We start from the raw sequence: 53,939 nt of genomic DNA, 5'->3' as shown, positions 1-53,939 counted from the left end.
TCCATCGCCGCGATGGTGCTTTCGAGCACGCCGTAGAGGGCGCCCTTCCAGCCGGCATGGGCCGCTCCGACGACGCGCGCCTCGGGGTCGCAAAAGAGGATCGGCCCGCAATCGGCGGCAAGCACGCCCAGCACCATGCCGGGTGTCGCGCTGACCAGCGCATCGGCCTGCGGCCGTGCGCCGTCATAATCGCCATCGACCACGACGACATCGGGTGAATGGACCTGATGCACGGTGGCGAGCCGGTCTGGCGTGGCGGAGAACCAGCGGGCGACACGGGCGCGATTCTCGTCGACCTTTTCACGCTGGTCCTTCGAGCCGAGGCCGACATTGAGGCCGCGGTAGATGCCGTCGGAAACCCCGCCGGCGCGGGTGAAGAAGCCGTGCTGCGCGGCCTTTCCGGCGCGCTCCGTCAGGAGCGGGCTTTCGATCGGGGAGGGGAGCGCGTCGTCCTTCATGGTCTCTCGGCTGGGCTTGGGGCGGCCCGTCGGGCCAAGGTTTCGGCCGGGGCATGCGGGGTGCAAATCGGGCCGGATGTTGTCCGGCCTGACGGCCTGTGTCAATCCGGCTGGCGGAAGGGAAAGAGGGCAAGTGGCGTGCTGCCGACGGCCAACACCTTGAAAAGATCGCCCATTTTCCCAGCACCTGCGCCGGCGAGCCGGTCGACATCGGCAAGAATCGATTGCTGCGTCGCTGCGTCGCGGTTTCGGCCGAGGGCAGAGGCCCGCTCACCGATGCCAAGGCCGACGAGGAAGTCGCCCTGGTGCAGCATGCCGTGCACATGAAGGCCCACGCTTGCCGCCGTGCCGGCGAGACGCTCGAAATCCACATGGCTCGTCAGATCCGCCTCGCCGGGATGGGCGAGCGGCGGGTCGAAGTCGTGTTTCAGCACCGCCTGCAGCGTATCGCCGAAGCCGGTGACGAAATGGCCGTAGTCGATGATGAGCGCAGTACCGCCGAAACGGGCTATGCGCTCGCCGATCGTCGCCAAGACGGCCTCGCGGGCCGGGGCGATCTCGAAGATCGTGCCGTTTGGCACCGCCTTGTGGTTTTCCGGCAGAAGTGCGGGATCGAGGCCGGCGACGCCGGCGGCAAAGGTCAGGGCGTCGTCCGCATCGAGGCCGACAAGCCGCTCGCGAAAACCGGACGGTGTCTTGATGAACTGGCGGATCGGGATGGCATCGAAGAGCTCGTTGGCGGCAAGCAGCACGAAACCGTCGGGCAGTTCCTCGAAACTGTCGTGCCAGGTGACGCGCGCGGCATGGGTGCCGAGCGTTTCGTGCTGGACGGTGCGCAGCTTCGGGCTTGTCTCGATCAGGTGGATCGTCGCGCTCTCATAGAGCTGCGGGGCGATCCTTGCGATCACGCGCAGCATGTCTGCCATCATCGTGCCCCGGCCGGGGCCGATCTCGGCAATGCGCACGTCCGCCGGTCCGCCGTGTTTCTGCCAGGCATGTACCAGGAAGATGCCGAGCATCTCGCCGAAGAGCTGGCTGACCTCCGGCGCGGTGACGAAGTCGCCGGCGACGCCGAAGGGGTCGCGGGTGCGGTAGTAGCCGTGCTCCGGATCGGCAAGGCACAGGGCGAAATAGTCGGTGACGCTGATCGGGCCGTTGGTTCGGATCAGCGCCTTGATCTTGCGGGCGAGGGGCGTCGGCATCGGCGCGTTCGCTCAGGCACTGGCCGCAGTGGCCGGCCGGGCGCGGACGATCGCCCAGAGGCCGAGTGCGAGCATCGGCAGCGAGAGCAGCATGCCCATGGTGAGCCAGCCGCCGAGAAGATAGCCGAGCTGCGGATCCGGCTCGCGGAAGAACTCGACCGTGATGCGCGAGAGGGCATAGCCCGCCACGAAGAGGCCGGTCACGAGGCCGGGGCGCTTCAGCGCGGCGAAACGATAGATGGCAAGGGCGAGCACGATGACCAGCACGATGCCTTCGAGCCCCGCTTCGTAGAGCTGGCTCGGGTGGCGGGCGAAGGGGCCTGCCTCGGGGAAGATCACGGCCCAGGGCGCGTCGGAGAGGCGGCCCCAGAGTTCGCCGTTGACGAAGTTGGCGATGCGGCCGAAGAACAGGCCGATCGGCACGACGGCGGCGACGATGTCGAAGAGGCTCCAGACCGGGATGGCGTTGCGCCGGGCGAAGAGGATCATGGCGAGCGTGGTGCCGGCAAGGCCGCCGTGGAAGGACATGCCGCCGTTCCACACCTGCAGGGCGCGCAGCGGATCGGCCGCGACGTTCGGGAAATCGTAGAAAAGAATATAGCCGACGCGACCGCCGAGAATGATGCCGACGGCGGCCCAGACGAGGAAGTCGTCGAGCTGGGTGCGGCTTATCGGCGCCTCGCCCGCCCACAGGCGTGGTGTCTCGATCAGCCGGCGCGCATAGACCCAGCCCAGGAGGATGCCCACGACATAGGCGATGCCGTACCAGTGCACGGCGACCGGGCCGATGGAGAAGGCGATCGGATCGATCTCGGGATAGGGCATAATGGCGAGGAGCTGGGCAAGGTTCGTCAAGATGAGGCTCTTTTGCGTTTTCGGGCGGAAGATGGAGGCGCCTTGGGGCAGGGTCAAGGCGATAAATCGTGATCGGGGGCGGTGCGGCGGCGTGAAGCGGCGGCGATCCACCGGAATCCGCTTGCAAGCAGCGACATCAGACCCTACCTCAGGGCAACACGCGGGCGCCGGCGCCCGGAGCGACCATCGACACCTCAGGGAGGTCAGACCATGACGACATCAGGCGCAAACCGTATTCTCGACGACTTCGCCAAGTTGATGACCGACGCCGCCGGTGCCGCCCAGGGCGTGCGCAAGGAGGCCGAGACGGTGTTCCGCGCCCAGGCCGAGCGCTTCATCAACGGCATGGACCTCGTCAAGCGCGAGGAATTCGAGGTGGTGCGTGAAATGGCGATCAAGGCGCGGGATGAAAACGACGCGCTTTTGAAGCGCATCGAGGCGCTGGAAGCCCGCCTCAACGCAGGCAGCTGAGCCGTTCCGGCACAGGTTTTCACCGACAGGACTCGGTTGGCGTGATTCACCCCGCGCCAACCGTTTTTTTTAATAAAATTTTTACCCCTGTGGACACTTGCGAAAAGCCCTTTTCGAAGAGTCTCTTAAGCCTCCGACCTGAATCTTTTTCACAGCCTCTGTCCACAACCGGGCGGAGAAAATGGCGGGCCAGGGGCTGGCGTCGTGACTCCGCCGTTATACACTGATTTTAAATGATGATTCGAAACAGGCAGCGCAAGCTTCGGGCAGGGTAAGTCGTCCAGATTGCGCAGGGTGCCGAGCAATCATTCAGTGTTGTATCCGGAGTACGGTTTGCCGCGTCGTGTGTGTGAGCACGATGTCGCATGCCTTCCGGCCTTGAAGGTGATGCATGAGCCTTATGGAATTGGATATCGGGCGTCAGTCCAACCCGGTCGACATGATCGAGTTCGTCGCAGCCAACAATGACTGGACGTTCGAGCGGTCCGGCGAAGACGAGATCGCGATGACGGTCGAAGGCAAGTGGACGGATTACCACGTCTCCTTCTCCTGGATGGAAGAGTTCGAGGCGCTGCACCTTGCCTGCGCCTTCGACATCAAGGTTCCCGAAAGTCGCGTCAACGAGGTGCATTGCCTGCTCTCGCACGTGAACGGCCAGGTGCTGATGGGCCATTTCGACCTGTGGCGCCGCGAGGACGTGGTGATCTTCCGCCAGTCGCTGTTGCTTGCCGGCGGGGCGGAGCCCACCAACAAGCAGGTCGAGGTGCTGCTGTCGAGCGCGCTCGAAGCCTGCGAGGCTTATTTCCAGGCCTTCCAGTTTGTCGTCTGGTCCGGCATGGACGCCCAGTCCGCCGTCGATGCCGTCCTGTTCGAGACGGTCGGGGAAGCTTGAGGATGGCGGTTGCAGGTTCGGGGCCTATCGTTCTCATCGGTGCCGGTAATATGGGCGGCGCGATGCTGGCGGGTTGGCTGAAGAGCGGCATTTCCGGCTCTTCGGTCATCGTCATCGATCCCGGCCCGCAACCGGCCATGGCGAAGCTGATTGCCGACGATGGCGTGCGCCACGAAACCTCGGCACCCGAGGGTGTCAAGGCCGGCGTGCTTTTCGTTGCGGTCAAGCCGCAGGTGATGGACCAGGTGCTGCCGCCCCTGAAGGGTCTCGTCGGTCCGGAAACGGTGATCGTTTCGGTCGCCGCCGGCAAGACCATCGCCAATCTTGAAAACCATCTCGGCGCTGCCGCCACCGTGCGCGCCATGCCGAACACGCCGGCCATGATCGGTCGCGGCGTGACGGGTGCCTATGCCAATGCCCGAGTCTCTGCGGGCCAGCGCGATTTCGTTCACGCCCTTCTCAAGGTGAGCGGCCCGGTGGAATGGGTCGCATCCGAGGGGGATATCGACGCCGTCACGGCCGTCTCCGGCAGCGGACCGGCCTATGTCTTCTATCTCGTCGAGTGCATGGCGGAGGCAGGACGCAAAGCGGGTCTGCCGGCGGACCTCGCCATGCGGCTCGCACGGGAAACTGTCGCGGGGGCTGGTGAATTGCTTCATCAGTCCCCCGACGACGCCGCCCGCCTGCGCCAGAACGTTACCTCGCCCGGCGGCACCACCGCTGCGGCGCTCGCCGTTCTCATGGCCGAAGATGGCATGCAGCCGCTCTTCGACAAGGCGATCGCCGCCGCGCGCACGCGGGCCGAGGAATTGGCGGGCTGATTTTTCGGGCGCCCGTTTTCGAGTTTTCCCCTCAGCCGACCCTTTTCCCTGCAAGCGGGGAGAGGGGACGTGGCCCACGAACCAGTCATTGTTTGAGGAAAACGGGGCGGCATCTCCCCTTCGCCCCCTGCTTGCGGGGAAAAGGTAACCGGCAGGCCGGGTGAGGGGCCGGAACAGACCAAGGATTTTCCATGACCGACACCATTACCTATGCCGATTTCGAACGGGTCGACATTCGCGCCGGCACCATCATCGAAGCGCTGCCGTTCCCGGAAGCACGCAAACCCGCCTACAAGCTGACGATCGATTTCGGCCCCGAGATCGGCATCAAGAAGTCGTCGGCGCAGATCACCGTGCACTACACGCTGGAAGATCTCGTCGGCCGTCAGGTGCTCGCCGTCGTCAACTTCCCGCCGCGCCAGATCGGCCCGGTGCGCTCGGAAGTGCTGACACTCGGCTTCGAGGACGAGGCGGGCGCCATCGTGCTTGCCGGCGTCGAGCGGCCGGTGCCGAACGGCAAGAAGATGTGCTGATTCATCTGCTTCGTAGATCTGGTGTAGGACAGCCGGTGACGCTGAACAGAAAGCCTCCGGCCTAGTGGATATCCCGCGACAGGGGCGGCCCCAGCCGGAACTCCGAGAACTCCGCCTCGAAACCCCCACGCTGGGGCGAGCAGGCCATCAGGCCGACCAAAAGGTCCGGAAGCTCCGGCGGAAAATAGGCGAGGCGTGCCATGCGCCATTCGGACATGGCATCCGTCCGGTACTGGACGAAGAGCGCATCGCCGTTGCGTGTCACACGCACGGATATCGCCTCGAAATCGTGGTCGATGCGGAAGGCGGACCAGTCGGAATGGCCGCGCGTCACCACCACGCTGAAGTGTTTCGCACCGTCGGTGAATTCGATGCCGCATTTCATCCAGGTCGTTTCGTCGTGACGGACCATCAGGCCGGCCTGGTCGTAGAGCGTTTCATAGCGGCCGGAAAAGGTCGTCTCCAGCGTGAAGTCGCCAGCCCAGGGGCGGTGCAGGAAATGGCCGCTGTCCGGCTGGAAGCCGTAATAGGTGCGCTGCCAGAAATCGCTTCTAAGGCCGGTGCGGACATGGAGGCGGCCGTTGCGGATCGCGCTTTCCGCCGGCGGGGTGAGCCAGGTCAGACCGTCGAAGGAAGATGTGCTCATCGGTTCCGCCTGACCACTATGCGGGAATACGGATCGTTGCGCGCAGGCCGCCCATCGGGCTATCCGACAGGGTGACGTTGCCGCCGTGGCTGCGGGCGATGTCGCGGGCGATGGCAAGGCCGAGACCGGTGCCCGACGCGTCGAGATTGCGCGCCTCGTCAAGCCGGAAGAAAGGCTTGAAGACGTCGTCACGCGAGCGTTCGGGAATGCCCGGGCCGTCGTCGTCGACGGTGATGGTCAGCCATTTGGAGCGGTGCCGCGCCTCGACATGCACCGTCTTGGCGTAGCGCATGGAGTTGGAGACGAGGTTGCCCACGAGGCGGCTGAAGGCGTTCGGGCGCACCATGACCTCGTCCTCGCCGTCGATCTCGCTGGAGAAGGTGCGCTCGTGCAGCTCCGCCTCCATGGCGAACTTGTCGAAGAGGGTGGAAAGCCGCAGCTCGCCGACGTCTTCCTCGACATCGCCGCGCGCGAAGGAAAGGTATCCTTCGAGCATGGTCTGCATGTCCGCGACGTCCTTGTTGAGGCCCTGCAGGTCGGGATTGTCGCCGGCGAGCGCCAGTTGCAGCTTGAAGCGCGTGAGGATGGTGCGCAGGTCGTGGCTGACGCCGGTCAGCATGGCCGTGCGCTGTTCCATCTGCCGTTCGATGCGCTCGCGCATGAGGATGAAGGCAAGGCCGGCACGGCGTACCTCGTCCGCCCCGCGTGGGGCGAAGTCCTCTGGCATCTTCTGGCCCTTGCCGAAACTCTCCGCCGCCTGCGCCAGCGCCAGGATCGGCCGGATCTGACCGCGCAGGAAGAGGATGGAGATGGTGATCAGCACCAGCGAGGTGCCGACCATCCAGAGCAGGAAGATATGCGTGTTCGAGGCATAGGCCTGATTGCGCCGCGCATAGACGCGCAGGATCTTGTTGTCGAGCAGGATGCGGATTTCGACGAGATTGCTTTCGCCGACCGTGTCGATCCAGAACGGGCGGCGGATCTGCCGCACGATCTCCTCGCTCAGGATCTCGTCGAGGATATTGAAGAACGGCTTGGTGCGCGGGGCGGGCAGTTCCGTGCCCGGCTCGATGGCGATGTTGAGCTCCAGCCGCTCGCGCGCGATACGCGTGATCTCGGAGTAGTTGGAATCCTGCGGGTAGGTGTCGATGAGATCGATGATGGCGGCGATGTCACGGGTGACGGCAGTGGAGAGGCGCTGCGTGACGAGCTGCCAGTGGCGCTCCATGAAGACGAAGGCGACGACCGACTGGAGGAGCACCATGGGGATGATGATGATCAGCAGCGAGCGGGCATAAAGGCCCGTCGGCATCTGGCGGCGCAGCCAGCGGGCAAGGCGCTTCCAGCCGGCGGCCGGTGCGCGCTCGATATCCCGCTTGAAGGTCTCGAAGGTGGTCATCGGACCGGATTTTCCAAGACGGGGCGGCTGCGATTGTGTGAGTCGCGCCAAGAGCTTGCCGCAAGATGTTCATGCGGATGCGTACGGAAAACCGCGTTAAACCTTTGCTTGAATTGCACTGTGCGGCGCACGATCAGCCTTGCTCCACGCTCAGTCGGTAACCGATGCCGCGCACGGTCTGCAGCCACACCGGGTTGGACGGATCGTCCTCGATCTTACGCCTCAAGCGATTGATCTGCACGTCGATTGTGCGTTCACCCACTTCTGTTTCTTCGCCGATCAGTTCGTGGCGTGGAATGGTTTCGCCCGCGCGCAGCGAGAAGAGCAGCATGATCTCCTGTTCGCGATCCGTAAGCCGGATGGCGTCGCTGCCGCGTTTGAGTTCCTTGCGCACGATGGAGAAGGTGTAGGGACCGAACATGACCTGCTCGATCTTCGGCGTCGCCGGCGCGGCGTTGCGTTTCAGGATGTTGTTGATGCGCAGCACCAGCTCGCGCGGCTCGAAGGGTTTCGAAAGATAGTCGTCGGCGCCGGCCTCCAGGCCCTCGATGCGGGCCTTCGATTCGGCAAGCGCCGTCAGCATGAGGATCGGCACCGGGCGGATTTCCCGCAGGCTCTTCGTCAGCGACAGGCCGCTTTCACCGGGCATCATCACGTCCATGATGATGAGGTCGAAATCGAGGCCGCGCAGCTTGCGCCGCGCCTCGTCGGCATCTGCAGCGACGGTGACACGAAAACCCTCGCCCATCAGGTAGCGATTGAGGAGATCGCGGATGCGCGTGTCGTCGTCGACGACGAGGAGATGGGACGCGTCGTCGGAGGGCGTACCGGCAGCGGTCATCGTCTGTCCTCCCTTTTCTGCTTGTCAGCCGTTCATTCGCTCTTGGCGTTCTGCATGCCGGTGAGGAACTGGATCACCACCCGGCGCTCGTCCGCACTCATCGCCTCAAATGCACGGGCGATGCGGCGGGATTGCGGCTCGGCGAGCGCCAGCGCCAGTTCCCGTCCTGTACGCGTCGGATAAAGCTTCCGCTGGCGGCGGTCTTCGGGGCCGGCCACCTGCTGGATATAGCCGGAATCGATGAGCTGCTTCAAGACGCGCGCCAGGCTCTGCTTGGTGATCTTCAGCGTATCGAGCAGGTCGGCGACCGTCATGCCCGGCTCGCGGTTGACGAAGTGCACGACCCGGTGATGGGCACGGCCGAAGCCGCTCTTTTCCAGGATCGCGTCGGGATCGGAAATGAAGTCGCGATAGGCGAAGAAGAAGCCTTCGATGATCTCGAAATCGATGCGATCGTCGCCTGTCATGGCGTCGTGGTGCAGCTCGCTCACGCCGTTCTTGTCCGGCATCTGTCGCGCCACGTTGTCATTTCCTTTCATGCCTTGCCGTCCCCGCGTAATTTATAGCAAAATATGTCAGCTTTGTTGACATATTTTGCCGCCCTTGTTAGGGTCCCGCCTATATTGCGGTTCCCGGACGCCGAAGAAATCCGGTGTTTTTCCGATCCCCAATCCGGATTACGCTCATGATCAGGTAATCCGGGCCTGTTTCTGGTTAGACCGTTACAGGCAAAACAATCAACTTGAAAGAATGGCGCGGATGCGCCGGAGGATGAGACGATGGCAGTTCCTTTCGATCAGCTGGATGGGCAAATCTGGTTCAACGGCGAGTTCGTCGACTGGAAGGACGCGAAAATCCACGTGCTGACCCACGGCCTGCACTATGCCAGCGCCGTGTTCGAAGGCGAGCGCGCCTATGGCGGGCGCATCTTCAAGCTCACCGAGCACAACCAGCGCCTGCATACGTCCGCCGAAATCCTCGGCTTCAAGATTCCCTATTCCGTGGAAGAGCTGGATGCGGCGACGATCGAGCTCCTGAGGCGCCAGGGCTTTTCCGAAGCCTATGCGCGGCCGATCGCCTGGCGCGGTTCGGAGATGATGGGCGTTTCGGCGCAGAACAACCGCATCAACGTTGCCATCGCCATCTGGCAGTGGGGCAGCTACTTCAATCCGGCCGAAAAGCTGAAGGGCATCCGCCTCGACATCGCCGAGTATCGCCGCCCCGACCCGAAGACCGCGCCCTCGAAATCGAAGGCCGCCGGCCTCTACATGATCTGCACGATCTCCAAGCACGCCGCCGAAGCCAAGGGCTATGCGGATGCGATGATGCTCGACTATCGCGGCCAGGTGGCGGAAGCCACGGGTGCAAATATCTTCTTCGTCAAGGACGGCGTCATCCACACTCCGGTGCCGGATTGCTTCCTCGACGGCATCACGCGTCGCACGGTCATCGAGCTTGCCAAGCGCCGCGGCTACCAGGTCATCGAGCGGGCGATCCTGCCGGAAGAGCTGTCGGACTTTTCCGAATGCTTCCTGACGGGCTCTGCGGCGGAAGTGACGCCGGTCTCGGAAATCGGCCCCTACCGCTTCACGCCGGGCACGATCTGCGAAACGCTGATGAACGACTACATGAAGGAAGTGTATCCCGTCGCCGCTGCGGCGGAGTAAGCGGCACGCTCGTACCGCTCCGCCATGAGCCGTCCCCGGGTTAAGCGCGAGGATGACGATGGTGGCTTCGGGTAAATCGGGATGAAGAACCGGGCGGCCCTTTCGGGCCGCCTTTCTTCGTTTCAGGCTGGCTTCTTGCCGAGCACCGCACCGACGATCGCCGTCAGCACGCCGCCGCCGACAAGGCCGCCGATGCCGTTGGCAACGAGGCCCGCGAGGCCGGCTTCACCGCCCAGCATCTGCAGGAGAAAGCCGCCACCGACACCGCCGATGGCGCCGACGATGGTGCGGACGATCGCGCTCACGGCCGCCTGTTTCAGGGCGGCGCCGGCCACGTTGCCGCCAACGGCCCCGGCGATGAGCTGCGTGATGATGGGCATCAATGCTTCCATGACTTCCCCTCCGAAAGGTCCGCCCGGAATAGAGAGTGATCCGAGCCGGACACTTGCCTCGCTACCGGGGCGCGGCCTGGAGCCCGCGCGCCCGTTGCCGAAAGACTCGACACCTGCAACGTGCGGATAAAATTGGGATAAGTCAATTTGTCCGTGTGCGTCCTGCACCGGAGTTTTGAAATGTAAAGAGGCGGCCGCTGGGCGACCGCCTCTTCCTTCCCCGCAGTGGCTTGGTTGCCGCGGTTGTTATTCTGCTGCGATGACGCCCCGGCGGATCTGATCTTCCTCGATCGATTCGAAGAGCGCCCGGAAATTGCCCTCGCCAAAGCCTTCGTCGCCTTTGCGCTGGATGAATTCGAAGAAGATCGGGCCGATCACGGTCTTCGAGAAGATCTGGAGCAGGATTTTCGTCATGCCGCCATCGATGACACCCTCGCCGTCGATCAGGATGCCGTGCGTCTTCATACGTTCGACCGGCTCTTCATGGCCCACGACGCGCACATAGGAGCGGTCGTAATAATTGTCCGGCGGACCGGGCATGAACTTCACGCCATTGTCGGCGAGCCTGTCGGTGGCGTCGTAGATTCCGTCCGTACCGACGGCGATGTGCTGGATGCCTTCGCCCTTGTACTTCTTCAGGTACTCGACGATCTGGCTCGTCTCGTCCTTCGATTCGTTCAGGGGAATGCGGATCTTGCCGCAGGGCGAGGTGATGGCGCGCGACACGAGGCCGGTAATGCGGCCGTCAATGTCGAAGAAATGGATCTGCTTGAAGCCGAACAGCTCGCGATAGAAGTCCCACCACTTGTCCATGTTGCCGCGATAGACATTGTGGGTGAGGTGATCGAGATAGTAGAAACCGACGCCCTGCGGTTTGGGGTCGCGTTCGCCGGTCCAGTCGAATTCCGCGTCATAGGCCGAGCCCTTGGCGCCGTATTTTTCGACGAAATAGAGCAGTGAGCCGCCGATTCCGACGATGGCGGGCACGTCGAGCGCCTTGTCGTTCCCTTCATAGGGCGTCGCGCCCTTGGAGACGGCATGGGCGAAGGCGTGTTTCGCATCGACCACGCGCCAGGCCATGGAGGCGGCGCAGGGCCCGTGCACGCCGGCGAATGTCACGGCATGCGAGCCGGGCTCGGCATTGATCACATAGTTGATGTCGCCCTGGCGCCAGACGGAGATCGCCTTCGTGCGGTGGGTCGCGACCTTGCTGTATCCCATGCGGGCAAACAGCTCTTCCAGCTTTTCCGGTTCGGGATGGGCGAATTCGACGAACTCGAACCCGTCGGTCCCGGCCGGGTTATCGGCGGTGATCAGCGCCGGCGGCGCGTCATGCGGGAAAGGGCCCATCCGTCGTCCTCCTCGATGGTTATGACGGGAAGTATGACGCGTACTCCATGCAATGTGTGTGCATAGTGCTTGCGTTTTGATAATTCTCCGCGATATTCGTGCGTAAAATACAGGTTTGGAGGGCAATCCGTGCAACTGGACGAATTCGACCGTAAACTGCTCGCGCATCTGCAGCAGGACGCGCGCCTGACCAACAACGAACTGTCCGAGCGCATCCATCTTTCCCCCTCGCAATGTTCCCGCCGGCGTATCCGGCTGGAGGAGGAGGGCATCATCCGCGCCTATCGGGCGGAACTCGACCGGGAAAAGCTCGATCTCGGCATCGTCATCGTCGTTACGGTGACGCTTTCGACGCACAATCGCGACAATGCCGTACGGTTCGCACGGCTGATTTCCAATCTGCCGGAGGTGTTGGAGGCTTTCTCGCTGACGGGGGAGATGGACTACATCATCAAGGTCGTCGTGCCGAACCTCAAGGCGCTGTCGGCCTTCGTCAACGATGTGCTGCTGCCGCACGAATCCGTTTCGCATGTGAAGACGGCCATCGTGCTCGATACGCTGAAGGAGACGATGGCCCTGCCGCTCTGAGCGATGTTGCGGACGGGCAACAGCCGTTCGCCTTGCCCTGTTCCCGCAGGAACAGGTTCGACTCTGCCGCCGTTGTAGAAACCGATCACAACGGATGAGACAGAGCCGAACGCGGCCGACAGCCAGGAAACAGGACCATGCAGACGAACACCCAGAAGCAGGAAAACCCGGTTGCGAGCCGCCTTCGCCCGGTCGTTTATCTCTATGCCGCCGTCAACATCGCCGTCGTGGCGCTGCTCTTCTCCACCGTCTCGCCGACGCTGGCCACCGGGCCGGCACAGGAGATCGCCAGCCTGCGCTGAGCCGGCATAGGGTTCTTGGCGCCTGTTGCCCGATCCGGGAGTCTCTTGAAGGGCTTATGCGAAAAACCTGATGTCTTGCAGCGTCCTTTGCGTGCGGCGCGGTAATGGCTATATCAGGCGCAACGCGGCACTTTGAACGAGGACCCCATGGGCATGCTTCAGGCGGGCATCATTCCCGTCACCCCCTTCCAGCAGAACTGCACCATTCTCTTCGACAGCGAGACGAAGGAGGGCGTCGTCGTCGATCCCGGCGGCGATGTCGAGGTGATCCTCAAGACTCTGGAGGAGAACGGCATCACGGTGAAGGCGATCTGGCTGACGCATGGCCATATCGATCATGCTGGCGGCGCCAAGGAGCTGAAGGAGGCGCTCGGCATCGACATCATCGGCCCGCACAAGGACGACCTGTCGCTGTTGCAGCGGCTGGAAGCGCAGGCCTCGATGTTCGGCGTGCCGATGAAGGTGAGCAATGTGCTGCCCGACCGCTGGCTAGAGGATGGCGATACGGTATCCTTCGGCGACCACACCTTCGAAGTCTACCACACGCCCGGCCATGCGCCGGGGCACGTCATCTATTTCCACCGCGGTCAGGGCTTCGCCCATCTCGGCGACGTGCTCTTCCAGGGATCGATCGGCCGAACGGACCTGCCGGGCGGCAACCATCAGCAGCTCTTGGATTCCATCCGCGACAAGGTATTCCCGCTTGGCGACGAGGTCGGATTCCTTTGCGGGCATGGGCCGGGCGGCAAGATCGGCGAGGAGCGGCGCACGAACCCGTTCCTGCGCGGCCTGTAAACGCAAAAGAGGCGAGCGCCGCCTGGCGCCCGCCTCTCGATGTCGGCCCGGTCCGGTTTCAGCCGGCGGTGCAGAAGTGTTCGCGGCCATCATAGCCGACGAAGGTGCCGCTGTTCGGGTTGAACGAGCGATAGCGCCGTGCGCAGTAGTCGTACCAGGACTGGGTCCAGGGCTCGTAGCTCGGCACGACGACCGGCTGGCGGTAGATCACGCGCGGCTCGGGTTCCGGATAGTAGTCCGGTTCCACATAGACGCGGCGCTCTTCGTAGCGCGGCTGGTTGGCGATGGCGCCGCCGATGATGAGGCCGGTGGCAAGACCCAGCGCGCCGCCAACGACGGCATCGCGGCCATTGTCGCGGTCGCGGTTGTGGCGACGCGGCTTGCGGTATTCGTAGGTATCGCCTTCGCGCCAGTAGCCATCGCGGTTGCGGTCACGCGCTTCAACGACGCCGGCCGTTGCGGTGAGGGTCGTCGCGGCGACGGCTGCGGACAACACAAGGGTCTTGAGGAACTTGTTCATGACGTCTTTCCCTAGGCTCCGGCCCAACGCCGGCTGATGGCGAGGAAACTAGAGGAAAGAGGCTGAACCGTGGCTGAACAAAAAAACCCGGCATCTCTGCCGGGCTTCAACTGAAAATCCTGAAAGGCGCCGGTTCAGCCGGCGATCTGCAGGTTGACCGCCTTCGGGCCTTTGCCGCGGCGATCGGGTTCCGTGTCGAAGCTTACCTTCTGGTTTTCGGAAAGGCCGTTCAGGCCGGAAGCCTGCACAGCGGAAATGTGTACGAAGATATCCGCACCACCGTTGTCGGGCTTGATAAAGCCAAAGCCCTTCTCGGTGTTGAAGAATTTTACGATGCCAGTCTCGGCCATACGTCAGGTCCTTTTCTCTCTGCCCGTATATTGGCGGCGGGCAGCACATCAGTTTTGCCCCGAGGGGCGTTAGGCAGGCAGTTCTCGAGGTTGAGGAAAGGGTCCTGTTTTCACCGCAGCCAGCCAGCCAGCTAGTCTCGTGGACTGTCCAGATCTTGGCTGCCCGGAATTATTTCGCGTCTCCGGCGCGCTTTTATTCAAGGTCTTCCCGTGTTCGCAAATTGCCCGAACGGCGCAAGAGTGATGCGTTTGCGTTAAATTGGCAAGCAAAAGTTTTAGCGCGTGTTTGACGCGCCTCACTTTGGTCAAATTCCGGGCGATTGCCGAAAAAACCCGCAGGTTTTACGGGGCTTTGCAGTCTTCGTGCGATCTATATTGCGCTGCCGAAGGAAGGGGCTGTAGACGGAAGACAATCATACTTTGTTGTGCGGCGGCATGTCGGCCGGGTGGTATCAATCCGTCGTGGTCGAGCGGGAAACGCGCAGCAGCGCGCCGTTCGGATCGTCCGTCAAGAGCAGCAACGCACCGTCTGGTGCAACGATGACATCGCGGATACGGCCGAATTCGCCGTCGAACATCCGCTCCTCCGAAACGACGGCGCCGCTTTCGTCGCGCTCCAGTCGGCTGACGAGCTGATATTTGAGAGCGGCGACGATCAGGTTGCCCTCCCATTCCGGGAACATGGCGCCGTGATAGACGGCGATGGCGCCGGGTGCGATGGACGGGTCCCAATAATAGAGTGGCTGTTCATAGCCTTTCGCCGCCGAGCCGAGGTCGAATTCCGCGCCGGAATAATGGCGGCCGAAGGAGACGAGGGGCCAGCCGTAGTTGTGGCCGGGCTGCGGCACATTGATCTCGTCGCCGCCGCGTGCGCCGTGCTCGACGGTCAGCAGCGTGCCGTCCTTCGGGTCGATGACGAGGCCCTGCGGATTGCGGTGCCCCTTCGACCAGATCTCCGCCAGCCCCTCGGCGCTGCCGAGGAAAGGATTGTCGGCATGCGGGCTGCCGTCCGGGTTGATGTGCAGGATGGCGCCGGCATGGTCGCGCGGATCCTGCGCGCGCGGGCCTTCGCCCCGGTCGCCGATGCCGAAGAACAGGCTGCCGTCCTTGGCGATGGCGATGCGCGAGCCGAAATGCTGGCCGCGCGAGGTGAGGCGGTTCATCAGGAAGATGCGGGTCGTGTCCTCCAGCGCCGTGTCGTCCGCGGCAAGCCTTGCCTTGGCCACGGCCGTGCCGGAACCGCCGTCGCCGCGGGCACTGTAGGTCAGGTACAGTATGCGGCTGGTCGCAAAATCGGGGGCGAGTGCAATGTCGAGCAGGCCGCCCTGGCCGGTGGTGGAGACTTCGGGCACGCCGCGAAGGGGCGCGGAGACCTTGCCGCCGCGGATCAGGCGGAGCGTGCCGCCTTTTTCGGAAACGAGATAGGCGCCATCGGGCAGGACCTCGACGGACCACGGCTGGTTCAGCCCCGTCGCCAGCGTCTCGACGAGCAGGGCGGCTTTCTTGCTGGGGATTTCGCGGGTTTCGGCGGATGCGGGAGAGACCAGAAGCGTCGCGGTCAGGAGGAGCATCGCGGCGGCGCCCGCCAATATGCCTTTCAAGGGCCGAATATCCTGTCGCATCGCCGTCTCCTGTCTTCTGCCGTTAACTGGCCCAGAGGCGAGCGGCTTTCAAGAGCGGCGCCGGGGCGGGCGGCTCACTTTTGCGTGGGCTCGATGTGAGACGTCGTCTTTTCGATGCCGGAGGTCTTGATCGTGTCGAGCGCGACGGCGGGTGGCGACATCAGGCTGACGACCATGGCGACGCAGGCGGCGAGCGCCGTCATGGCGATCATGAACATGGCGCGGGATTCGCGTGCCTTCGGCTTCCTGCCGACCTTGTCTTCATCCAGAAACATCGTTTTCCCCTCCTGTCCTTCGCTTGCCTTGGCACCGAAAAAGCTCGCCGAAATCGGCGCGAGAACGACCGAATTGCGGCAAGGCCCGACATTTATTGTGGCGAAAAGAAGGCGGGGTAAAAAAGCTGGATTTCCAGTGCGTTCGACCGAATAGACGGCGCGCCTGCGCCGTCTTACATACCTCTGCGGCCGAACTGGCGGACCGGTCGCGCGGCTCGGTTTTCCAAGGGCGCGAAACCTGTTGCCGCAAGCGTTGCGGCAGGTGACTGTGCCGGCTCGTCGTCGCCTTCCGGGAAGGTGATGTTAAAGCTTGTGGGAGCCGTCTCCGGCCGGGCAAGCAGGTAGCCCTGCATCAGCGGCCCGCCCATGTCGCGGCACAGCGCGATCATTTCCGGTTCCTCGATGCCGCCGACAATGGCGCGTATACCTTTCGCTGCGAACTGGCCGACGACGACGCGCAACAAAGCGAGCCCGGCGGAGTTTTCCACGAAGCTGCGCAGCCAGGCGGTATCGAAGGTCACGAATTGCGGCTTCAGTCGTTCCAGGCGCTCAAGGTCGTGGTCCTCGCCGGTGTAGTTGTCGATGGCGATGGCAAAGCCGCTGTCATGCAGGCGTGCGGCGAAGGAAACCAGCGTGTCGAGATCGTCCCGCGGGTGCTCGCGGATCTCGCAGGCGATGCGCGCCGGCGGCAGGCCTGCCTCGTGCGCGGCAAGGCGCAGCCATTCCACTTCCTGGCGGATGGCCTGAGGCGTGGTGTAGAGCCCGGCCTGGAAATTGATGATGAGCGCGGCCTCGCGCCGGCCGAGCGCACCGGTATTGAGGATGTGCAGGCTGCGGCAAAGGCCGTCCACCGCCATGCGTTCGTCTTCCGGAACGCGTTCGAAGAATTCTGCCGGGGAGCAGGGCATGTCGCCCGCGCTGGCGCGGATCAATCCCTTGAGTGCGGCGATCTGCGGTCGGCCGTCCGCGCGCTCGGAAAAGATCGGTTGAAGGGCGGATTGCAGGAAGAAGGGGCCGTAGGCTGCGCCGAAGGCGCCGCCCGGCTGCCGGACGAGATTGGAGAAGATGCTTCTTTCGCTCATGCAGCGCACCATCCGCTGGAACGTCCCGACGGCGCGATTATAGAGAGCACCCGTTAATGCCGGTTTAATCCTTCGCGTAAAAATCTTCGATGTTGCAGCTTGCCTCAACCAATTGGTGTGGCTCGTTTTTGCAAGGGCGGCGATCCATTCCGTTCGCTGATGGGGCTCATGAATTTTTTCGGTATAGCCTGCATTTCCCGCTTTTTTCGTCCTTCGCGCTTGCAAGACCCGCCCACATTCGACATAGACCTAACCGCTATGGAGCCCGGCGCTCCGGGTCCATGGCGTCAAGCCGTCTTTGAACCCGATGAGGACATCTCCATCATGGCCTTTCTTGCCGACGCCCTTTCCCGTGTGAAGCCTTCCGCCACCATCGCCGTTTCCCAGAAAGCGCGTGAACTGAAAGCGAAAGGCCGTGACGTCATCGGGCTTGGTGCTGGCGAACCGGATTTCGACACGCCTGACAATATCAAGAAAGCCGCCATCGACGCGATCAACCGCGGCGAGACGAAGTACACGCCCGTTGCCGGTATCCCGGAACTGCGCGAAGCGATCGTCAAGAAATTCAAGCGTGAGAACGGCCTCGACTACACCGCCGCGCAGACGATCGTCGGCACGGGCGGAAAGCAGATTCTTTTCAACGCCTTCATGGCGACGATGAATCCGGGCGATGAAGTCGTTATCCCGACACCTTACTGGGTGTCCTATCCGGAAATGGTGTCGCTGTGCGGCGGCACGCCGGTCTTCGTCGCGACGACGCAGGAAAACAAGTTCAAGCTGAAGGCGGAAGACCTGGAGAAGGCGATCACGCCGAAGACCAAGTGGTTCATCTTCAACTCCCCGTCCAACCCGTCCGGCGCCGCCTACAGCCATGACGAGCTGAAGGCGCTGACGGACGTCCTGATGCGCCACCCGCATGTCTGGGTGCTGACGGACGACATGTACGAGCACCTGACCTATGGCGACTTCAAGTTCGCGACGCCGGTCGAGGTCGAGCCCGGCCTCTACGATCGCACGCTGACGATGAACGGCGTTTCCAAGGCCTATGCGATGACCGGCTGGCGTATCGGCTATGCGGCCGGCCCGCTCGCCCTCATCAAGGCGATGGACATGATCCAGGGCCAGCAGACCTCGGGCGCCTGCTCGGTCGCCCAGTGGGCCGCCGTCGAGGCGCTGAACGGCACGCAGGACTTCATTCCGGAAAACAAGAAGATCTTCGAAGGCCGCCGCGACCTCGTCGTCTCCATGCTCAACCAGGCCAGGGGCATCGAGTGCCCGTCGCCGGAAGGCGCTTTCTATGTCTATCCGTCCTGCAAGGGGCTGATCGGCAAGACCGCGCCGTCGGGCAAGGTCATCGAGACGGACGAGGACTTCGTTTCGGAACTGCTGGAATCAGAAGGCGTCGCCGTCGTGCATGGCTCGGCCTTCGGCCTCGGCCCGAACTTCCGCATCTCCTATGCAACGTCCGAGGCCCAGCTCGAGGAAGCCTGCAAGCGCATCCAGCGCTTCTGCGCAGCCTGCAAGTAACACGGCTCTTTGCAATGTGATGCAAAACCCGCCGGCGACGGCGGGTTTTTTGTTGCCGCCCCCATGAAATTTCCACTCTCGGTGCCGATATTGGGGAAAAGCGAATCCCGGAGCAGGACCATGAACATGAAGTCATTCGCCGTTGCCGCCCTGGCGACCCTTGCCGTTGCCGCGCCCGCCATGGCCGCGGACGGTTACAAGAATGGCGACGAGCGGGCGCCGCGCGGCAGCATCGTCGTCAGCGAGCGGGCGCAATACATGTCGTTCTACGATTATTTCTTCAACAATCCGGGCAAGTCCCGCACCCTGCGCTATGATCCCGGCGAGTACTACAAAGGCCTGACCCGCGAATACGACCGGCCGTAACGGGCCTTTCCCGGTTCGGGGGGCTGCAGCCGGAGGAGCGAGCCAACAGCCTGTGCCGTGAACCGGATTGTTCCGGGAATGTCCTTGCGCCTATCGCCATGTAAAAGAAAACGCCCGCGGGGAGGAGACCGCGGGCGTTTCTGTCCTCCCTCGGGGAGGAGGCATCGGAGCGCTGGATTGCGCAACGCTCCGATGCAAGGGTGTCACGCGACGTTGTCGAGGGACGGATAGTCCGTGTAGCCCTTGGCGCCGCCGCCGTAGAAGGTGCCCTGGTCCGGGGCATTCAGCGCGGCCTCGTCCTTCAGCCGCTCGACGAGGTCCGGGTTGGCGATGAACAGCTTGCCGAAGGCGACGAGGTCGGCCTTGCCGCTTTCGACGGCATCGATGGCGAGTTCGCGGTTGTAGCCGTTGTTGACCATCCAGGCCGCCTTGCCGCCGGCGGCCTTGTAGGCGGCGCGCAGTGCCGCGTAATCGAAGGGCGTGTCGCCCTGCTGGTGGTCACGCGAGCCGCCCGTCGCGCCTTCGATGATATGGATGTAGGCCAGATCATACTTGGCGAGACCTTCGACCACATAGGTGAAGAGCGGCTGCGGGTCCGGGTCGAAGGCGTCGTTGGCGGGGGTCACCGGCGAGATGCGGATCGCGGTGCGACCGGCGCCGATCTCCTTGGTGATCGTATCGACGACCTCGAAAAGCAGGCGCGCGCGGTTTTCGATCGAGCCGCCATACTCGTCCGTGCGGGCGTTGCTGCCCGAGCGCAGGAACTGGTCGATCAGGTACCCGTTGGCGGCGTGGATCTCGACGCCGTCGAAGCCGGCATCGATCGCGGCACGGGCGGCGCGGCGGTAGTCCTCGACGATGCCGGGAAGCTCGGCCTTCTCCAGCGCGCGGGGCTCTGAGGTTTCGGCGAAACTCCCGCTGCCGTCGGCATTGATGAGGTAGGTCTTCGACTTGGCACGGATCGCCGAAGGGGCAACCGGCTTGCCGCCGTTCGGCTGGAGCGTGTCATGGGAGATGCGGCCGACATGCCACATCTGCACGACGATCTTGCCGCCCGCCTTGTGCACGCCGTCGGTGACCTGCTTCCAGCCGTCCAGCGCCTCGGCCTTGTAGAGGCCCGGCACGTCGGCGTAGCCCTGGCCCTGGTGGCTGATGGCGGTCGCTTCGGTGATCAGCAGGCCGGCGCTGGCGCGCTGCTCGTAATAGGCGGCGTTCAGCGTGTTCGGCACAGCGCCCGGCGAACGGTTGCGCGTCAGCGGCGCCATGACGATGCGGTTGGCAAGCTGGATGTCACCGATCTTGAGAGGGTCGAAGAGCGAAGTCATGGGTAGTCCTTCTTCTGGCTTGGGGGAGGGCAGATGCTCAAAGCGAGCCGTTGATGTGGTGGAGAAAGGCCGCGATCTTGTCTTCGTCGCGTTTGAAGAACACCCATTGGCCGACCTTGCGCGTCGTCACGAGGCCGGCGCGCTGCAGGGTGGCAAGATGGGCGGAGACGGTGGACTGCGAAAGGTCGCAGCGCCTTTCGATCTGGCCGGCGCAGACGCCAAACTCCAGCGGATGCTCCTGGCCGGAAAAATGGGTCTGCGGCTCCTTCAGCCAGGCAAGGATCTCCAGCCGCTTGGGATGCGCGAGAGCCTTGAGGATTTCGTCGGTGTCGAGCGGGGTCATATCTATCGTAGTCCAGCGATGTCTATATCGAGTATATTCGATATTGGGTTCGCGAATGTTCGATACAAGAGGCCACGGCAAAAAAAGAGGGCCGCAAGCGAAGCTTGGGCCCTGCAGGTGTGAAGGTATAAAACCTCCAGAGGGGAACAGCCAACGCGCGGCACTGGGAGGAGAAAGACCGCAAGTGCGTTGGCTAAGCTGAATATGGGGGAGGGACCGGGGTTCTTCAAGAGAAGCACATCCCAAGTTTTTCACAAGGGTTGAAAATCTGTTTCGCCTGCCCGAAGGCAAGAGAGAAGGCTGCAAGGTCAGGTGGAAAGCGCAGCGCTTTGCGGGCAATAAAAGCCCAAAACGAAACAGATGTTTCCCGGGTGCCGCCGCACGGAATGCCGACGGCGCAGCACGCCTTGCTTGAATATGTGGTGATCGCTTGGCGGGACAGGACGGCAGGCGTGCCGAAATACCGCAAGGCGCCGCGCTGTTCTTGCGGGGCGCCAGCCAAAGGCGCGGGTGATTTCTCATCCCTGGTGCCGAAGCGCGCCTGGAGAAAACTGTCACCCGGCGCCGGGATATCCGGCGCCGGGTGATGGGAAGCCTCAGCCTGCGCTGAACCGGTTCCAGCGATCCGGATGTTGAGCCTTGAAGTCCGAGACGAGATCGATGCAGCCGGGCTCGTTCAGCACGGTGAGTTCGACGTCCTGTGTCGCAAGCCAGTCGCACGCGCCCGGATAATGGTGTGCTTCACCAACCACGATCCGGGAGACGCCGGCCACGATCGCCGCTCCGGCGCACATCGGGCAGGGCGCCTCGGTGGCAACGAGCGTCGCATTGTCCAGCGGGCCGTCATGGCCGGCGAGAAAGCTCTCCAGGCAGACCATTTCCGCGTGAGCCAGGAACCTGCGGTCCTGGATCTGTCGGTTGTGGCCCCTTGCAACGATCTGTCCGTCGACGACCAGGACCGAACCGAAGGGCATACCGCCGGAAGCGACACCGTCGCGCGCCTCCGCAAGGGCCGCCTCCATCCACAGTCGATGGGTGGAATGGGGATCGTCGCTCACGCCGTCCGCTCCTTCCGGCCGGAGAAGGCATAGTGGAGAATGCCGCCGGCAAAGGCACCGAAGAACCAGGAGTAGGCGGCCACGCTCGCGAAGAGGGCGAGCTGGGAGATCGAGAGGGCGAAGATGCCGGCGAGCACCAGGGCAAGGATGGCATTCGGATTGAAGCCGTTCCGGTACCAGTACTTGCCGCGTGGATCTTCCGTATAGAGGCTGTCCAGGTCGATGGATTGTTTGCGGATGATGAAGTAGTCGCAGATGATGATGCCGAAGATCGGGCCGATAAACGCGCCGAGCGTGCCGAGCGTGTACTGCACCATGACCGCGTTGGCGTAGAGCTTCCACGGCATGACCATGACGGAGATGAGTGAGGCGAGAACGCCTGCACGCCGGAAGGTCAGGTATTTCGGTGCAAGGTTCGTCAGGTCCATGGCGGCCGAGACGAAGTTCGCCACGATGTTTGTCGCGATGGTTGCGGTCATGAAGGTGAGGGCGCCGAGCACGATCGCGGTCACGCTGTCGAGCCGGGCGACCAGGTGAACGGGGTCGGTGATGAGCTCGCCGAAAACCTTCAGCGCGCCTGATGTCGTGACGACGGTGACGAGGGCGAAGAGGGCAAAATTGATCGGCAGGCCGAGGAAGTTGGCGCGGTTCATCGCCTCGCGCGATTTCATGAAGCGCGAGAAATCGGCAAAGTTCAGCGTGGTGCCGGCAAACCAGGCAACCGTCAGGGCGACGGCGGTCAGCCAGGCCGAGAGAGCATCCCCACCGCTCAGGCTCTCCGAGCCGAGATTGAAGTCGATATGTTCCAGTCCGCCTGCCTTCCAGACGACCCAGCCGGCCATGGCGAACATCACGAGGTAGATCGCGGGGCCGGCCCAGTCCGTGAACTTACGGATGGCTTCCCAGCCGTAGTAGAAGACGGCGAGCTGCGAGAACCACATGACGAGGAAGCAGATCCATCCCAGCGTGGTCATTCCGAGAATGGAATCGTTGTTGAGCACGGCGGCACCGGGGGCCAGCCGCAGCGTGACCACGACCAGCGCGGTCGATGCAACCCAGGTCTGGATGCCGTACCAGCATGTCGCTGTCGATGCCTTGATCATGCTCGGTATGTTGGCGCCGAAGACGCCGAATGCGGGGCGGCAGAATGCTGCAAAGGCGATGCCGTATTTCTGGCCGGCGCGGCCGGCGAGGTTGGTAAAGACGTAGATCAGCAGGATGCCGGTGATGAGCGCCGCGAAAACCTGAAAGCCACCAAGGCCAAGGGTGAAGAGGCTTGCTGCAAATACATACCCTGCCACACTATGGACGTTCGACATCCACATTGCGGATAGATTGTATACACCCCATGTCTGCTCTTTTATTGGGGCGATGTCTTCATTGAATAGATTATCGCTGACCGGCAAGGGCGAAGACCCCAAGCGATGTGTTGAAGATGATGGTGTAGAATCCACGATTGTCTCCTCCGGACTCATTTTACCCTCCGGAATTCTGATTAATCCGGTTGGGATTTGTCGTATATTCGCCAAAGTCTGCCATTTAATCTGGAAATACATGAGGATATTCCAGGAATATACGGAAAAAAACCATTGGCGGCGCCAGCTCCTTTGGCGCCGCTTCCATGTCTAGCATTGCTTTCATTGCGGGTGATGGAAAGTTTTCCAACGAAAAGGGAAAACATGATTGCAATAATCGCACACAATCAGAATCAAGATTGCATGCTATTTTTAAGCGCGCAGCCAGCGCAATTACCGGCGCCGGTAGGGGCAGCGAGATTTTGTAATCGTCGGAATGTCGGGAGGGCTCAGGGGCCCTTTGACGGCTTGGGCGGGCCTGCTCTGCTCGATACGATTGCTTCGAGCCGTCGGGTCACTGGCGTCTGTGCATGGAGACGCGTGCGGTCCTGCCCGGAACAGCGGGCTGTCTCTTATCGGAAGGCAAAAAAAGAGGGCCGCAAGATCAACTTGGGCCCTTTATAGTTTTGAAGGTAATAAAACCTCCAGAGGGGAACAGCTGGTGCGGTGGCACTGGGAGGAAAAAGCCACCAAAGTGCATCAGCTGCGTGCGATATGATGGTTTTGTGGGCATACATCAATCATTTAATGTGCATGCCAGCCATGCAGGTGGCGCAGGCCTTGCAAATCCGTTCGCTCAGAAGTTCCAGTTGCGTGCCTTCGCGACGATGAAATCCCTGAAAACCTTGAGCTTTGCGGAGTTCTTCATCTCGCTCGGATAGCAGAAGTAAGTGTCGAAGGACGGGATGTCGGCGCTGACCGGCAACTGTATGAGGCCCGGATCGCGCCCGACAATATAGTCCGGCAGCATCGCGACCCCGATGCCGAGCAGGCAGGCGCGCTTGATCGAGGTCTGGCTGTTGATCTGCAGGATGGACGGGCGGGGATTGTCGGAATCGCGGCCGGCGATCTCCAGCCAGTTGACGTCGAGCAGGTAGCTGGGCGCGGGCTCGCCGAAGGTGATGATCTTGTGGTTGTCGAGATCGTCGATCGACTGCGGTTCGCCATAGCGGTTGATGTAGGAAGGAGCGGCGTAGATGTGCATGTGCACGGTGAAGAGCCGGCGCCGGATGAGGTCGGACTGCTGCGGTTCGCGAAGGCGGATGGCGCAGTCGGCATGGCGCATGTTCACGTCCAGCTCCTCATTGTCGAGGATGAGCTGCACCTGCATGTCGGGATAAAGCGCGAGGAACTCCTGCACCTTGTCGGTCAGCCATCCCTGGCCGAGGCCGACCGTGGTGGTGATGCGCAGCTTGCCGCTTGGCTTTTCCGTGTTTTCCGTCAGCTGTACGCGCACGCTTTCGAGCTTCATCAGCACGTCGTGCGCGGTGCGATAGAGGATCTCGCCCTGCTCGGTGAGGATAAGGCCGCGGGCGTGGCGGTGGAAGAGCTTGATGCCGACATCCTGCTCCAGCGCGCTCACCTGACGGCTGATGGCCGATTGAGAAAGGTGCAGCTTGTCTGCGGCGTGCGTAAACGAGCCGGCCTCGGCCGCGGCGTGGAAAATCCGCAGCTTGTCCCAATCGAGTGGCATTCTATCCCCCATATGTCTTTGTGGCGGGGAGCGCGTGCTTCCCGCCCGGTCGCTGATTCAACTGTTCCCACGCGGGCGGTCGGGTTATCCCGCCGCCCTTTGTTGGCGGCTTCTACTCGGCCGCAATTGCGACAGGCATATGACCTGCAAGGTATTTTTCGGTTTCGAGGGCTGCCATGCAACCCATGCCGGCAGCCGTAACCGCCTGGCGATAGATGTCGTCGGTGACGTCGCCTGCGGCAAAAACGCCCGGCACGTCCGTCGCCGTGGAATCGGACGCCGTCCACAGATAGCCGTTCGGCTTCTGGCGCAGCTTGCCCTTGAAGAGCTCGACCGCCGGCGCGTGGCCGATCGCCACGAACACGCCGTCCGTCACCATGTCGCGCGTTTCGCCGGTCTTGACGTTGCGCAGCTTCACGCCGTTGACGGAAGCGGGCATCGGCGGCTTCGGATCGGCGCCGAGATATTCGACGACCTCGTGGTCCCAGACGATCTTGACGTTCTCCTTGGCGAACAGCCGCTCCTGGAGAATCTTTTCCGCGCGGAAACTGTCGCGGCGGTGCACGACCGTCACGGTCTTGGCGAGGTTGGAGAGATAGAGCGCTTCCTCCACGGCCGAATTGCCGCCGCCGACCACGATGACGTCCTTGTTGCGATAGAAGAACCCGTCGCAGGTGGCGCAGGCCGAGACGCCGAAACCCATGAACTTGTGTTCGGTATCGATGCCGAGCCACTTGGCCTTGGCGCCCGTTGCGATGATCAGCGCGTCGGCGGTCCATTCGGTACCGCTGTCGGTGGAGATGCGGAAGGGGCGCACGTCGAGATCGACGTTCGTGACGAGGTCGTTGACGATCTCGGCGCCGACATGCTGGGCCTGCTTGAGCATCTGCTCCATCATCCACGGACCCTGTACCGGATCGGCATAACCCGGATAGTTTTCCACATCCGTGGTGATCATCAGCTGGCCACCCTGTTCCATGCCGGCGATCAGCACCGGCTCCAGCATGGCGCGGGCGGTATAGATGGCGGCGGTGTAGCCGGCGGGGCCGGAGCCGATGATCAGTACCTTGACGTGGCGGGTGGACATGGTCGTTCCTTCCGGGGTTTTAACCCCAATGGGCCATTCCCCGCGCGAATGGCGCGCTCGGGTCCGGCCGGCGTGTCGTTGTTCGACCTTCATTTATGAAGGGAGCGCCATGAGTTTCAAGAGCATGCGGGGCTTTGCCAACAGACAAGCGAAGGCGCGTGACATATTTGTGCCGTTTGCGGTAACAATGTTGCGCTGATACGGCGATTCGGATCACTTCCGGTCGCCTCCCTGAAAGGTTTCAATAATTCCCATGTTTCGTGCAGAACTCGACGCCATCGACATCCGTATCCTGAAGGAGCTTCAGGCCGATGGCCGGATGACCAATGTGGAGCTTGCCGCCCGTGCCGGCATCTCCGCGCCGCCCTGTCTACGCCGCGTGCGCAAGCTGGAGGAGGCGGGCATCATCGAGGGTTACACTGCGATGCTGAATGCTCCCGCGCTCGGTTATGATCTTGTCGCCTTCTGCATGGTCGGGCTCAGGCACCAGTCGGAGGCGAATCTCAAGGCCTTTGCGGCCGCCACCGGCGAATGGCCGATGGTACGCCAGGCCTGGATGGTCTCCGGCGACAGCGATTTCCTTCTGCACTGCGTTGCCGAAAACCTCACGCGCTTCCAGGACTTCGTCATCGAGGAACTGACCGCCAATGCGCAGGTCGATACCGTGCGCACCATGCTGACGATCCGCCAGGTCAAGAAGGTCGGGTTGGTCGAGCTTTAGACAGTCTCCACCGTTTCAGGATCTCTTCCGCCAGCCCCGATGTCGAATTGACCGGGTTGCCACGGCCGTGGGCGGGCGCCTCCGGAAACCGGCCGATGACGGTTTCCTGCGACAACGCGGCGATCAGGCTGTCGATCTTCGGATGGCCGCCGGACGGGTATAAGAGTTGTACGGGCACGCCGAGCGCGGCTGCTTCCCCGATCATGTTGGTCGAATCGGCCGTGACGACGATCTCGTCGGCCCAGGCGAGATAGGCGAGCAGCGGGTTTTTCCCCGTTCCGTCCCAGAGATGCACGCCGGGGCGATTGCCGAGTCCCGCCAAGGCCTTGGCGAGCGGGGCTGGCGTGCGACGCGAAGTGGTTATCATCAGTCCACAGCCGTCTTCCAGTTTTGCATGAAGGCCACGAAGGAAGCGGTTGATATCGGCGTCGGTGAAACGATGATGCCGGCCGTTGCCGCCGACGAGCACCGCGATCCGTGGCACGGGCAGGGGGGCGAGGATGTCCGCAAAGGCGGCATGCGCCTCTGCCAGCCGCTCCGGCAGAAGCCTGTTGGGGGCGGTGGTGACCACGAGGATATTGCTGCCGCGCGGCGCGTCGTGCCGCTGCACGATGAGCAGGTCCGCGCCATGCCGCCGGGTCCGGGGATCCTTGAAGAGCACACAGAAGGTCGAAGGAGAAAGCGCCTTCAGCCGGCGCAGATAGGGCACCGCCCGCCGGCCCGTGGCAAGGCAGATATCCGGAAAGGGCGGAGCGAGCGGCGAGCCGGCCTTGGCCGGTGCATCCTTCGGGTCGATCGGTCCCCAGGGCATCAGCCAGGTATAGGCACGCCGCGGTGCCACCCGCCGCAGGAGAGGTTCCGTCTCCATGGCCTCAGCGAGGCCGATCAGCGGCTGTTCGTCGCCGGCCTTGCCGTCCGTCAGGACCCAGACGACGGGAGGGGCGCTCTTCGCCATGTCAGCGCCGCGGCTCCACCGCCATCAGCCGCTCATAGGCGGAATATTCCTTTTCGAGCATCTGCCGGGTGGTGAAGTTGGCAAGCACATGTGCCCGGCCGTTCGCACCCATCGTTTTCAGGCGATCCGGATCGGCAAGCGCCTCGCCCAGCGCGGCGGCAAGCGCTGCGACGTCGCCGGGCGGCACCAGCCAGCCGGTCCTGCCGGGCAGAACCGTCTCCCGGCTGCCGCCGTGATCGGTCGCGATGACGGGCGTGCCCATCGCCTGCGCCTCGATCGCGGCACGGCCGAAGGCTTCCGGGTCGGTCGAAGCCGAGACCGCGAGATCTGCGGCGGCGAGGACGGCGGGGATATCCCGTCGGCTGCCGGTGAAGGTGACGCGGCCGTCGAGGCCGAGGCGTGCCATGTCGCGCTGAAGCTCGGCAACGAGTGCCTCCGAGCCGCCGCCGACGAAGGCGAGGCGAAGGTCGGGACGGTCGAGGCGTGCGGCGGCCTCCAGCAGCACGGCATGGCCCTTCCACCGCGTGACGCGGCCGACCATCACCACCAGCGGGCCACGCTCCGTGGCGCCGAGTTCACGGCGCAGGGCGCTGCGTGTTTCGGCCGGAATGCGTGCCGGATCGAAGAGATCGGGCTCGACGCCGCGCGGGGCGACGATCACGCGCTCTAGCGGGAAGCCGTAGACAGCGACGATGTGGTCGCGGATGAACTGCGAATTCGCGATGACCAGAGGCACGCGCAACATGGCGCTGTTGTAGAAACGCTTGAGGGCGTTGCCGTGGCTGTAGACACCGTGGAAGGTCGTCAGGAAACGCACCGGCCGTCGTGCCAGGCGGCAGGCGAGAAGACCGACCCAGGCCGGTACGCGGCTGCGGGCATGGATGATGTCGATGCCCTCGGCATCGACCAGCCGCGCGACGGCCCGTGCGGCGGAAACAGCGGAAAAGAGTGATTTCTTTCCGACCGGCAGCGCGACGTGCCGGGCGCCTGCGGCTTCTGCCGCGGCGACGAGCGGGCCGCCCGCGCTGGCGATCCAGTTCGGCAGGTCGAGTTCGCCGAGATGGCCGGCCATCTCCACGGCGCTGCGCTCCACGCCACCGTCGCCAAGCGCGGGAAGGAGCTGGAGGATGCGCGGTCCGGCGGCCGCCGTGCCCTGCTGCGGAGGCGTCAGGAAGTCCCTGATCTTGTACTGCCAGGTCTGCTCACGGGCGTGCCGACGGGCGCTTTCGCCGAGCCGGAGCCGGAGGTCGCGGTCACCGAGGAGCCTGTCCAGCGTTGCCGTCACGGATGCCGTATCGGCGCCGTCGCACAGAAGGCCTGTCTTGCCGTCGATCACGGCATCCGCCGCGCCACCCTCGCGGCCGGCAAGGCCGGGGGCGCCGTACCAGGCGGCTTCCAGATAGACGAGGCCGAATCCCTCGACGGAATTGCCCTCGCGGCGCGCCGGCATGGCGAAGACGTCGGCGAGTTCCAGAAGAGCCGCCTTTTCCGTATCCGATACGCGGCCGTGGAAGATGACGGCGCCGGCGATGCCGGCGTCCCTGGCGAGGGCTTCGAGCCGGGCGCGGTCCGCGCCGTCGCCGGCGACGTGCAGGGTCAGGCCGGGATAGGCCGGGTGCAGCGCCGCGACGGCCTCGATGAGCCGGTCCACGCCCTTGCGCGGCTCCAGCCGGCAGAGCGTCACGACCTGCAGTCCGTCGCCATGGGCTGTCCGTAGTGCCGCCAGCCGGTCGGGATCGGCCGGAGCCTGTGCCGGCACGGTGGGGGTGACGGTGCGCAGCCGGCCAGCCGCCACATAGGGCGCGGCAAGGCCGGCGGTGAAGCTGGAATTGGCGATGACGTCCTTCGCCTTGGCCATCGCCGCCTGGATGCGCTGCGCCTTGCGCGGGGTGGGGGCGGCAGGAAATTCCATGCCATGGGCGAGCACGGTGACCGGAACGGTGTCCACACCCAGGTTTTCCACGCTTTTCCAGGTATCGGCGATAATCCGGTCATAGGCGCCGGCGCGCACGAGGCGCGCAGCATCCCGCGCCTTGCGCCAGCGCCGCAGCGGTTTCCATCCGGAGAATCGGGCAATTCCGTAGGGACGTTCCTTGTCGGAAGCATCGGGCTTGCCGTCGGCCAGCACGGTGACGGCATGGCCGCCCTCCTGCAAGGCAAGCGCCATCGAGCCCATCATGTTCTCGATCCCGCCGACGACAGGGGGAAAGCATTGCGTGAGGATGAGAATGTTCATGGGGTGCTGGGGCTCGAAAATGCGGCGCGGTCGCGGAACTCCTATCACCGCCGACCGATATGGTCTATGGAGGCGCCGGCGCGCAATCGGCGCGTTCCAGTGGAGATGATGCGGATGCAGACGATCGTATGCATGAAATGGGGCACGCGCTATCCGGCGGATTACGTCAACCGCCTGTGGTCCATGATCAAGCGCAATACGGTTCGTCCGACGCGGCTCGTCTGCTTCACGGAAGATGCCGAAGGCATCGATCCCGCGGTCTCCGTCTTCCCGCTGCCGCCGATCACCATTCCCGAGCGCGTCGCCTGGAAGCCGTGGCGCAAGATTTCGCTGTGGCAGGCGCCACTGGCCGACCTTGAGGGCGACGTGCTGTTCGTCGATCTCGACGTGGTCATCACCGGGCCGCTCGACGATTTCTTCGATTATGCGCCCGGCAAATTCTGCATTGCGGAAAACTGGACGCAGCTCGGCCAGGGCATCGGCAACACTTCGGTCTACCGCTGGACGGTCGGCACCAACACGCATGTGTATGACGACTTCATCCGCGACCCCGACGCCAAGGTCAACAAGCACACGATTTCGCAGCGCTACGTTTCCGCCGCCGCCGAAAACATGACCTACTGGCCGGGCGGGTGGTGCGTCAGTTTCAAACACACGCTCTTGCCGCGCTGGCCGCTGAACTTCTTCAAGGACGTGCCGCTTCCCTCAGGCACGCGCATCGTTGCCTTCACCGGCAAGCCCGATCCCGACGAGGCCGTGATCGGGCAATGGCCGGTCTCGGCCTGGTGGAAGAAGGCCTACAAGCATGTCCGGCCGACGCGCTGGATCGACGAGAACTGGCGCTGAGACGCACGACGTTCCCGATTTCTGATGCCGTGCCTTTCTATTGCTTGAGGGTATCGAGGTACCAGCGGTAGGCGCGGGCAATTCCGTCGCGAAGTTCCGTGGCGGGCTTCCAACCCATCGCCGCCAGCTTGGCGTTCGACATCAGCTTGCGCGGCGTCCCATCCGGTTTGGAGGGATCGGTCTCGATCCGCCCCTTGAAGCCGACGACCTCGGCGACGAGCCGCATGAGGTCGAGAATGGCGATGTCCTCGCCAGAACCGACATTGACGTGTTCGTAGTCCTCGTAATTCTTGAGCAGGAAGACCAGCGCATCGGCGCAGTCCTCGCTGAACAGGAACTCGCGGCGCGGCGATCCGGTGCCCCAGATCGTCACATGGTCCAGGTCGGCCAATTTCGCCTCATGCGCCTTGCGGATCAGCGCCGGCAGCACATGGCTGGTCTTGAGGTCGAAATTGTCGTTCGGGCCGTAGAGATTGGTTGGCATGGCCGAGATGAAGCGGGCGCCGTGCTGCTTCATATAGGCCTGGCAGAGCTTTATGCCGGCGATCTTGGCGATGGCATACCATTCGTTGGTCGGCTCCAGCGCGCCGGTCAAAAGTGCGCTCTCGGTGATCGGCTGGGCGGCGAATTTCGGATAGATGCAGCTTGAGCCGAGGAAGAGCAGCTTCTCGACCCCGGCCTCGTGCGCCGACTTGATGACGTTCATCTCCATCGCGAGATTGCGCTGGAGGAACTCCACGGGCTCGCGGTCATTGGCAAGGATGCCGCCGACCTTCGCCGCCGCCATCACCACCGCCTGCGGCCGCTCCGCCGCGAAGAAGCGCTCGACATCCGCCTGCCGCTCGAGGTCCACCGTGTCGCGCGGCGCGGTCAGTACCGTGCAGTTCTCCGCTGCCAGCCGCTTGGCGATGGCGCTGCCGACCATGCCGCGATGACCGGCGACGAAGACGCGTTTTCCTGCAAGGTCGTACATTCAGAGACGGCCCTTTTCCGCATAGTTTCTCTGCATGAGCTTCAGGTCTTCCCGCACCATTTCGCGGGCAAGCTCGTGCGCGCCCGTTTCATGACGCCAGCCGAGCACCCGCTCGGCCTTCGAGGGATCGCCGAGCAGGAGATCGACTTCCGTCGGGCGGAAGTAGCGCGGGTCGATGGAGACGAGCTGCTTGCCCGTCGCCGCATCATAACCCTTCTCATCGACGCCCACGCCCTCCCAGCGGATGGCGATGCCGGCTTCGGCGAAGGACCATTCGGCAAACTGGCGCACGGTGGTCGTCTCGCCCGTCGCCAGCACATAATCGTCGGCCTGTGCCTGCTGCAGCATCAACCACATGCCGCGCACATATTCCTTCGCATGCCCCCAGTCGCGCTTGGCGTCGAGATTGCCGAGGAAGAGCTGGTCCTGCTGGCCGAGCGTGATGGCGGCGACGGCGCGGGTGATCTTGCGTGTCACGAAGGTCTCGCCGCGCAGCGGGCTTTCATGGTTGAAAAGGATACCGTTCGAGGCATGCATGCCGTAGGCTTCGCGATAGTTGACGACGATCCAATAGGCGTAGAGCTTTGCCGCGGCATAGGGCGAGCGGGGATAGAAGGGTGTCGTCTCGCTCTGGGGAACCTCCTGCACCTTGCCGTAGAGTTCCGACGTGGACGCCTGGTAGAAGCGCGTCTTCTTCTCGAGGCCGAGGATGCGGATCGCTTCCAGCATGCGCAGCGTGCCGATGGCGTCGGCATTGGCGGTATATTCCGGCGTCTCGAAGCTCACCTGCACATGGCTCTGGGCGGCAAGGTTGTAGATCTCGTCCGGCTGGGTCTGCTGGACGATGCGCACGAGATTCGTCGCGTCCGTCATGTCGCCGTAGTGCAGGAAAAGCTGCGGGTCCGGCTCGTGCGGATCCTCGTAGATGTGCTCGATGCGGCCCGTGTTGAACGAGGAGGACCGCCGCTTGATGCCATGCACGATGTAGCCCTTGTCGAGCAGCAGCTGCGCCAGATAGGCGCCGTCCTGGCCCGTCACACCCGTTATCAAAGCCACCGGTTTCTTGGACACGTCTGTTCTCCAGGATGAATGCGGGTTTTGAAGCAATTCCGGCAAAAGCGTCTAGCGGCTATGCGTCCGGAAATGCTGGAAGATACTCTAGCGTGCCAGCAGCCCGGCAATGCGATTTTTCAGGTGCAGCGCCTCGCGGAAGACGAAATCGCCGGCCGTCAGCAACGGATGACCCTGCCGCGCGGCCCGCTGGCTTTTCAGTACGGCCTTGCCTTCGCCCTTCGGACGGGTGCCGTTCTTCTCCACCACATCGGCGATCAGTGCGACGAGGTTGTGGTCTTCCAGCACACGCCGCCGCGCTTCGCGGATGGCGGGCAGCCGCTTTTCATATTCGTTGTTGTCGATCGCCTCGCGCATGATGCGCCAGGCCTCGTCCGGCTTGCGGATGTCGATGGCGATGAAGCTCTCGGCCGGAAAATAGTCGGCGGCGTTCGGTGCACCGAAATAGAACGGCAGCGACAGGCCCAGAAAGGGGTCGGCCAGCTTTTCCGTGAAATGGTGCGGGGCGAGGTGGTTCTCGATGGCGATGTGGTACTTGTAGGGATCGATCGATTCCGCCTTGTCGTCGACCGGCTTATGGCCGCGGCCGAAGACGTCGAGATCGGGCATGCGGGCGGCCATGGCCTGCGTGAAATCATAACGCAGCCGGTGCAGCGTATGACCCTGCCGCTTGGTCGAGCAGACCGTGCCGATGACCTTGGTCTTTTCCGGAAAATGGCCGGCAATCTCGTCGGCGGTCACCAGATGACGGCTGCCTTCGCCATAGAACCAGCGCAGGCCCGCCTGGCTCCAGATGCGGCCGGGATGGCGGAGCGCAAAGGGTTCCTGGCTTGTTACCACATGGCCGAACTGCCGCGTGAAAGCGCGGCCGTAGATCTTGATGCCCGACGGCTCGGTGGTGAAGAGGATGGTGTTTTCGGGTGCGCAGGCGAGATCTTCCACCCGCATCGAGCGACGCTCGTTGCCGGCCGACGGCAGGTTCTCGTAGACCGCCAGCCAGTCGTAGTCGCGCGCCTCGGGATCGAAGGTGAAGACGAGGCCGCGCGATGCGGAGAAACCGGACGGCACCTGCCGGGCGAGGGGACTTATGCCATGGGTCCGGTTGACCCGGTCCATGACCTTGACCACCGTCGGGCCGGTGCCGTTCTTGCCTGTGGAAAGCATGGGGCTCCCTTGTCCATCACCCCCAGGTGACGGCGAGGATCTCGTAGGCCTTGGAGCCACCCGGCGCGTTCACCTCGATCGAATCGCCGACTTCCTTGCCGATCAGCGCACGGGCGATCGGCGAGGAGATGGAGATGCGGCCCTGCTTCACGTCGGCCTCCTGGTCGCCGACGATCTGGTAAACCTTCTCTTCCTCGGTGTCCTCGTCGACAAGCTTCACCTTGGCGCCGAACTTGATCTTGGAGCCGGACATCTTGGAGAGGTCGATCACCTCGGCGCGCGCGACGAAGTCTTCAAGCTCCGTGATGCGGCCTTCATTGTGGCTCTGGGCTTCCTTGGCAGCGTGGTACTCGGCATTTTCCGACAGGTCGCCATGGGCGCGTGCCTCGGCAATCGCCTCGATGATTCGCGGACGCTCTTCCTGCTGACGCCAGCGCAGTTCTTCCTGCAGCTTGACGAAACCGCCCTGAGTCATCGGTACCTTTTCAACCATTTTATCTTGTCCTTCAGCCCGCGCCGCCCAAGCTATCGCCTGCGCGAACGCAAAAAGAAAACGGTCTCCAGAGAAGATTCTCCGGAACCGTCGAAAGCAATTGAACGACCCTTATAACAGATTGAGTCGTCCGAAAGCCAGTTTTTTCGCCGCAGGCCGGCCTCCGCCCACAATTGGTCGAGCAAACATCCGTTGCAGGTGTGTCGTCGATCTCTCGGATGACGTGTGGGCCCGAGATAGGGAGGACAGGCGGAAAACAAAAGCCGGGCGACGGGCGCCCGGCTTTTGCGATCCTGTGGAGAAGGGTCTTTCTCAGAAATAGGCCTGAAGCGGCCGTACTTCCAGCTGGCCCTGCTTCAGGGCCTTGATCGCCTTGGCGGCGGCGTCGGCGCCGGCCATGGTGGTGTAGTAGGGCACCTTCTGCATCAGCGCGGCGCGGCGCAGCGACTTCGAATCTGAGATCGCCTTGTTGCTGTCCGTCGTGTTGATGACGAGCTGGACCTGGCGGTTGCGGATGGCGTCTTCGACATGCGGACGGCCTTCCTGCACCTTGTTGACCTTGACCGCCTCGATGCCGTTTTCGGCGAGGAAGCGGGCGGTGCCCGAGGTCGCCATCACCTTGAAGCCGATCTCCGTCAGAAGGCGCACGGTGCCGAGCACGCGCTCCTTGTCGCCGTCCCGCACCGATACGAAGACCGTGCCTTCACGCGGCAGGTCGACGCCGGCGCCGAGCTGGGACTTGGCGAAGGCCAGCGCGAAATCCGTGTCGAGGCCGATGACCTCGCCGGTCGAGCGCATTTCCGGGCCGAGCAGCGTATCGACGCCCGGGAAGCGGGCGAAGGGGAAGACGGCTTCCTTGACGGCGATGTGCTTCAGGTTGCGCGGATCCGGCTTCTCGCCATAGGCGGCGATGGCGGCGTCGAGCGTTTCGCCGGCCATGACGCGGGCAGCGATCTTGGCGATCGGTGCGCCGATGGTCTTGGCGACGAAGGGCACGGTGCGCGAGGCACGCGGGTTCACTTCGAGAACGTAGATTGTGCCGTCCTTGATGGCGTATTGCACGTTCATCAGACCGCCGACATTCAGCGCCTTGGCCAGCGCCTTCGTCTGGCGCTCCAGCTCGTCGACGATCTCGTTGGAGAGCGTGTGCACCGGCAGCGAGCAGGCCGAGTCGCCCGAATGGATGCCGGCTTCCTCGATATGCTCCATGATGCCAGAGACGAAGACGTCCTTGCCGTCGCAGAGCGCGTCCACATCCACTTCCACGGCGTTCGACAGGTAGCTGTCGAAGAGCAGCGGGTTCTTGCCGAGCAGCGTGTTGATCTGGCCGGTCTTGTCGTTCGGATAGCGCTGCTTGATGTCCTCCGGCACCAGTTCCGGAACCGTGTCGAGCAGGTAGGTCTGCAGCATCGATTCCGAATGGATGATCTGCATGGCGCGGCCGCCGAGCACGTAGGACGGGCGCACGACCAGCGGGAAACCGATCTCGCCGGCGATCAGGCGCGCCTGTTCGACGGAATAGGCGATGCCGTTGTTCGGCTGGGTGAGGTCCAGCTTCTGCAGCAGCTTCTGGAAGCGGTCGCGGTCCTCGGCAAGGTCGATCATGTCAGGCGCGGTGCCGAGGATCGGGATGCCGTTCTTTTCCAGGGCCTCGGCAAGTTTCAGCGGCGTCTGGCCGCCGAATTGCACGATGACGCCGACGACTTCGCCGTTGGTCTGCTCGGCCTTGAGGATCTCGATGACGTCTTCGGCCGTCAGCGGCTCGAAATAGAGGCGATCGGACGTGTCGTAGTCGGTCGAGACGGTTTCCGGGTTGCAGTTGACCATGATCGCTTCATAGCCGGCATCCTTCAGCGCGAAGGCGGCGTGGCAGCAGCAATAGTCGAACTCGATGCCCTGGCCGATGCGGTTCGGGCCGCCGCCGAGGATAACGACCTTCTTGCGATCCGAAATGCCGGCCTCCGAGCGCGTCGCGCCTGCGAACGGCGTCTCGTAGGTCGAGTACATGTAGGCGGTGGGCGAGGCGAATTCGGCTGCGCAGGTGTCGATGCGCTTGAAGACCGGGCGCACATTGAGGCCGTTGCGCAGCTCCGCGACTTCCTTCGGGCGCTTGCCGGAGAGTGTGGCGAGGCGCGCGTCGGAGAAGCCCATGGCTTTGAGCATGCGCAGGTTCTCGGCGTCCTCAGGCAGGCCGTGCTCTCGGATGCGGGTCTCCATGTCGACGATGGCCTTGAACTGTTCGAGGAACCACGGGTCGATCTTCGAGCCTTCGTGCACCTCTTCCAGCGTCAGACCGAGACGCAGCGCCTGGGCCACCATGCGCAGGCGGTCCGGCGTCGGCGTGGAGATGGCTGCGCGGATGGCGTTCTTGTCGTTGCCGTCGCCAAGGCCGGGGATCTCGATCTCGTCGAGGCCGGTGAGGCCGGTTTCGAGGCCGCGCAGCGCCTTCTGCAGCGATTCGGCGAAGGTGCGGCCGATCGCCATGACTTCACCGACCGACTTCATCGCGGTCGTCAGCGTCGGCTCGGCGCCGGGGAATTTCTCGAAGGCGAAACGCGGGATCTTCGTCACCACGTAGTCGATCGACGGCTCGAACGAGGCCGGGGTCGCGCCGCCGGTGATGTCGTTCTCCAGTTCGTCCAGCGTGTAGCCGATGGCGAGCTTTGCGGCGATTTTCGCGATCGGGAAGCCGGTCGCCTTCGATGCCAGGGCGGAAGAGCGCGAGACGCGCGGGTTCATCTCGATGACGACGAGGCGGCCATTGGCCGGGTTGACGGCGAACTGCACGTTCGAGCCGCCGGTCTCCACCCCGATCTCGCGCAGCACCGCGATCGAGGCGTTGCGCATGATCTGGTATTCCTTGTCCGTCAGGGTCAGGGCAGGGGCGACCGTAATCGAATCGCCCGTATGCACGCCCATCGGGTCGATGTTCTCGATGGAGCAGATGATGATGCAGTTGTCCGCCTTGTCGCGGACGACCTCCATCTCATATTCCTTCCAGCCGAGGACGGACTCTTCGATCAGCACTTCCGTCGTCGGCGAGGCGTCGAGGCCGGAATTGACGATCTCGAAGAATTCCGAGCGGTTGTAGGCGATGCCGCCGCCGGTGCCGCCGAGCGTGAAGGACGGGCGGATGATGGCGGGCAGGCCGATGACGTCGAGCGCCTGCGCGCCGATCGCCATGGCGTGGCTCATGTAGCGCTGCTTGCGGTCGGTCTCGCCGAGGTTCCATTGGTTCTCCAGCTCGTCCAGCGCCTTGTCGAGGGCGTCGCCGGAAAGCTCGGCTTTCAGCTTGGCGCGCTCGGCCTCGTGGACCTTGCGGTCCTGATCCTTGATCTCGGTGGCGTTGGCGAGCAGCGAGCGCGGGGTTTCGAGGCCGATGCGGGCCATGGCTTCGCGGAAGAGGGCCCGGTCCTCGGCCATGTCGATGGCGGCGGGCTTGGCGCCGATCATCTCCACATTATAGCGGTCGAGCACGCCCATGCGCTTGAGCGAGAGGGCGGTGTTGAGCGCCGTCTGGCCGCCCATCGTCGGCAGAAGCGCGTCCGGACGCTCCTTGGCGATGATCTTGGCGACGACCTCGGGGGTGATCGGCTCGACATAGGTGGCGTCGGCAAGACCCGGGTCGGTCATGATCGTCGCCGGATTGGAGTTGACGAGGATGACGCGGTAGCCTTCCTCCTTCAGCGCCTTGCAGGCCTGGGTGCCGGAATAGTCGAATTCGCAGGCCTGACCGATGACGATCGGCCCCGCGCCGATGATGAGGATCGATTTCAAATCTTGGCGCTTGGGCATCTCTTTATCCGTTCTCTTCGCTTCGGCCGCGTGCGCGAAAAACCGGCATGGCGATGGGTTCACCGGGCCGGGCGCGCAAAAATGGTCTTTCAAGGCTAGAAGCGGCTTATAGGCAAATGCGCGGGCGAGCGGAACCCCGAAAATGGAGCAATCGACAGGAAATATGCTGGCCCGCCGCACGGGCAGCCTCAGGCGCGCGCGCCGTCGATATAGGCCTGGATCGAGCGGCCAACCTCCGCGACCAGCCGCGCGTGTGGCAGCGCCACGACGGGGGGTAGCTTCAGCACGTAGCGGGTGAAGGCGAGGCCGAGGATCTGGGTTGCCACCAGACCGGCGACGGCGGGCGTGTCCGGTCCGGCCAGCCGTGCGATGGCGGGAGCGACCTGGGTTGCGAAAATCTCGTGCAGCCGCGCGGCGGCCAGCTCGTTCGATGCGGCCGAGCGCAGAGCGATCGGCAGGGCGGTGGTGCCCCCGTCGCCTTCCCATACGGTGAGGAAGTGTCGGACCAGCGCCTCGCCCACCGCGTTGCGGGGAAGGACGGAGAGATCGGGCAGCCGGAGATCGAGATCGGCCGCGCGGGCAAACAGGGCGTCCTTTCCGCCGAAGTAGCGGATCACCATGGCCGGGTCGATCGCGGCGGCGGCGGCAATGTCGCGTACGGTCGTGCCGTCGTAGCCCTTTTGCGCGAAGAGCAGGCGCGCGGCCTCCAGAATAGCCTGACGGGTACGGTCGGACTTCGTTTTCTTCACGGGAGAATCGGTCATGGTGTGAAAATGCCAACGCATGTTGACAAATTCAAGCGCGCGACATAAAAGTCAACGTATGTTGATTTATACGGAGCGCAAACCATGGTGCCGCAGGAAACTGATGTGCTGATTGTCGGGGCAGGGCCGACCGGTCTTGCGTTGGCCGCTACCCTGCAACAGGCAGGCCTGCGGCCTGTCATCATCGATCGTCTTGCCGCCGGTCAGAATACCTCGCGTGCCGCTGTCATCCATGCCCACACGCTGGAGGTTCTGGAGCGGCTCGGTGTCACGGACGCGCTGGAGCGCCGTGGCCTGCAGCTCACCCGCTTCGCCCTGCGCGACCACGACAAGGCGCTGCTGGAACTCGACTTCTCCACGTTGCCGTCGCGCTACGCCCAGATCCTGATGATCCCGCAGGACGAGACCGAGGCGATTCTTGCCGACCGGCTGGCGAGCCTCGGCGGCACCGTTCTGCGTGGCATTACGGCGACGCGTATCGAGCGCGATGCGACCGGGGCGGTGGCTCACGTCGATACGCCAGAGGGGCCGCGGACCATCCGCGCCCGCTATGTCGTCGGCGGCGACGGTATGCACAGCGTCGTGCGCGAAGCTGCGGGCATCGCCTTCGACGGCGAGAGCTACGCCGGTTCCTTCGTGCTTGCCGATGTCCATATGGACTGGCCCCTCAGCGCGGAGGTGACGCTGTTCTTCTCGCCGGAGGGCATGGGCGTGGTCGTGCCGCTGCCGGGACACCGTTATCGCATCGTGGCGCCTGTCGGGGACGCGCCCGAAGCGCCGGATGCGGCTTTCGTGCAGGCGCTGCTCGATGCCCGCGGCCCGCGCAAGGTTCCGGGCCGCGTGCGGGATGTTTTGTGGAGTTCGCGCTTCCGCGTGCACCACCGCGTCGCCGCGCGCTACCGGTCCGGCCCGTTCTTCGTCATGGGCGATGCCGCCCATGTGCACAGCCCGGCCGGCGGGCAGGGCATGAACACGGGGCTTGTCGATGCCGTCGTGCTCGGCCGCCTGCTTGCCGACGTCCTTCTCGGCAAGGCGCCGGAAGCGACGCTCGACCTTTATGAAGAAAAGCGCCGCCCGGCCGCGGTGGAGGTCCTGGAGCTTGCCGGCCGATTGACGCGGATCGCGACCGTGCGCAGCCTCGCCGGCCGTATTCTGCGCAATCTTGTGCTGCGCGTCGTGGGGGCCTCGCCGGTGTTCCGCCGCAAGCTGGTGCTCAACCTCTCCGGCCTCGCCCGCAAGGGGCTCGGGATGGTTCCCCCACGCTGAGTTGCGTGCTGTCCCCACCTGCCTATTCAGTCCGTCGCAAGAAGTCCCGGCAACTCCTTGAGGACGCTGTCCCGTGCGCGTAGGCTCGTGCGCGGTTCCTGCTTCCTTTCGTCCTGTATCAGCCGGGCGAAGACGACGGTGCGGTCGTCGCGGCGGGCCCAGCCGACATACCAGCCCCACGGCCGGGCATAGTCGAGATTGCCGTCGGCCTTGCGGGGATAGGCCATGCCCGTCTTGCCCTGCGCGCGCCAGCCGTCCACAAGGTCGCGCCGCTCCAGGACCTCCATCGCCTGGTCCATGGCATCGGCGGAGACCGGCAGTTCATGGTTCACCAGCTTCTTCAGGAACGCCACCTGCTCGCGCGGCGAGATCTTCAGCGAGGAGGCGATCCAGGCGCGTTCCAGCCCGTTGTCCTTGCCCGGGTCGCCCGTCATGTCGGCATTGCCGTAGCCGAAGGCATCGGCATAGTCGCGCAGTTGCTCGTGGCCGAGGAACTCGGTGATGCGCTGCGAAAACCAGACGATGGAGAATTCCATCCAGCGCTTGGGCGTCGCCGGCTGGCGCCAGGCATCGCCGCCCCAGTCCGGATAACCCTTCACGAAGGGCAGGACCGGCTCGTTCGCATCTTCCAGGAAACCGGAATCGTAACCCATCACGGCGAGCGGTATCTTGAAGGTGGAGGCGGGCGTCACGCGACTCTCGCAGTCCCCTTTTTCCAGGATGACCTCATCATTCATCGCATCGGCGACGATTGTACAAATAATGCGGGCCTCGGCCGGCGCGCCGAAGCCTGCGGCCAGCAGGATACCGGCCGCGAAAAGACGCATGTCCATCACGTTTTCCTCGAATTTTGAAGAGCTTGTGCATTCTGGATAGCAATGTCTTGATGGGCTTGCAAAAGATCAATACTGGTCTTAGCCATTAGGAAAACTAGGGCTTCGCCATGGTTCGGCCATATCTGCCGTTGAACGCCTTCCGCGCCTTCGAGGCTTCTGCCCGCCATCTCTCGTTCACACGGGCCGCGATCGAGCTGAATGTCACGCAGGCCGCCGTCAGCCACCAGGTCAAGAGCCTGGAGGAGCAGCTGAACGTCGTGCTCTTCAAGCGCCTTCCGCGCGGGCTGATGATCACGGCGGAGGGGGAGAGCCTGCTGCCGGTGCTGCGCGACAGTTTCGACCGAATGGCCGATGCGGTGGAGCGGTTTCGCGGCGGCCATGTGCGCGAAATCCTGACGGTCGGGGCCGTCGGCACCTTCGCCGTCGGCTGGCTCCTGCCGCGCCTTGCGGCGTTCCGCGAGCGCCATCCCTTCGTGGAGGTGCGGCTGTCCACCAACAACAACCGGGTCGACCTTGCCGCCGAAGGGCTCGACTTCGCCATCCGCTTCGGCGCCGGCGCCTGGCACGGCACGGATGCGGTGCGCCTCTTCGATGCGCCGCTCTCCGTGCTTGCCATTCCGGCCGTCGCCCGCGCTCTCAGGGAGCCTGCCGATCTTCTCGGTCTGACGCTGCTGCGCTCCTACCGCCGCGACGAGTGGACCCGCTGGCTCGAGGCTGCCGGCCTGCCGCGTACGCCGCCGCCGCAGAATGCGATCGTCTTCGACACGTCGCTTGCCATGATGGAGGCCGTGCTACAGGGGGCCGGCGTCGGTCTTGCCCCGCCGCTGATGTTCTCGCGCCTTCTGGCGGCCGGCGCCGTCGTCCAGCCGTTCGATACCAGCCTTGCGCTCGGCAGCTACTGGCTCACCCGACTGCAATCGCGCAGCCTCAGCCCCGCCATGGCCGCCTTTTCCGCCTGGCTGGCCGCGACGGTGGCCGAGGAGGGGCTGAGCTAGGCTTGCAGGTCCGGCATGACCAGCACCTTCACCTCGCCCGGCCGCGGCGGGTTGGCGATGGCGTCCGGCAGCTCATCGAGGCCGATGCGGCGGGAGACGAGGCAGTCGACCTTTATCGTGCCGGAGGCGATCAGGGCCGCGGCGCGGCCATGGGTGAAGGGATTGAGGAAGGAGGTGAGGATCCTGACCTCGCGGAACAGCAGGTCGAAGGGCTCGAACTCCACCTTTTCGCCCTGCGGCATCACGCCGAGGATGACGACCGTGCCGCCGTTGCGGGCAAGCTTCGGTGCTTCGGCAATGGTCTCGGCCACGCCCGCGCATTCGATGACGACGTCTGCGCCGCCGGGCAGCAGGCCGTCCTTGCCGGCTATGCCCTCGATGGTGTTTCCCGCAGCCGGGTCGAAGGTTTGGGTGGCGCCGATCTCCCCGGCGAGTTTCCGGCGCACGGCCTGGCGGGTGACGAGGACGACCGTGGTTGCTCCGGCGAGGCGGGCGAGCTGTACGGCCAGCATGCCGATCACCCCGCCGCCCAGAACCACGACGGTGCTGCCGGGCTTGATGTCGGCCATGTCGGTGCCATGCAGGCAGCAGGCGAGTGGCTCGCAGAACGCGCCGTGTTCCGGCGGCAGCGAGAGCGGCAGTTGATAGGCCTGCTTTTGCGGCACCAGCACATAGTCGGCAAAGCCGCCGTCGCGGTGGATGCCGATCGCCTGCAGGGACTCGCACAGATTGACGCGGCCGCGCCGGCATTGTGAACAGCGGCCGCAATGGATGTTCGGGTCGCCGGTGATGCGCATGCCGGGGCGGAAACCGATGACGTCCTTGCCGGTGGCTTCGACGATGCCGGAGAATTCATGGCCGAGCGTCACCGGCGGCCGGCAGGGGAACTCGCCGTGGAAGAGGTGGCGATCCGTGCCGCAGATGCCGGCGGCCTCGATGCGGACGAGAAGATCGTCCGGGCCGGGCACCGGCTTTTCCACCATGCGCACGAAGAACCCGCCGATCGCTTCCAGCCGCGCCGCTTTCATCCCGTCCTCCCGCTTTCCTCAAGGAGATAGGACCTGCAACGGCGCGGCCGGTCAAGGCCGCTCCGTCTTCACGTCAGGTTGCGGCGGCGCTCCAGCTCGGCATCCGTCGGCGTGTCGAACTCGAAGGAGCCTGTCGTCACCTCGCCGGCGCGGGCATATTTGCTGATGACGATGCCGTTCTCGCTACTGCGCGAACTCACGAGCGTCAGGGTCCGGGGGAAGGAGGCGTCGCCAAACAGCCGCTTGCCCTTGCCGAGAATGACCGGGAAGGTGAAGACGTTGATCTCGTCGACGAGATCGTTCTCGAACAAGGCCTTGAGAAAGCCGGTCGATCCCTGCGTCAGGAGGTCCGGCCCGTCCTCGCTCTTCAACGCCTTGACGGCGGCAAGCGCGTCCGGGCCAAGCACATGGCTGTTCTGCCAGGTGGCCTTGAAGGCCGGATTTCGGGTGGCGACATACTTGTTGATGCGGTCGAACAGCGGGCCGATCGGATCATCGGCGCCGGCATAGGGCCAGTGTGCGGCAAAGATATCGTAGGTCTTGCGGCCGAGCAGCAGGTCGAAGGGTTTTGCGAAAAGTTCGCCGATCGTCGCGCCCGCCGTTTCGTCGAAGAACGGGGCGACCCAGCCGCCGAACCGGAAGCCGCCGATCGGGTCCTCCTCCGGCCCGCCCGGCGCCTGCATGACGCCGTCGAGGCTGACGAAGGCGCTGACAACAATCTTTCTCATGGATCTTCTCCCGATGGTTTGATGGTCCGATATCTAGAGACGCAGGAAAGAACGGCGATCCGACAGGCGTGCAAAAATTCAGCCCCAGCGGGCACGCACCGCTTCGGCGCAGCTGCGGCTGACCGGGATTTCCTGCCCATCCCTCAGAAGGATCGCCAGCCGGCCCTCCGTCCGCAGCAGCCTGTCGACATGGGCATCGGCCACGAAATGCGAGCGATGTACCTTGAGGCCCGGCGTGTCGCCGCATTCCGCCAGCGCGTCGGAAAAGCGCAGCAGGATCAGCTCGCGGCCGCGACTTGTCGTGACCTGCGTATAGTGGTCGGCGACGGTCATGTGCAGGATGGGCCCGCGGCTCTCCGGCTTCAGCCGGCGCATGAGGGGAATTTCGGTCCGGTCCTCCGGAGCTGTCGCCGGTGGGGACGCGGCGGCCAACGCCTCGGTCTGCTTGCTGCTCATCGTCATGAAGGTGAGCGCGCAGAACAGCGCCGAGAGGAGAAGCCCCGTTGCGATGCTTTCGGCGATCCTTTCCGGGGTCAGCGTGCCGCCGAAGGTCATCAGGCTGATCGCCTCCGTGGCCAGTCCGACAGGCGCGCTGGCCACCACCGTGCCGAGCGCCATGCGGGGCAGGAGGGCTGGCACCTTCCGCCGGAAAAGCGTGTTGACGGCGACGATGGCGACCACCGCAATGCCCCAGGCGACAGCGTGCAGCACGAGCCAGAAGCCGAGCCTCGGCACGGTCGCCAGCCGCTCGCCCGTGCCGTAGGGGCCGGTCACCCAGAAGATCAGCACGACGGCGCCAAAGGTCGCCCAGAAGCGCGGGGCGCTGAGGAAGACCTGCAGTTCACGAAGCGCGGATTGCAGGAGAGGGCGTTCCACGAAGTTTACCGTCCGTTCGGGCCAAAGCGTTTGAGGCGGCCCGATCAATGGCGGAAGACGGCGGCGAATTCAACCATTCCGGAGCCCGCTATGACTCTCGAGCCGCTTCTTGCAGCCCCGCCTGCCGTGCAGTTTCATGTCGCCACCGTCCTGCCTGCTGCGGTGCTGGGCGCCGTCCTGCTCGCCCGCCCGAAGGGCACAGCCTTGCATCGCTGTCTCGGCAAGGTCTGGCTGCTCCTGATGGTGCTGACGAGTTTTTCGACCTTCTTCATCCACGATCTGAAGACGGTCGGCGATTTCAGCCCGATCCATCTGCTCTCGGTCTATGTCATCGTCGGCAGCGTCCCTGCGATCCGCGCCGCCCGCCGTCGGGATATCCGCGCGCATCGCGGTCATGTCGCCGGCATGTATTTCGGCGGCATCGTCGTCGCCGGGCTGTTCACCCTCGCGCCCGACCGGGTGATGGGTGCGATGATCTTCGACGGCGCCTCCGGCTTCACGAGCGTGCTCGCGGCTGCGGTCGTCAGCGCGCTCCTCGTTGCGGCGGGGGCTCTTGCGGCGCGCCAGGCCGGCTGGGTGGAGCGTTTCGAGGCGGTTTTCCGTCGGCGCTGAGGCCTGCTTTTCGTTTTGCATGGTGGCGCGGCAGGCCCTATAAGTCGTTGCTGAGGAACGAATTCATGCGATGAGCGTTCGTCGGCAATCAATTCGGGGAAATGCGCCATGGAATGGAAAGGTCGTCGCCAGTCGGGCAATATCGAGGACCAGCGCGGAGCCGGTCCTTCGGCGGGAGGGAGCAATCCGTTCGGCCGCGGCAATGGCGGTTTTCGCATTCCGATGGGTGGCGGGCGCCGTGCCGGCGGTGGCATGAGCATCGGCACCATCATCTTCCTCGTCGTCATCTATTTCGTCTTCAAGGCGATGGGCATCGACCTGTTGCAGGTGATGGGCCAGGGCGGCGGGCAGGTCAGCATGCCGGGCTTCGAGCAGACGGAAAGCGCCAGCCGTCGCGCCTCGCCGCAGGAAGAGGAAACCAAGGCCTTCATGGCGACGGTTCTCGCCGAGACGGAAGACACCTGGAACGGCATCTTCCAGGCGGCCGGCGAGCGGTATGAGGAGCCGAAGATGGTGCTCTTCTCGGGCTCCGTGCAGTCGGCCTGCGGCTTCGCCTCGGCGGCTTCCGGCCCGTTCTACTGCCCGGGCGACCGCAAGGTCTATCTCGACATGAGCTTCTTCGACGAGCTCGCCGGCAAGTTCGACGCGTCCGGCGACTTCGCGCAGGCCTATGTCGTCGCCCATGAAGTCGGCCACCACGTGCAGAATCTCACCGGCGTGCTGCCGCGCTTCAACCAGCAGCGCCAGCGCATGAGCGAGGTGGAGGCCAACCAGATGTCGATCCGCGTCGAGCTTCAGGCGGACTGCTATGCCGGCATCTGGGGCAAGTATACCGAGCAGAAGGGCCTGCTGGAGCGGGGCGACCTGGAAGAGGCGCTGAACGCCGCCACGCAGATCGGCGACGACACGCTGCAGAAGCGCATGCAGGGCTATGTCGTGCCGGAAAGCTTCAACCATGGCACGTCCGAGCAGCGCCGCCGCTGGTTCAAGCGCGGCTTCGACACCGGCCGGGTCGATGCCTGCGACACGTTCAAGGGCGATGTATGACGGAAGCGCCGGCAGCATTGCCGCTGTCGGCGACCTTCAGGTCTTCTTCGACGATCAGGGCATATTTGGTCGTGTGCGTCAGGGCGACGGCGAGCGCGATAGCAAGCATCGGCACGGCGATCGCCAGATTGCCGCGCAGCTGCCAGAAGAACGGCCGGTGTACCACCTTCACCCAGACGAGAAGGGCAGCCGGAAGCATACCGAAGACCAGCATGTGAACGGCAAGCTGCAGTGGCTGGAAGGACGCTTCTGCGCGGAAGACGCCGTCCTCGTCCATGCGCCAGGCAGCGGCTGCCGCGACGAGAAGCAGCGCCACGAAGAGCGGCTTCATCACCTGTTTCCAGGACGCGGCGACACAGGTCGCGATGAAAAGGCAGAAGACCCCGCCCGTCACCAGCGCGAGCGTGCCGGGGCGGGCGCCGAGCAGCGCCCAGCTCTCCGTCCAGAAGTCGCGGCTGGTGACGAGGAAGAGGTAGAGGCTGGTCACCAGGCTGACCGTCAGGCTGCCGAAAGCGGGTCTGGGGAAGCGAAAGCCTGCGGTTGGGCGACGTGACATTGCCGGTCCTCGGAAACGGATACGCAAGGGCCCATCTTGCCGCCCTTCGTTACCGGCGAATGACAATCGTGCCTCTTTGCGATCACTTCTCCCACGGCCAAGCTGACAGGTCGCTGACGGCTCAGGCCGCCGCGGCGGGAGACGGGCCGCGCCGTGCGGTGCGGTCCGCCCTGCGGCCTCAGGTCCGCTTCTCGCTGTCCATATGCGCCAGCATGGCGACCGGATAGCGCTCGCCTGCGGCGGCGTCCTTCGGCAGCGCGGCTTCGATTGCGGCAAGGTCGGCTGCACTGAGCACGATCTTCTGCGCGCCAAGCGCCTCGGCGAGGCGATCGCGCCGGCGGGCACCGACGAGGGGGACGATATCGACGCCCTGTGCGGCGACCCAGGCAATGGCGAGCTGGGCGACGGTTGCCCCCTTTTCGTCCGCGACGCGGCGCAGGGCTTCGACGAGCGCCAGGTTCGTGTCGACATTGCCGTCCTGGAAGCGTGGGCTGAAGGCGCGGAAATCACCGCCATTCGCCGCACCCTTCCGCCAATGGCCGCTGATCAGGCCGCGCGACAGCACGCCATAGGCGGTCACGGGAATGCCCAGCGCCCGGCAGGTCGGCAGGATGTCGTCCTCGATGCCGCGCGAGATCAGCGAATACTCGATCTGCAGATCCACGATCGGATGCACCGCCGCGGCGCGGCGGATCGTTTCGGATCCCACCTCGGACAGCCCGATATGGCGGATGTAGCCGGCCTTCACGAGGTCGGCGAGCGCCCCCATCGTCTCCTCGATCGGCACCGCCGGATCGAGGCGGGACGGGCGGTAGATGTCGATATGGTCGGTGCCGAGCCTCTGCAGGGAATAGGCGAGGAAGTTGCGAATCGCCGCCGGGCGGGAATCGTAGCCGCTCCAGGCGCCGTCCGGCCCGCGCAGCGCGCCGAACTTCACGCTGAGCACCACATCCTCGCGGCGGCAGTCTTTCAGCGCCTCTGATATCAGCATCTCGTTGTGGCCCATGCCGTAGAAGTCGCCGGTGTCGAGAAGGGTGATGCCGGCGTCGAGCGCGGCATGGATGGTGGCGATGCTTTCCGCCCGGTCGGCCGGGCCATACATGCCCGACATGCCCATGCAGCCGAGGCCGATGGTGGAAACGACGGGGCCGGCCTTGCCGAGATTGATGGTCTTCATGGCGCTTCTCCTGTGCGTGCCTTTCGATCGACGCTCTTTTACCGCGATGGGCCTTGTGCGATAATTCGACTTACTCTGAACAAGTCGTGCGGTTTTCCGAACAATGAGCCAGATCCCGCTTGCCGATCTCGATGCCTTCGTCGCCATCGCCCGGGTGAAGAGCTTTCGCGCGGCCGCCAAGCTGCGCGGTGTTTCCGCCTCGGCGCTCTCGGAGGCGATGCGGCGGCTGGAGGGGCGGCTTGATCTTCGCCTCTTCAACCGCACGACACGCAGCGTGACGCTGACGGATGCGGGTGCGCGCCTCCTGGAACGGCTTGCGCCGGCACTGGCCGAGGTCGAGGCGGCGATTGACGGGGTGAACAGCCTGCGCGACCGGCCGGTCGGCCGCCTCCGGTTGAACGTGCCCGGCATCGTCGCCCGCTTCGTCCTGCCGCCGATCGCCACGCCCTTTCTCAAGGCCTATCCCGGCATCACATTGGAGGTTGCCTCCAACGACGCGCTGGTGGATGTGCTGGCGGAAGGTTTCGATGCCGGCATTCGCTATGAAGAGGCGCTGCACCAGGATATGATCGCGGTGCCGATCGGCCCGCGCCGCCAGCGTTTCGTCGTGGCCGCCGCGCCGTCCTACATCGAGGTGCACGGGGTGCCGGAACATCCGCGCGACCTGATGCAGCATCGCTGCATCCTGCACCGCTTTGCCAGCGGTCGCGTGCTGCCCTGGGCCTTCGAGCGGGGCGAGGAGAAGATCTCGCTGATGCCGCCGGCCTGCCTGATCTCCGAATCGAACGAGGTGGAGCAGCACGCCGCCCTGGCCGGCCTCGGCATCGTCTGCACCTTCGAGGAGTTCCTGGCGCCGGCCCTTTCCTCCGGTGCGTTGCAGGTCGTCATGCCCGACTGGATCCAGACCTTCTCCGGCCCCTTCCTCTATTATCCGAGCCGTACCCTGATGCCCGCGCCGCTGCGCGCCTTCGTTGATTTCGTGAAGGCGCATCCCCCGCTGCAATAAGGCCTTTCATCAGCGGATCGCGATCAATTCATCAAAAAGTTTGCGATGTTCACGGATTGTTTCGCGGCAAAAAGTGAAATAGAAGTCGTTGCCTGACATTTTTGCCTGCATCGGCAGGCCGCTATCCTTCCTGGGGTGAAACCATGATCGATGCCAGGTCCACCCGGCGCGGGCTCTTTCTCGTCTTCATGATCATGTTTCTCGACGTGATCGGCATCGCCATCATTATGCCGGTGCTGCCGACATACCTGCGCGAGTTGACGGGCGACGATATCAGCCAGGCGGCGATTGACGGCGGCTGGCTGCTGCTGGTCTATGCCGGCATGCAGTTCCTCTTCGCGCCGTTCATCGGCAATCTCTCCGATCGCTTCGGCCGGCGGCCGGTGCTGCTCGCCTGCATCCTCACCTTCGCCATCGACAACCTCATCTGTGCGCTGGCGACCAGCTATTGGATGCTGTTCGTCGGTCGCGTGCTGGCGGGCATCAGCGGCGCGAGCTTCGGCACGGCTGCCGCCTATATCGCTGATGTCTCGACGGACGAGACGCGGGCGAAGAACTTCGGGCTGATGGGCATCGCTTTCGGCACCGGCTTCGCGCTTGGGCCGGTCATCGGCGGGCTTCTCGGCGAGTTCGGCCCGCGCATCCCGTTCTACGGGGCGGCGGTGCTCGCCTTCCTCAACTTCGCCGCGGCCTATTTCCTCCTGCCGGAAAGCCTGGGGACGGCCCATCGCCGCCGGTTCGAGCTTGCCCGCGCCAATCCGCTCGGTGCGCTCCTGCAGATGCGCAACTATCCGGGCGTGCTGTGGATCGGTCTGGTCTTCTTCTGTTACTGGCTGGCGCACGCCGTCTATCCCTCCGTCTGGTCCTTCGTTTCGGCGCTGCGCTACGGCTGGAGCGAGGGGCAGATCGGCTTGTCGCTCGGCATTTTCGGGGTCGGCGGCGCCATCGTCATGGCGTTCGTGCTGCCGCGCGTGGTGCCGAGGATCGGCGAGTTCCGCACGGCGGTCATCGGCCTTTCCTTCGCCGTGCTCGGCCTGTCCGGCTATGCCGCCTCGTACCAGGGCTGGATGGTCTATGCGGTCATCCTTCTGACGGCGCTTGAAGGCCTCGCCGATCCGCCGCTGCGCTCGATAGCTTCCGCCCGCGTGCCGCCCTCCGCCCAGGGCGAATTGCAGGGCGCGCTGACCAGCGTTTCCAGCATTACTACGATCATCGGCCCGCTGATCTTCACCCAGGTGTTCAGCCACTTCACCGGACCCACGGCGCCGGTGGCCTTCGCCGGGGCACCATTTGCGCTTGCGGCGCTGATGCTCTTCGTTGGCCTTGTGATCTTCGTGGTGAAGTTGCGCGGCGCGGGGACCGGCCCGAGTGGAAATCTGGCGACGGAAGGCGCCTGAAGCGCTTTCAAACGTGACATTTTGACGAAATTTCCGCGTGCAGGCATCGCGCGGCACCGCATTCCGGCATTTTTGATGAAAGCATCAAATCAATTCGATTGATCGCGGCTGGAAGTTGTGATCCGAAGCGATGCGAAAGTGAGAACTATCATGCACATGGCACCGCATCGCGAGAACAACGGCTGGGGCGCGCATTTTCGCGCGACTTTCGCCCTCGGCGTACCGTTGATCGGCGCGCAGCTCGCCCAGCTCGGCATTCACACGACGGACGTGGTCATTCTCGGCCGCCTCGGCGCTGCGCATCTCGCAGCCATCGTGCTGGCGAGCTCCTTCTTCTTCACCATCTTCATCCTCGGCTCCGGTTTTGCCAATGCCGTCATGCCGATGGTGGCGCAGGCCTATGGCCGTGGCGACCCGGTCTCCGTGCGGCGCGCCGTGCGCATGGGCATGTGGGTGGTGCTGCTCTATTCCGTGCTGATGATCCCGCTCTTCTACAATGCGGAGAACCTCCTGCTGCTCGCCGGCCAGAAGCCGGACGTGGCGGCGCTGGCCGGCAGCTATCTGAAGATCGCCCAGTGGGGCATGGCGCCGGGGCTGCTCTTCATGACGCTGCGCGGTCTCGTCAGTGCGCATGGCCGGGCCGGCATCGTGCTCTATGTCACGATCATCATCCTGTCGGTCAACGCGTTCTTCGCCTATGCGCTGGTGCTTGGCCATTTCGGTTTTCCGGCCATGGGCATCGAGGGGGCGGCCATCGTCTCGTTCGGCGTCAACCTCTTGAGCTTCGTGCTGCTGACGGCCTATATCCAGTCGCGTGCCGACATGCGCCGCTACGAGCTCTTCGTGCGGTTCTGGCGGCCGGATTGGCTGGCCTTCCGCGAGGTCGTCCATCTCGGCCTGCCGATCGGCCTTACCATGCTGGCAGAGGTCAGCCTCTTCAGCGGCGCCTCGCTGCTGATGGGCAATATCGGCACGCTGGAACTGGCGGCGCACGGTATCGCCCTGCAGCTCGCTTCCATTGCCTTCATGGTGCCGCTCGGCCTTGCCCAGGCCGGCACGGTGCGCGTCGGCGTGGCGCATGGCCAGGGCGATCACCTCGGCGTGGTGCGTGCCTCCTGGGCGGTGCTGGCGGTCGCGGCGGTCATCGCCGTTGGCGGCGGCGTGCTCTTCGCGCTCATCCCCACCACGCTCGCCTCGATCTTCCTCAACAAGGCGGGCAAGGATTCGGTGGCGGTGCTGGCGATTGCCGGCCCCTTCGTGGTGATCGCCGGCGTCTTCCAGCTCGTCGACGGCCTGCAGGCGATCGCCGCTGGCCTGCTGCGCGGGTTGAAGGACACGCGCATCCCGATGATCCTCGCGCTGATCTCCTACTGGCCGATCGGCTTCCTCGCCGCATGGTTCTTCGCCTTTCCGGCCGGCTTCGGCGGCATCGGGGTCTGGTTCGGGTTCCTTTGCGGCCTTTCGGCGGCCTCCATCCTGCTCAACTGGCGTTTCTACCGCCTGGTGACGCGGGGCGTGCCGGCGGCCCGGCCGATTTGAGAGGCCGGCAATGACCGGCCCCGCCGCCAGCATCGAGGAGATCCGCATGCTGGAGGAGGCGCTGCATCGCCCGGAGGTCCGCGGTTCACGTCCGGCCGTCGAGGCGCTTTTGGCGGAAGGCTTCGTCGAATTCGGCAGTTCCGGTACCATCTACCATCGGGCGGAGATGCTCGACCTCCTGTCGGAGGAGGCGGACGAGCCCAGCGACGGAACGCTGGAGGCCAGCGACTATGCCCTGACGGCGATTGCCGAAGGCGCCGTGCTGCTCACCTATCGCACGTGCCGCCGGGCGGCGGACGGATCGGAGCGCCACGTCCTGCGCGCCTCGATCTGGAAGCGGGTGGGGGAGCGCTGGCAGATGGCCTTCCACCAGGGAACCGTGGTGCCGGTCTCGCTGTCCTGAGCGCCAAAACGAAAAAAAGCCCCGGACATCGTCCGGGGCTTTGATCTGTCGGAATGGCTCAGGCCCGTTCCGGGATGGCCGCCTCGCCCTTCTTCTCGCGCACCAGATTGATGAAGCGACGGAAGAGGTAGTGGCTGTCCTGCGGGCCGGGGGAGGCTTCCGGATGGTGCTGCACGGAGAAGACCGGCTTGCCGACGAGGCGCAGGCCGCAGTTCGTGCCGTCGAACAGCGAGATGTGGGTTTCTTCCACGCCGTCCGGCAGGGAGGAGGAGGCGACTGCGAAGCCGTGGTTCATCGAGACGATTTCGACCTTGCCCGTCGTGTGGTCCTTGACCGGATGGTTTGCGCCATGATGACCCTGGTGCATCTTCTCGGTCGTGGCGCCGACGGCAAGGCCCAGCATCTGGTGGCCGAGGCAGATGCCGAAGATCGGGATGCCGCTGTCGATCAGCGTCTTGATGACCGGCACGGCATATTCGCCGGTTGCAGCCGGGTCGCCCGGGCCGTTGGAGAGGAAGATGCCGTCCGGCTTCAGCGCCAGCACGTCGTCGGCGCTCGAGGTCGCCGGCATGACGGTGACCTTGCAGCCGAGGCCGGTGAAGAGACGCAGGATGTTGCGCTTGACGCCGTAGTCGAGCGCGACGATGTGGTACTTCACGTCGCTCTCGGCGAGATCCTCGTAGCCTTCGTTCCATACCCAGGGCTTCTCGCTCCAGCGCGAGGACTGGCCGGAGGAGGCGACCTTGGCGAGGTCGAGACCGACAAGACCGCTCCAGGCCTTCGCTTCGGCCTTCAGCGTCTCGATGTCGAAGACACCGTTCGGGTCGTGGGCGATGACGGCGTTCGGTGCACCGTTCTCGCGGATCCAGGCGGTCAGCGCGCGCGTGTCGATGCCGGAAAGGCCGATGATGCCACGGGCCTTCAGCCAGCCGTCGAGGTGCTTTGCGGCGCGGTAGTTGGACGGGTCCGTGATGTCGGCCTTGAAGATCGTGCCGACGGCGCCGTGGCGCGCGGCGGGGGTCAGGTCCTCGATGTCCTCGTCGTTGGCGCCGATATTGCCGATATGCGGGAAGGTGAAGGTGACGATCTGGCCGAGATAGGACGGGTCGGTGAGGATTTCCTGGTAGCCGGTCAGCGCCGTGTTGAAGCAGACTTCGGCGGTTACCTTGCCGGTGGCGCCGATGCCCTTGCCTTCGATGACGGTGCCGTCGGCAAGAACGAGCAGGGCGGTCGGCTTTTCAGTGGTCCATGCGGGGGTCGAGGTCATGAGTATCCCGTTTCCGGCGCCTGGCCCCGGGCTTGAAAGCCGATGGACCGGGCACCATTTAAGATCGCAGGCAAAGGCGCGCGGAAGCCCGCGTTGGTTCGCCCTGATTGCCGATTTTCGTGCAGGTGCCGGAAAATAGACAAAGCGGATGACGGGGTCAACCGTTGCCTGTGGATTGCGTGGAATTATAAAGCGTTGAAATTCAATTGCTTGCGCAATCCGTTTGCCGGCAGGCCCTCTGCCGGTCTATGAGCATGCACAATCGAACGATGATTGAAGCCCAAGCCGCGCATCCGGCGCCGGCGGCTTCCAATGGAGAAAATGATGCGCGATACGATCGCAAACGCCCTCAAGGATGCACTCAAGGCCAAGG

57 protein-coding genes (2 of these 57 cut by a window edge) are annotated in these 53,939 nt (G+C 64.1%); 21 read left to right on the top strand and 36 right to left on the bottom strand.

Annotated features, from left to right (window positions below):
- The 3 genes from pgeF to lgt all read right to left on the bottom strand — a co-directional run.
- Positions 1-458, bottom strand: the 5' portion of a protein-coding gene (gene pgeF / locus K0P03_RS12985) for a peptidoglycan editing factor PgeF (protein ID WP_023513266.1). Its footprint begins 334 nt before the window's first position; 458 of the gene's 792 nt are visible here — the first part of the coding sequence; its start codon is at positions 456-458; its stop codon lies beyond the left edge, outside the window.
- Positions 459-559: 101 nt separating this feature from the next.
- A complete protein-coding gene (locus K0P03_RS12980) occupies positions 560-1,660 on the bottom strand; it encodes a class I SAM-dependent methyltransferase (protein ID WP_023513265.1) in 1,101 nt (366 codons plus the stop codon).
- A 12-nt stretch (positions 1,661-1,672) separates the two neighbouring features.
- Positions 1,673-2,485 carry a prolipoprotein diacylglyceryl transferase gene (lgt, locus tag K0P03_RS12975; RefSeq protein ID WP_050744239.1) on the bottom strand — a complete coding sequence of 271 codons (813 nt, stop codon included), beginning with the start codon at positions 2,483-2,485 and terminating at the stop codon, positions 1,673-1,675.
- Between the two features lie 240 nt (positions 2,486-2,725).
- Between lgt and K0P03_RS12970 the strand changes: the two genes are divergently transcribed.
- The 4 genes from K0P03_RS12970 to K0P03_RS12955 all read left to right on the top strand — a co-directional run bounded on the left by K0P03_RS12970 (position 2,726) and on the right by K0P03_RS12955 (position 5,232).
- Positions 2,726-2,986 (top strand): accessory factor UbiK family protein, encoded by a 261-nt coding sequence (locus K0P03_RS12970; RefSeq protein WP_023513263.1) that lies wholly within the window; start codon positions 2,726-2,728, stop codon positions 2,984-2,986.
- 391 nt (positions 2,987-3,377) lie between these two features.
- On the top strand, positions 3,378-3,878 hold the full coding sequence (locus K0P03_RS12965) for a YbjN domain-containing protein (protein ID WP_024271243.1): 501 nt from the start codon (positions 3,378-3,380) through the stop codon (positions 3,876-3,878).
- A 2-nt stretch (positions 3,879-3,880) separates the two neighbouring features.
- A complete protein-coding gene (gene proC / locus K0P03_RS12960) occupies positions 3,881-4,699 on the top strand; it encodes a pyrroline-5-carboxylate reductase (protein WP_023515649.1) in 819 nt (272 codons plus the stop codon).
- A gap of 191 nt (positions 4,700-4,890) precedes the next feature.
- Complete coding sequence (locus tag K0P03_RS12955) at positions 4,891-5,232, top strand: tRNA-binding protein (RefSeq protein ID WP_023515648.1); 342 nt, start codon at positions 4,891-4,893, stop codon at positions 5,230-5,232.
- A gap of 61 nt (positions 5,233-5,293) precedes the next feature.
- On the opposite strand, the gene K0P03_RS12950 is transcribed toward K0P03_RS12955, so the two are convergent.
- From K0P03_RS12950 to K0P03_RS12935, 4 genes are all read right to left on the bottom strand, one after another.
- Complete coding sequence (locus K0P03_RS12950) at positions 5,294-5,878, bottom strand: DUF1349 domain-containing protein (protein ID WP_272789804.1); 585 nt, start codon at positions 5,876-5,878, stop codon at positions 5,294-5,296.
- A gap of 16 nt (positions 5,879-5,894) precedes the next feature.
- Entirely contained in the window at positions 5,895-7,277 is a 1,383-nt protein-coding gene (locus K0P03_RS12945) for an ATP-binding protein (protein WP_023515646.1), read from the bottom strand.
- Positions 7,278-7,410: 133 nt separating this feature from the next.
- Positions 7,411-8,118, bottom strand: coding sequence for a response regulator (locus K0P03_RS12940; protein WP_024271244.1), 708 nt, complete (start codon positions 8,116-8,118; stop codon positions 7,411-7,413).
- A 32-nt stretch (positions 8,119-8,150) separates the two neighbouring features.
- On the bottom strand, positions 8,151-8,627 hold the full coding sequence (locus tag K0P03_RS12935) for a MarR family winged helix-turn-helix transcriptional regulator (RefSeq protein ID WP_088016405.1): 477 nt from the start codon (positions 8,625-8,627) through the stop codon (positions 8,151-8,153).
- A gap of 270 nt (positions 8,628-8,897) precedes the next feature.
- Here K0P03_RS12935 and K0P03_RS12930 point away from each other — a divergent pair, with 270 nt between their 5' ends.
- On the top strand, positions 8,898-9,785 hold the full coding sequence (locus K0P03_RS12930; protein WP_023515614.1) for a branched-chain amino acid aminotransferase: 888 nt from the start codon (positions 8,898-8,900) through the stop codon (positions 9,783-9,785).
- Positions 9,786-9,907: 122 nt separating this feature from the next.
- Here the strand turns inward: K0P03_RS12930 and K0P03_RS12925 are convergent, their stop codons facing one another.
- Both K0P03_RS12925 and hppD read right to left on the bottom strand, forming a co-directional pair.
- On the bottom strand, positions 9,908-10,177 hold the full coding sequence (locus K0P03_RS12925) for a hypothetical protein (protein ID WP_272789803.1): 270 nt from the start codon (positions 10,175-10,177) through the stop codon (positions 9,908-9,910).
- A 246-nt stretch (positions 10,178-10,423) separates the two neighbouring features.
- Positions 10,424-11,527 (bottom strand): 4-hydroxyphenylpyruvate dioxygenase, encoded by a 1,104-nt coding sequence (hppD, locus tag K0P03_RS12920; RefSeq protein ID WP_272789802.1) that lies wholly within the window; start codon positions 11,525-11,527, stop codon positions 10,424-10,426.
- A gap of 129 nt (positions 11,528-11,656) precedes the next feature.
- On the opposite strand from hppD, the gene K0P03_RS12915 reads away from it, so the two are divergent.
- The 3 genes from K0P03_RS12915 to K0P03_RS12905 all read left to right on the top strand — a co-directional run bounded on the left by K0P03_RS12915 (position 11,657) and on the right by K0P03_RS12905 (position 13,212).
- The gene (locus K0P03_RS12915; protein ID WP_024271246.1) at positions 11,657-12,115 is read left to right on the top strand and encodes an Lrp/AsnC family transcriptional regulator; all 459 of its coding nucleotides are present in this window, start codon (positions 11,657-11,659) and stop codon (positions 12,113-12,115) included.
- A 137-nt stretch (positions 12,116-12,252) separates the two neighbouring features.
- Positions 12,253-12,417 (top strand): hypothetical protein, encoded by a 165-nt coding sequence (locus tag K0P03_RS12910; RefSeq protein ID WP_156334096.1) that lies wholly within the window; start codon positions 12,253-12,255, stop codon positions 12,415-12,417.
- A gap of 153 nt (positions 12,418-12,570) precedes the next feature.
- Positions 12,571-13,212 carry an MBL fold metallo-hydrolase gene (locus K0P03_RS12905; protein ID WP_023515604.1) on the top strand — a complete coding sequence of 214 codons (642 nt, stop codon included), beginning with the start codon at positions 12,571-12,573 and terminating at the stop codon, positions 13,210-13,212.
- 58 nt (positions 13,213-13,270) lie between these two features.
- Here K0P03_RS12905 and K0P03_RS12900 read toward each other — a convergent pair whose 3' ends face one another.
- The 5 genes from K0P03_RS12900 to K0P03_RS12880 form a co-directional block, all read right to left on the bottom strand.
- A complete protein-coding gene (locus tag K0P03_RS12900; protein WP_023515605.1) occupies positions 13,271-13,732 on the bottom strand; it encodes a BA14K family protein in 462 nt (153 codons plus the stop codon).
- Positions 13,733-13,866: 134 nt separating this feature from the next.
- Positions 13,867-14,082 carry a cold-shock protein gene (locus K0P03_RS12895; protein ID WP_023515606.1) on the bottom strand — a complete coding sequence of 72 codons (216 nt, stop codon included), beginning with the start codon at positions 14,080-14,082 and terminating at the stop codon, positions 13,867-13,869.
- Between the two features lie 452 nt (positions 14,083-14,534).
- Positions 14,535-15,704, bottom strand: a complete 1,170-nt coding sequence (locus K0P03_RS12890) for a PQQ-dependent sugar dehydrogenase (protein WP_024271247.1) — start codon at positions 15,702-15,704, stop codon at positions 14,535-14,537.
- A gap of 74 nt (positions 15,705-15,778) precedes the next feature.
- Positions 15,779-15,979, bottom strand: a complete 201-nt coding sequence (locus K0P03_RS12885) for a hypothetical protein (protein WP_023517239.1) — start codon at positions 15,977-15,979, stop codon at positions 15,779-15,781.
- 173 nt (positions 15,980-16,152) lie between these two features.
- Positions 16,153-17,061 carry an EAL domain-containing protein gene (locus tag K0P03_RS12880; protein WP_272789801.1) on the bottom strand — a complete coding sequence of 303 codons (909 nt, stop codon included), beginning with the start codon at positions 17,059-17,061 and terminating at the stop codon, positions 16,153-16,155.
- A gap of 324 nt (positions 17,062-17,385) precedes the next feature.
- On the opposite strand from K0P03_RS12880, the gene K0P03_RS12875 reads away from it, so the two are divergent.
- Together K0P03_RS12875 and K0P03_RS12870 are read left to right on the top strand one after the other, a co-directional pair.
- On the top strand, positions 17,386-18,588 hold the full coding sequence (locus K0P03_RS12875; RefSeq protein WP_272789800.1) for a pyridoxal phosphate-dependent aminotransferase: 1,203 nt from the start codon (positions 17,386-17,388) through the stop codon (positions 18,586-18,588).
- A 120-nt stretch (positions 18,589-18,708) separates the two neighbouring features.
- The gene (locus K0P03_RS12870; RefSeq protein WP_272789799.1) at positions 18,709-18,954 is read left to right on the top strand and encodes a hypothetical protein; all 246 of its coding nucleotides are present in this window, start codon (positions 18,709-18,711) and stop codon (positions 18,952-18,954) included.
- Between the two features lie 203 nt (positions 18,955-19,157).
- Here the strand turns inward: K0P03_RS12870 and K0P03_RS12865 are convergent, their stop codons facing one another.
- The 7 genes from K0P03_RS12865 to trxB form a co-directional block, all read right to left on the bottom strand.
- Positions 19,158-20,279: an alkene reductase gene (locus K0P03_RS12865; RefSeq protein ID WP_272789798.1), complete on the bottom strand. Its 1,122-nt coding sequence runs from the start codon at positions 20,277-20,279 to the stop codon at positions 19,158-19,160.
- Positions 20,280-20,316: 37 nt separating this feature from the next.
- Positions 20,317-20,622: an ArsR/SmtB family transcription factor gene (locus K0P03_RS12860; protein ID WP_130517378.1), complete on the bottom strand. Its 306-nt coding sequence runs from the start codon at positions 20,620-20,622 to the stop codon at positions 20,317-20,319.
- 226 nt (positions 20,623-20,848) lie between these two features.
- Entirely contained in the window at positions 20,849-21,124 is a 276-nt protein-coding gene (locus tag K0P03_RS12855) for a hypothetical protein (protein ID WP_272789797.1), read from the bottom strand.
- A 94-nt stretch (positions 21,125-21,218) separates the two neighbouring features.
- Entirely contained in the window at positions 21,219-21,680 is a 462-nt protein-coding gene (locus tag K0P03_RS12850) for a nucleoside deaminase (RefSeq protein WP_272789796.1), read from the bottom strand.
- Positions 21,677-23,155: an NCS1 family nucleobase:cation symporter-1 gene (locus K0P03_RS12845; protein WP_272789795.1), complete on the bottom strand. Its 1,479-nt coding sequence runs from the start codon at positions 23,153-23,155 to the stop codon at positions 21,677-21,679. Before K0P03_RS12845 ends, K0P03_RS12850 begins: the two co-directional genes overlap by 4 nt.
- A 676-nt stretch (positions 23,156-23,831) precedes the next feature.
- Positions 23,832-24,728 carry a LysR family transcriptional regulator VtlR gene (locus K0P03_RS12840; protein ID WP_023515043.1) on the bottom strand — a complete coding sequence of 299 codons (897 nt, stop codon included), beginning with the start codon at positions 24,726-24,728 and terminating at the stop codon, positions 23,832-23,834.
- A gap of 112 nt (positions 24,729-24,840) precedes the next feature.
- A complete protein-coding gene (gene trxB, locus K0P03_RS12835) occupies positions 24,841-25,815 on the bottom strand; it encodes a thioredoxin-disulfide reductase (protein ID WP_023515044.1) in 975 nt (324 codons plus the stop codon).
- 253 nt (positions 25,816-26,068) lie between these two features.
- On the opposite strand from trxB, the gene K0P03_RS12830 reads away from it, so the two are divergent.
- Positions 26,069-26,536, top strand: a complete 468-nt coding sequence (locus K0P03_RS12830; protein ID WP_272789794.1) for an Lrp/AsnC family transcriptional regulator — start codon at positions 26,069-26,071, stop codon at positions 26,534-26,536.
- On the opposite strand, the gene K0P03_RS12825 is transcribed toward K0P03_RS12830, so the two are convergent.
- Both K0P03_RS12825 and K0P03_RS12820 read right to left on the bottom strand, forming a co-directional pair.
- Positions 26,508-27,491, bottom strand: coding sequence for a mitochondrial fission ELM1 family protein (locus tag K0P03_RS12825; protein ID WP_272789793.1), 984 nt, complete (start codon positions 27,489-27,491; stop codon positions 26,508-26,510). The two genes, K0P03_RS12830 and K0P03_RS12825, sit on opposite strands and share 29 nt — an antisense overlap.
- Before the next feature lies 1 nt (position 27,492).
- Positions 27,493-29,727: a glycosyltransferase gene (locus K0P03_RS12820; protein WP_272789792.1), complete on the bottom strand. Its 2,235-nt coding sequence runs from the start codon at positions 29,725-29,727 to the stop codon at positions 27,493-27,495.
- 114 nt (positions 29,728-29,841) lie between these two features.
- Between K0P03_RS12820 and K0P03_RS12815 the strand changes: the two genes are divergently transcribed.
- Complete coding sequence (locus K0P03_RS12815) at positions 29,842-30,573, top strand: hypothetical protein (RefSeq protein ID WP_272789791.1); 732 nt, start codon at positions 29,842-29,844, stop codon at positions 30,571-30,573.
- A gap of 37 nt (positions 30,574-30,610) precedes the next feature.
- On the opposite strand, the gene fcl is transcribed toward K0P03_RS12815, so the two are convergent.
- From fcl to K0P03_RS12785, 6 genes are all read right to left on the bottom strand, one after another.
- A complete protein-coding gene (gene fcl / locus K0P03_RS12810) occupies positions 30,611-31,546 on the bottom strand; it encodes a GDP-L-fucose synthase (protein WP_272789790.1) in 936 nt (311 codons plus the stop codon).
- A complete protein-coding gene (gmd, locus tag K0P03_RS12805) occupies positions 31,547-32,617 on the bottom strand; it encodes a GDP-mannose 4,6-dehydratase (RefSeq protein WP_272789789.1) in 1,071 nt (356 codons plus the stop codon).
- A gap of 87 nt (positions 32,618-32,704) precedes the next feature.
- Positions 32,705-33,781: a glycosyltransferase family 10 domain-containing protein gene (locus K0P03_RS12800; protein WP_272789788.1), complete on the bottom strand. Its 1,077-nt coding sequence runs from the start codon at positions 33,779-33,781 to the stop codon at positions 32,705-32,707.
- Positions 33,782-33,797: 16 nt separating this feature from the next.
- Positions 33,798-34,274 carry a transcription elongation factor GreA gene (gene greA, locus K0P03_RS12795; RefSeq protein ID WP_024271251.1) on the bottom strand — a complete coding sequence of 159 codons (477 nt, stop codon included), beginning with the start codon at positions 34,272-34,274 and terminating at the stop codon, positions 33,798-33,800.
- Between the two features lie 312 nt (positions 34,275-34,586).
- Positions 34,587-38,069, bottom strand: a complete 3,483-nt coding sequence (carB, locus tag K0P03_RS12790) for a carbamoyl-phosphate synthase large subunit (protein ID WP_272789787.1) — start codon at positions 38,067-38,069, stop codon at positions 34,587-34,589.
- Between the two features lie 188 nt (positions 38,070-38,257).
- Positions 38,258-38,833 (bottom strand): TetR/AcrR family transcriptional regulator, encoded by a 576-nt coding sequence (locus K0P03_RS12785; protein WP_272789786.1) that lies wholly within the window; start codon positions 38,831-38,833, stop codon positions 38,258-38,260.
- Positions 38,834-38,917: 84 nt separating this feature from the next.
- Between K0P03_RS12785 and K0P03_RS12780 the strand changes: the two genes are divergently transcribed.
- A complete protein-coding gene (locus K0P03_RS12780; protein ID WP_272789785.1) occupies positions 38,918-40,099 on the top strand; it encodes an FAD-dependent oxidoreductase in 1,182 nt (393 codons plus the stop codon).
- A 26-nt stretch (positions 40,100-40,125) separates the two neighbouring features.
- On the opposite strand, the gene blaOXA is transcribed toward K0P03_RS12780, so the two are convergent.
- Positions 40,126-40,932 carry a class D beta-lactamase gene (gene blaOXA, locus K0P03_RS12775; RefSeq protein WP_336314289.1) on the bottom strand — a complete coding sequence of 269 codons (807 nt, stop codon included), beginning with the start codon at positions 40,930-40,932 and terminating at the stop codon, positions 40,126-40,128.
- Positions 40,933-41,042: 110 nt separating this feature from the next.
- Here blaOXA and K0P03_RS12770 point away from each other — a divergent pair, with 110 nt between their 5' ends.
- Positions 41,043-41,930, top strand: coding sequence for a LysR family transcriptional regulator (locus K0P03_RS12770; protein WP_272789784.1), 888 nt, complete (start codon positions 41,043-41,045; stop codon positions 41,928-41,930).
- Here the strand turns inward: K0P03_RS12770 and K0P03_RS12765 are convergent.
- The 3 genes from K0P03_RS12765 to K0P03_RS12755 all read right to left on the bottom strand — a co-directional run bounded on the left by K0P03_RS12765 (position 41,927) and on the right by K0P03_RS12755 (position 44,562).
- A complete protein-coding gene (locus K0P03_RS12765; protein ID WP_272789783.1) occupies positions 41,927-42,958 on the bottom strand; it encodes a zinc-dependent alcohol dehydrogenase family protein in 1,032 nt (343 codons plus the stop codon). The genes K0P03_RS12770 and K0P03_RS12765 overlap by 4 nt on opposite strands.
- A 68-nt stretch (positions 42,959-43,026) precedes the next feature.
- On the bottom strand, positions 43,027-43,686 hold the full coding sequence (locus K0P03_RS12760) for a dihydrofolate reductase family protein (RefSeq protein WP_023515105.1): 660 nt from the start codon (positions 43,684-43,686) through the stop codon (positions 43,027-43,029).
- Positions 43,687-43,764: 78 nt separating this feature from the next.
- Entirely contained in the window at positions 43,765-44,562 is a 798-nt protein-coding gene (locus tag K0P03_RS12755) for a LytTR family DNA-binding domain-containing protein (protein ID WP_272789782.1), read from the bottom strand.
- Between the two features lie 90 nt (positions 44,563-44,652).
- On the opposite strand from K0P03_RS12755, the gene K0P03_RS12750 reads away from it, so the two are divergent.
- Entirely contained in the window at positions 44,653-45,174 is a 522-nt protein-coding gene (locus K0P03_RS12750) for a DUF2306 domain-containing protein (RefSeq protein ID WP_272789781.1), read from the top strand.
- A 108-nt stretch (positions 45,175-45,282) separates the two neighbouring features.
- Positions 45,283-46,221, top strand: a complete 939-nt coding sequence (gene ypfJ / locus K0P03_RS12745) for a KPN_02809 family neutral zinc metallopeptidase (protein WP_023515722.1) — start codon at positions 45,283-45,285, stop codon at positions 46,219-46,221.
- On the opposite strand, the gene K0P03_RS12740 is transcribed toward ypfJ, so the two are convergent.
- Both K0P03_RS12740 and K0P03_RS12735 read right to left on the bottom strand, forming a co-directional pair.
- Complete coding sequence (locus K0P03_RS12740) at positions 46,205-46,777, bottom strand: phosphoethanolamine transferase domain-containing protein (protein WP_272789780.1); 573 nt, start codon at positions 46,775-46,777, stop codon at positions 46,205-46,207. The two genes, ypfJ and K0P03_RS12740, sit on opposite strands and share 17 nt — an antisense overlap.
- Before the next feature lie 178 nt (positions 46,778-46,955).
- Positions 46,956-47,954, bottom strand: a complete 999-nt coding sequence (locus K0P03_RS12735; RefSeq protein ID WP_272789779.1) for an aldo/keto reductase — start codon at positions 47,952-47,954, stop codon at positions 46,956-46,958.
- A 103-nt stretch (positions 47,955-48,057) separates the two neighbouring features.
- Here K0P03_RS12735 and K0P03_RS12730 point away from each other — a divergent pair, with 103 nt between their 5' ends.
- The 4 genes from K0P03_RS12730 (at position 48,058) to K0P03_RS12715 (ending at position 52,299) form a co-directional block, all read left to right on the top strand.
- On the top strand, positions 48,058-48,960 hold the full coding sequence (locus K0P03_RS12730; protein WP_272789778.1) for a LysR family transcriptional regulator: 903 nt from the start codon (positions 48,058-48,060) through the stop codon (positions 48,958-48,960).
- Positions 48,961-49,103: 143 nt separating this feature from the next.
- Positions 49,104-50,357: a TCR/Tet family MFS transporter gene (locus K0P03_RS12725; protein WP_130517414.1), complete on the top strand. Its 1,254-nt coding sequence runs from the start codon at positions 49,104-49,106 to the stop codon at positions 50,355-50,357.
- Positions 50,358-50,507: 150 nt separating this feature from the next.
- Positions 50,508-51,896, top strand: coding sequence for an MATE family efflux transporter (locus K0P03_RS12720; protein WP_023515717.1), 1,389 nt, complete (start codon positions 50,508-50,510; stop codon positions 51,894-51,896).
- Positions 51,897-51,906: 10 nt separating this feature from the next.
- Complete coding sequence (locus K0P03_RS12715) at positions 51,907-52,299, top strand: nuclear transport factor 2 family protein (RefSeq protein ID WP_023515716.1); 393 nt, start codon at positions 51,907-51,909, stop codon at positions 52,297-52,299.
- Between the two features lie 58 nt (positions 52,300-52,357).
- Here the strand turns inward: K0P03_RS12715 and carA are convergent, their stop codons facing one another.
- Positions 52,358-53,566, bottom strand: coding sequence for a glutamine-hydrolyzing carbamoyl-phosphate synthase small subunit (gene carA, locus K0P03_RS12710; protein ID WP_023515715.1), 1,209 nt, complete (start codon positions 53,564-53,566; stop codon positions 52,358-52,360).
- A gap of 324 nt (positions 53,567-53,890) precedes the next feature.
- Here carA and K0P03_RS12705 point away from each other — a divergent pair, with 324 nt between their 5' ends.
- Positions 53,891-53,939, top strand: partial view of a GatB/YqeY domain-containing protein gene (locus K0P03_RS12705; protein WP_023515714.1) — the beginning only. Its footprint extends 401 nt past the window's final position; the window shows 49 of its 450 coding nt (coding positions 1-49); the start codon lies at positions 53,891-53,893; the stop codon falls past the right edge of the window.

Source organism: Shinella sp. HY16 (assembly GCF_028534175.1).
In the GTDB taxonomy this organism is placed as follows: Bacteria; Pseudomonadota; Alphaproteobacteria; order Rhizobiales; family Rhizobiaceae; genus Shinella.
Note: the sequence above shows the minus strand (reverse complement) of the source record. Positions and strands in the feature narration are given on the sequence as shown.

Excerpts from the sequence above, each read along its gene's own strand:
- K0P03_RS12980 (WP_023513265.1), bottom strand. The coding sequence starts at position 1,660 with ATGCCGACGCCCCTCGCCCGCAAGATCAAGGCGCTGATCCGAACCAAC.
- lgt (WP_050744239.1), bottom strand. The coding sequence starts at position 2,485 with ATGCCCTATCCCGAGATCGATCCGATCGCCTTCTCCATCGGCCCGGTC.
- K0P03_RS12970 (WP_023513263.1), top strand. The coding sequence starts at position 2,726 with ATGACGACATCAGGCGCAAACCGTATTCTCGACGACTTCGCCAAGTTG.
- K0P03_RS12965 (WP_024271243.1), top strand. The coding sequence starts at position 3,378 with ATGAGCCTTATGGAATTGGATATCGGGCGTCAGTCCAACCCGGTCGAC.
- proC (WP_023515649.1), top strand. The coding sequence starts at position 3,881 with ATGGCGGTTGCAGGTTCGGGGCCTATCGTTCTCATCGGTGCCGGTAAT.
- K0P03_RS12955 (WP_023515648.1), top strand. The coding sequence starts at position 4,891 with ATGACCGACACCATTACCTATGCCGATTTCGAACGGGTCGACATTCGC.
- K0P03_RS12950 (WP_272789804.1), bottom strand. The coding sequence starts at position 5,878 with ATGAGCACATCTTCCTTCGACGGTCTGACCTGGCTCACCCCGCCGGCG.
- K0P03_RS12945 (WP_023515646.1), bottom strand. The coding sequence starts at position 7,277 with ATGACCACCTTCGAGACCTTCAAGCGGGATATCGAGCGCGCACCGGCC.
- K0P03_RS12940 (WP_024271244.1), bottom strand. The coding sequence starts at position 8,118 with ATGACCGCTGCCGGTACGCCCTCCGACGACGCGTCCCATCTCCTCGTC.
- K0P03_RS12935 (WP_088016405.1), bottom strand. The coding sequence starts at position 8,627 with ATGCCGGACAAGAACGGCGTGAGCGAGCTGCACCACGACGCCATGACA.
- K0P03_RS12930 (WP_023515614.1), top strand. The coding sequence starts at position 8,898 with ATGGCAGTTCCTTTCGATCAGCTGGATGGGCAAATCTGGTTCAACGGC.
- K0P03_RS12925 (WP_272789803.1), bottom strand. The coding sequence starts at position 10,177 with ATGGAAGCATTGATGCCCATCATCACGCAGCTCATCGCCGGGGCCGTT.
- hppD (WP_272789802.1), bottom strand. The coding sequence starts at position 11,527 with ATGGGCCCTTTCCCGCATGACGCGCCGCCGGCGCTGATCACCGCCGAT.
- K0P03_RS12910 (WP_156334096.1), top strand. The coding sequence starts at position 12,253 with ATGCAGACGAACACCCAGAAGCAGGAAAACCCGGTTGCGAGCCGCCTT.
- K0P03_RS12905 (WP_023515604.1), top strand. The coding sequence starts at position 12,571 with ATGCTTCAGGCGGGCATCATTCCCGTCACCCCCTTCCAGCAGAACTGC.
- K0P03_RS12900 (WP_023515605.1), bottom strand. The coding sequence starts at position 13,732 with ATGAACAAGTTCCTCAAGACCCTTGTGTTGTCCGCAGCCGTCGCCGCG.
- K0P03_RS12895 (WP_023515606.1), bottom strand. The coding sequence starts at position 14,082 with ATGGCCGAGACTGGCATCGTAAAATTCTTCAACACCGAGAAGGGCTTT.
- K0P03_RS12890 (WP_024271247.1), bottom strand. The coding sequence starts at position 15,704 with ATGCGACAGGATATTCGGCCCTTGAAAGGCATATTGGCGGGCGCCGCC.
- K0P03_RS12885 (WP_023517239.1), bottom strand. The coding sequence starts at position 15,979 with ATGTTTCTGGATGAAGACAAGGTCGGCAGGAAGCCGAAGGCACGCGAA.
- K0P03_RS12880 (WP_272789801.1), bottom strand. The coding sequence starts at position 17,061 with ATGAGCGAAAGAAGCATCTTCTCCAATCTCGTCCGGCAGCCGGGCGGC.
- K0P03_RS12875 (WP_272789800.1), top strand. The coding sequence starts at position 17,386 with ATGGCCTTTCTTGCCGACGCCCTTTCCCGTGTGAAGCCTTCCGCCACC.
- K0P03_RS12870 (WP_272789799.1), top strand. The coding sequence starts at position 18,709 with ATGAACATGAAGTCATTCGCCGTTGCCGCCCTGGCGACCCTTGCCGTT.
- K0P03_RS12865 (WP_272789798.1), bottom strand. The coding sequence starts at position 20,279 with ATGACTTCGCTCTTCGACCCTCTCAAGATCGGTGACATCCAGCTTGCC.
- K0P03_RS12860 (WP_130517378.1), bottom strand. The coding sequence starts at position 20,622 with ATGACCCCGCTCGACACCGACGAAATCCTCAAGGCTCTCGCGCATCCC.
- K0P03_RS12845 (WP_272789795.1), bottom strand. The coding sequence starts at position 23,155 with ATGAGTCCGGAGGAGACAATCGTGGATTCTACACCATCATCTTCAACA.
- K0P03_RS12840 (WP_023515043.1), bottom strand. The coding sequence starts at position 24,728 with ATGCCACTCGATTGGGACAAGCTGCGGATTTTCCACGCCGCGGCCGAG.
- trxB (WP_023515044.1), bottom strand. The coding sequence starts at position 25,815 with ATGTCCACCCGCCACGTCAAGGTACTGATCATCGGCTCCGGCCCCGCC.
- K0P03_RS12830 (WP_272789794.1), top strand. The coding sequence starts at position 26,069 with ATGTTTCGTGCAGAACTCGACGCCATCGACATCCGTATCCTGAAGGAG.
- K0P03_RS12825 (WP_272789793.1), bottom strand. The coding sequence starts at position 27,491 with ATGGCGAAGAGCGCCCCTCCCGTCGTCTGGGTCCTGACGGACGGCAAG.
- K0P03_RS12820 (WP_272789792.1), bottom strand. The coding sequence starts at position 29,727 with ATGAACATTCTCATCCTCACGCAATGCTTTCCCCCTGTCGTCGGCGGG.
- K0P03_RS12815 (WP_272789791.1), top strand. The coding sequence starts at position 29,842 with ATGCAGACGATCGTATGCATGAAATGGGGCACGCGCTATCCGGCGGAT.
- fcl (WP_272789790.1), bottom strand. The coding sequence starts at position 31,546 with ATGTACGACCTTGCAGGAAAACGCGTCTTCGTCGCCGGTCATCGCGGC.
- K0P03_RS12800 (WP_272789788.1), bottom strand. The coding sequence starts at position 33,781 with ATGCTTTCCACAGGCAAGAACGGCACCGGCCCGACGGTGGTCAAGGTC.
- greA (WP_024271251.1), bottom strand. The coding sequence starts at position 34,274 with ATGGTTGAAAAGGTACCGATGACTCAGGGCGGTTTCGTCAAGCTGCAG.
- carB (WP_272789787.1), bottom strand. The coding sequence starts at position 38,069 with ATGCCCAAGCGCCAAGATTTGAAATCGATCCTCATCATCGGCGCGGGG.
- K0P03_RS12785 (WP_272789786.1), bottom strand. The coding sequence starts at position 38,833 with ATGACCGATTCTCCCGTGAAGAAAACGAAGTCCGACCGTACCCGTCAG.
- K0P03_RS12780 (WP_272789785.1), top strand. The coding sequence starts at position 38,918 with ATGGTGCCGCAGGAAACTGATGTGCTGATTGTCGGGGCAGGGCCGACC.
- blaOXA (WP_336314289.1), bottom strand. The coding sequence starts at position 40,932 with ATGGACATGCGTCTTTTCGCGGCCGGTATCCTGCTGGCCGCAGGCTTC.
- K0P03_RS12770 (WP_272789784.1), top strand. The coding sequence starts at position 41,043 with ATGGTTCGGCCATATCTGCCGTTGAACGCCTTCCGCGCCTTCGAGGCT.
- K0P03_RS12765 (WP_272789783.1), bottom strand. The coding sequence starts at position 42,958 with ATGAAAGCGGCGCGGCTGGAAGCGATCGGCGGGTTCTTCGTGCGCATG.
- K0P03_RS12760 (WP_023515105.1), bottom strand. The coding sequence starts at position 43,686 with ATGAGAAAGATTGTTGTCAGCGCCTTCGTCAGCCTCGACGGCGTCATG.
- K0P03_RS12750 (WP_272789781.1), top strand. The coding sequence starts at position 44,653 with ATGACTCTCGAGCCGCTTCTTGCAGCCCCGCCTGCCGTGCAGTTTCAT.
- ypfJ (WP_023515722.1), top strand. The coding sequence starts at position 45,283 with ATGGAATGGAAAGGTCGTCGCCAGTCGGGCAATATCGAGGACCAGCGC.
- K0P03_RS12740 (WP_272789780.1), bottom strand. The coding sequence starts at position 46,777 with ATGTCACGTCGCCCAACCGCAGGCTTTCGCTTCCCCAGACCCGCTTTC.
- K0P03_RS12735 (WP_272789779.1), bottom strand. The coding sequence starts at position 47,954 with ATGAAGACCATCAATCTCGGCAAGGCCGGCCCCGTCGTTTCCACCATC.
- K0P03_RS12730 (WP_272789778.1), top strand. The coding sequence starts at position 48,058 with ATGAGCCAGATCCCGCTTGCCGATCTCGATGCCTTCGTCGCCATCGCC.
- K0P03_RS12725 (WP_130517414.1), top strand. The coding sequence starts at position 49,104 with ATGATCGATGCCAGGTCCACCCGGCGCGGGCTCTTTCTCGTCTTCATG.
- K0P03_RS12720 (WP_023515717.1), top strand. The coding sequence starts at position 50,508 with ATGCACATGGCACCGCATCGCGAGAACAACGGCTGGGGCGCGCATTTT.
- K0P03_RS12715 (WP_023515716.1), top strand. The coding sequence starts at position 51,907 with ATGACCGGCCCCGCCGCCAGCATCGAGGAGATCCGCATGCTGGAGGAG.
- carA (WP_023515715.1), bottom strand. The coding sequence starts at position 53,566 with ATGACCTCGACCCCCGCATGGACCACTGAAAAGCCGACCGCCCTGCTC.